Here is a 42,495-nt window from a genome sequence, read left to right as displayed (position 1 = left end):
AGCGAGAATAACTATATGTCTTCTAGATTAAGCTATTGCCGATTAAGTCTATTGCCATGATTCGCCTCATGCTCAGGCGATTGGCTTAATCTGCTACCTGCTCATCCTTTTCAAACACCCTCTAACGTCCAGCATCGCTAAATGAAGGAAACTGTTTATGTCACACGAGAATCTAGAGAATACTCACCGTCTGTTTAGGGCTGTTGAAGAACGTGATGTCGCTGGATTGCTTGCGGCTTATGATCCTGAGATTGTCATTCGCGATGCAGAATTGCTGCCTTATAGAGGTATCTATCACGGTCTTGAAGGAGCGAAGCAGCATATTGAAGGCGCTGCCCAAACTTGGAATCCCTTTAAACCCTCCCCAACCGAGCGAAAAATGGATGCTGTCTTTCTGGCGTTGGTAAATAACAAGATGACCTAAACAGGAACAGGCACATCTTGAATTTGCCCGGAGTATTGCCACAAATTGAGGTGACGCAGGAACGTAGCGCGTTGCAAATCTTTGTCATACCAGGAGACAGATGACTGGTCTTCTAACTGATGCGGATCATTAACACAACCCTATTAACCAAACTCAGGCATGCTCGAACATGCTGCTTCCCTCAAATGACTTCTATTTCCTGGTATACACTACTATTCGCAACGATCATCTTCATTAGCGGAAGTGTCATTGGTGCCTTGATGTACGCTGCGATTTCTACTTATCTAAATCTCAAACCGAAAATTGGTTGTCGGGTTGACACTGCTCCGTTATTTGAAGACATGTCTGGCGTAGCTTATCCGCGATCGCAAATTGAAATTTCTGATGGTTACAAGACTTACAGCTACAACCACTTGCAGATTGCGCAAGTGCAAGTGAAAAATCAATCCAAGCAGGATTTTGATCAATTTGAGTTAGGGATCACTCTGTCTTCCAAGGATGCTGTCATTCATCTCGAAGTTCAGTCGCCCGATCGCGACCATCTTGTTAAACAAGTTGATCCGTTCACTTTTACCGAGCCTAAATCTAAAGCTGAGTTAATCTTGCAACCGTTTAACCGAGACGATGCTTATACATTGCGCTTGTTAAGCATCACAGCCGAACCGAACCAACGCTTAGGTGAGATAAACTTTAGTTCACCAGTCGCAGTTCGGTTTGTTGATCTGCCCCGGATTCAAGAAACGATTAAAGACACGGCTAAGTCTGCTACTATCTCGCTCGGCCCCTTTAGTTTTTCGTTTGATTAATTTCCTGCGACTAACGAGTAAGCGACTCCCAACTTTTAGCATTCGCTCTATACCGTCAGAGCGATGTTTGCTGTTAGTAAACGATCAAAACTGTGACCAACGAATTTGAGGATTTTATATGAGCAAAGTTATCGTTTACTTTCAAAGTCTGCGGCTACGCCAATTTTTGATGGCTTTTCTAATTGGACTAACCTTTCTTGTCAGTTTTGCTGTAGGGCAATTCAGTGACCCATTACAAGCACAAGCGGCACCTATAACCTCTGGAGCTAACGCGATTCAGACTCAACCGCAGGCCAAAGCTCAAGCAGAGGGAAAAGCTAGAGCGTCAAGCGGTGGCTTGGTTGAATCTGTTAAAGATACGGCTGAAACTGTCAAAGAAAAGCTGAATTTAGATGAGCCGCTACCTGAGGGCACAAAAATTTTCTTCAAGCAGATACAAGGTGAGGATATCAAAGTGGAAGAGCCAGCCCTTAATGGACAGGGGGAAACGCCTAGAAATGAGTAGTAACTTTTGATGCTGTACAAGATGTGTCTGGCATCTGTTGGCAGAATGAGGATACGCAAATAAAGCAATGTGAAGTGTAGCGCGATTGAGTCAACATTAGTCTAACTACACTTCCATGAAATCAGGACTGTTTTAGGACGCGATCGCATCACTCAGCCAAATTATTTTTTATCTGGCAAATTTCGGAGTGGCACCGGTCGGCCTTCATAAAACTGACGTTCTAGCTTGCCTAAGCCAAACCATAGCGCGATCGCGATCAAGGCCACGGTCGCTGAAACAACCGATGGCACAAACACCGGAAGCAATATCCCAGCGATCAGACTCACGATCACGAATGCGAACCGAATCTTCTGAATATTTGTCAACGCACTGCGACAGCTTGCACAATGAACCGTATGGGAATGGTAGCGATCGAGCAACGCTTCTGTTGATCGAGCAGGCGGCAAGGCTTGAGCCGAGAAGGGATCTGCCTCGAACTCGTTGACCCACCGCCGCAATGCCGATACAAATGTATCTGCCCGCGTCGCTAGATAGAACGCTTTCGCAAAATTAGAGCTCCCGCCCTTTGCGGCTAAATACCGTTCCTGATGATGCAAGAAAATCTGATCGTCTTCCAGAACGTTGTTATTGCCGATGTGGGAGTACCAGCGCGGCGTCAGTGTAATGAGAAAACCAGGCAATTTCGAGGAAAACTTAAACGGGAACCGGGCGAACACCCGGCACTCCCCTTTGCGGATCGGCGTTGCATACACAACGGTGAGGGTCCGACCGAACTGTTTCGAGGTCAGATCGTGCCACATGAGCGCTGGTGCAACAAAAGTGGTGTGCTGTTGTCCTAGCGTCCCTTTACGTGGACCCTCTGCCCAAAACCCCTGAAAGCCTTGTTTACCAGCTTCCAACACTTCTAATTCCACTGGAGCGGCATTCGATCGATTGCCCACGGATCGATGATGGGTAAATGAAACATGGCTCGAATCCAAGACATTCTCTAACAGCGTCAGCGCATCGTAGGGCAAGTCTCGAAACGTGTTTAGACAAACCCAGCCCTCTGGGGATTCTTCCATCGGTTCGATCAGTGGAATTTTGACGCGATCGGCATTCTCTGGCGTTCCCGCGTAAATAAACAGCAACCCTTGGCGTTCAGCCGTGGGAAAAGTTGCTACACAAGCGCGGTTAGATTCATGCGCCGCCTGATCAGGACGTTGCTGTGGAATGCGATCGCACGCGCCATCTCCTTTAAATGCCCAACCGTGGTACGGGCACTCCAGCAATCCATCTGCTGCAATCCTGCCTTCAGACAACGGTGCCAATCGATGTGGGCATTGATCGCTAAACGCTCGCCAGCACGCCGCTTGTTTGTCCCACCAAATGACGAGGTCCTGACCCAGCAGCGTGAACTTGGTTAACTTCGCCTTGTCTAAATCTTCGACGTAATAAACCGGATACCAAGCTTCTTTCCAGTCAAACCGATTTGGATCAACTCCTCCAGCGGAGAGTGCATCAGATTGAGTTGTCGGTTCTTCTGTCAGCATGGAGAGCGCCTTTAAAGTCGTGCTTTATGTATCTTAACAATTCTGGCGCAAGCTGAGCGGCGATCGCCTCAAAGACGGACCTAATTCAAAGACGGACCTAATTAAGTCTGTTGATCGGGCGCAGATAGAATGACCGAATTTCCCTAGCCCTTTAGTTCCCTAGCCCTTTGGGTAGAGGCAGCAATCGATGGATTATTCAGAATAGATGGGATTAGGGTTAGGTTTTTACTTGAGGTTTTTACATCATTGTTTGTTCGTAGTAGTACTTTTGACTTTAAAGAACAGGAAATTATGACGCGATCGCAATTCCCCAAATTTTTTTCCGCAAGTGTGTTAGCGTTCAGCCTCGCAACATTACCGTTAGGATTGCCTGCTTTGGCTCAGAACAACGGTTCGGGTACCTCGCCGAGTGGGAGCACTGGCACAACTGGTTCTGGGAGTGGAACAACGAATACAGAAGGTAGTACAAGCGGCACCAATAACGCACCTGGCTCAACCGGCACGACTGGAACAACAGGTACAGGTTCAACTGGAACGACTGGTACAACAGGTACAGGTACAGATTCAACCGGAACGACCGGAACGACTGGAACAGGTTCAACTGGAACGACTGGAACAGGTACAGATTCAACCGGAACGACTGGAACGACTGGAACAACAGGTACAGGTTCAACCGACACAACAGGAACAGGCGCACCGGGTACAGCAGGTTCAGCCGGGACAACGGCTCCAGGTTCAACTGGCACAACAACGGGTACAGGTACAAGCGGCACAACGGGTACAACAACTGCTCCCGGTGGGACAGGTGGCGTATCTGGTGCAGGAACAACAAATCCAAGTGGCGTAACGGGTACACCAACTACTTCTCCTACTGGTGCTAACACCTCGACTTCTCCTACTGGTGCTAACACCTCGACTGCTGGTGCTAGCGCAAATCAGGGATCTGGTGGCAATTGGGGATGGTTAGGAGTGTTAGGGCTTGCTGGATTGGCGAGCTTACTGAGCAACGGCAGAAGACAAGCCTCTTGAGCATGAGCAGGACTGACACATTTGTCCCCTAGAATCTTCAGACTTGGAACCTTTAGTTCTGGTTTCTTCAACTTGAATGGGAACTGGGAAGCGGTTCGAGTGATGGTCGCAAAACGAGGGGTAGAAGTGGTGTCCTTGTATGTTGAGGAAGAACTGATATCAGTCAAAGACACCAGAAGAATTTGCTCGTGTCCAGAGGCTTGTAAGACTGTTCCGAAGATTAGCTCCCTTGGTCGTGGATCACATTGTGATGCCGAAGGAACAGTCCGTTGAGTTGCTACCGCGATCTGCCCACGTTCGCATAATTTAGCACGAGCTCATCGAGCACTATCGGCTCAGATCCGGTAGTTTCTGCGTAGAACCGAACCGTCGCTTGCGGATTTATCCGGCTTAAGAGTCTAGCAATAGGGTTAATGCAGTAGGACACGAACAAATCCTACTGCGTTTTCTTTTAGGGAAGCGATCGCGCATCCAGAATGAAAAAAGGTAGAACACTGAAGCCAACCGTCGCGATGGGTTGTCGCAAACTCATATTCTCAACTTAAACGCAGTAACTTATCCCTCATTTGTTACTACAGTGAGAACAAATGAGGGATAAGCATCGTCATCGCCTTGTGAATTACGAGTTTTACTAGGCAGAAGGATTGTACTCGATTGGTTCCGGTGCAGTTGAATCAACCATCAAACAGATTAGTCGGCGAGTGCAACTCTCAGGCGCACAATGGAACCGTGAAAACGTTCCTCAAGTGTTAGCTCATCGTTGTGCTTACTTGGATGGGTTAATTGGTTCGCCATTACCGATCAACTAAGCATAATTACTTGTAGAAAAAGTGACATGCTCCCTTCGCATTTGATTAGCAATTGTCCTAGAGTAAGAGTAAGAGTTAGAGGTAGTGCGAGTGTCTTATCCTGTGTGTTTGCGAAGCAACTAGCCGTAGCGAATCGAGATGCTGGGACTACAACTATTTCCTCATTAATTTATGACTAGCTACTTACACTTATTGATTCAGAACTGGTATGAAATCTTCTCTCAAGCGCCCAGCCCTATTTCTATCGCTGCTGATCGGGCTGCCGATCGCAAGTTGCGCCGCGATCCGCGACCTCAGCACCTCTCAGCAACAGCCCAGCCAGCAACAACCTAATATTAGTCCAAGCCAACCCCAACCCACACCTTCTCAGCAGGTTGTCGCAACGACCGCTTCTCGGTACGATTTGAGTGCGGTTACTCCAGTCGTCGAGCAAGTTGGGCCTGCGGTAGTTCGCATCAACTCTACCCGTACTGTCCGCGAATCGGTTGACCGATTCGGTATTGATCAATTTTTGGGGCGGCAGCGATCACCAAGAGAGGAAGTTCAACGCGGTACAGGATCAGGATTTATTACCAGTGCTGATGGGCAAATCATCACAAATGCCCATGTGGTCGAAGGAGCCGATACAGTCACTGTAGTATTGAAAGATGGGCGTCGTTTTCCGGGTAAGGTGTTAGGAGCCGACCCATTGAGTGATATTGCCGTTGTTCGGATCGAGGCCACAGATTTGCCAACCGTTCGATTGGGCAACTCCGATCAACTCGTTCCGGGTCAGCTTGCGATCGCCATTGGTAATCCGCTCGGTCTTAGCAATACCGTGACACAGGGCATCATCAGCGCAACTGATCGGTCAACCAGTGATATTGGCATTCCTGATAAGCGCATCAACTTCATTCAAACCGATGCAGCAATTAATCCGGGCAATTCCGGAGGGCCTTTGCTGAACGGTGCTGGAGAAGTGGTCGGCGTGAATACGGCGATTATTCAAGGCGCTCAGGGACTCGGCTTTGCCATTCCGATCAACACTGTGCAGAAGGTTGCTCAACAGCTTGCCACGACGGGACGAGTTGAGTATCCCTACATTGGCGTGCAGATGACAGAGTTATCTCCAGAACTGCAATCGCAGATCAATCAAAGCAATCTCGGGTTTCAAGTCACGCAGACTGAAGGCGTCGTGGTGTTGAAAGTGTTACCCAATTCTCCCGCCGCGCAAGCACAATTGCGTCCTGGTGACGTAATCACAAATATTAACGGAACTGCAATTGAAACTGCTGGACAAATTCAACAGCAAGTGGACGCAACGGGAATCAATAAGCCAATGAGAGTTACGGTGAATCGAAATGGGCAAACGCAAGAGCTGACGATTCGACCGGAAGCACTGCCGGAGCAGAATCTTGCGCAGCGGGGAGGGTAGATAGAGGCGCCTGCGGCAACGCTAACGCAAGGAGGGATGAAGTCAGCCTGATCGTTCTTTCATCCCTCATTCCTATGGCGATCTCTTTCTTGCGTCAGACGTGATCGCCAGCCTCAATCGCTACTTTAAGGATGATCTTTGTTGGCTGTCCTCTCCCATGAGCTATTCTGCCGATCTACTCAAAGACCAGAAAGCGTTAGTCACTGGTGCTAGTTCAGGAATTGGGGAAGCCGTGGCTAGACATCTTGCCCAAGCAGGCGCTGCCGTTGTGGTTAACTACCGTTCCGAGCAGGAGGATGCTGAGAAGATTGTGCAAGAGATTCGAGCCAGGGGGGGAGACGCGATCGCGATTGGTGCTGATGTTTCAAAAGAAGAAGAAGTCAACGCGATGTTTGAGCAAATGCTTCGCGAATTTGGCACAATCGATATTTTAGTCAACAATGCTGGCATCCAAAACGACGCATCGTTTTTAGACATGACGTTGCAGCAGTGGAATAGCGTAATTAATGTCAACCTTACGGGGCAGTTTCTCTGTGCCCGTGAAGCCGCTAAAGAATTTATGCGACGGGGTGTTCAGCCCAATGTGTCTTGTGCGGCAGGCAAAATTATTTGTATGAGTTCCGTCCACGAAGTGATTCCTTGGGCAGGACATGTGAATTACGCGGCGAGTAAAGGCGGTATCAATCTGATGATGCGAAGTATTGCTCAAGAACTTGCGCCTCATAAAATTCGAGTGAACAGCATTGCTCCTGGCGCAATTAAGACCGACATCAATACCGAGGCGTGGAGTTCTCCTGAAGAAGCAGCTGAATTGCGAAAGCTCATTCCGTCCGACAGAATTGGGGTTCCAGATGATGTAGCAAAGGCGGCTGTTTGGTTGGCATCAGACGATTCTGATTATGTAACGGGGACAACGCTCTTTATTGATGGTGGAATGGCGCTTTATCCCGCATTCGCGCATGGGGGATAGTTCTTATATAAATTGCATTCACTCAAGCATTGACGAAAGCCTAAGCTAGGCGTTAGCGAATGATTTTAATACTTGCATCACTAGAATTGCGGCTCGCAACACCATAAATAGGGTGAGTGCCATCCACAATAGAGTTGGATTATGCGTATACCAGGCGATAATTCCTAGAGGAATAAACCCAGCGATCGCAGCGCCCACGACTGATTGTCTTAAGATGCGTCCTGCGGTTAACCCTAGAAAGTAGCCATCTAGCATGTACGCGATCGCACCAGATCCAAGAATTGGCAACAGCCACCCAACAGATTGAGTCACCCCAGCTAGTACGTTTGTGTGATTGGTGAGCAATCGAAACAGAGGAATAGGCATGAGAATAAATGCGATCGCGATGAGCAATCCTACACTCAAACTTGCCACTCCTGAGACAATTAGCAATTGTTTCAACCCTGCAACATCATTTCGTCCCCCAAATAATCCTGCCCACGTTTCCGTTGCAAACGCAAATCCATCTACAAAATAGGCAGTGAGTGTCACAACTTGTAATAGCAGCGTATTGACAGCGAGAATCTCTGTACCAAACGCTGAGCTTAAATTCGTGAATACAGCAAACGTTGAGATTAAAACAAACGTGCGAATGGTGATTTCTCGGTTCAAAACAAATGCTGCTTTTAAGGCTGACGGATCAAGGATTTGATGAGAGAGAGACTGAACCTGCTTCCAAGAAACCGCTTGAGCAAATAGGAGCAGCGCGATCGCAAGCATTACATATTGACTCAGCGCGGTTGCCCAGCCTGCCCCCGCACTCTGCCATCCCAACCGCACAATAAACCAATAATCCAATCCAACACTCGCAACATTGCCGACTACTGATAGCAGCAACACTTTAGCACTCTGCGCTCTGCCTAAAAACCATCCGATTAGAACAAAATTGAGCAGCGTTGCCGGAGCGCCCCAAATCATCGCGCTGTAAAAGGTTTGACCCGAACGTTTGACTTCTTCGGTCGCACTCAACAGCGAGAATCCGATCTGCCCCAACGGAGCCTGCAACAACACCAAAACTAACCCTAGAGCGATCGCGATCGCGCCGTTCCGCAGCGCAATCAGCACGACATCATCCTGATTGCCGCGTCCTAAAGCTTGAGCGGTCGTTCCCGTTGTGCCCATACGTAAAAAGCCAAACGTCCAGTAGAGGTAACTGAACAGAACAGTGGCTAACGACACGCCTGCTAAATGCCGAATGTCAGCTAAATGCCCCAAAAAGGCAATGTCCATCCAGCCTGCTAGGGGAACCATCAAATTCGAGAAAATGTTGACGATCGCAAGCTTAAAGAATGCATTGACGCCGAACCCATTCGATGATGGAGGAACTGGAGAGGGGGACTTCATGGAGTACCTCGCTGAAATGGTCTTACGTCACAAGGGAATCCGCAACACCAATCTGCCTATGATAGTCAACTTCTAAAGTTGTCGCTGGCATTCCTCGAACGAGCGGGGTTCACATTATTATTTGAGACTGGTACAGGATTTGAGTTAATCTTAGTGGCGCTACCCTTGAATACTCATTTCTGCTCATGGCAAACGCTCCTAAACTGATCAACGAAAGTCTTTCGTTTGAAGGTACAGTCGGCTTCTACAGTCATGACTCTAGCGCCTGCAATAGCGAGATGAAATTTGCAATCTATCAGCCGCCGCAGGCTAAAGAACGTCCCCTTCCGATTCTTTACTTTCTCTCTGGCTTGACCTGCACAGAAGAAAATTTTATGATCAAAGCAGGGGCACAACGGTTTGCTGCTCATCATGGGCTGATTCTTGTGACGCCCGATACGAGTCCTCGTCAGGCTGGCATCAAGGGAGAAGACGACAGTTGGGACTTTGGAACGGGTGCAGGATTTTATGTCGATGCCACGAATGAGCCTTGGAATACGCATTATCGGATGTATACGTATATCACTGAAGAACTGCCTACGTTGATTGGGCGATATTTTCCTGTCAATGTTGACCGACAAGGTATTTTTGGGCATTCGATGGGAGGACATGGCGCGTTGGTCTGTGCGTTGCGAAACCCCGATCGATACCGATCTGTTTCTGCTTTCGCTCCTATTTGCGCTCCGATGCAGTGTCCTTGGGGTCAAAAAGCCTTTTCTCATTATTTAGGTTCCGATCAAACCCATTGGCGCGATTATGATGCTAGTGAACTCGTTCGCGTTTCAAAATTTCATAGTCCAATCCTAATTGATCAAGGAACTTATGATCAGTTTTTGACCTCACAACTGTTGCCAGAAGTATTTAAGAGAGCATGTGACAAAGCTGATCAACCGTTGACGTTACGATTACAAGCAGGATACGACCATAGCTATTACTTCATTGCAACCTTTATTGAAGACCACATGCATCACCACGCGATCGCACTCTATGCCTAGAAGATTTCAACCCGTAGACTCAGAGAAAACCGAGGTAACAAAAAATATTCTGATTCAGAAATATACGTAGATTCTGTCAGGGAGTCGGTTCGTCGTCGCGTCTAAAATAGATTGCCAGCAATCCTCGAACCCGGGCGACCATCATGATTCTCAATGACATTGCATCAGGTACACGCATCTATCCTCTCAGCACAGTACGGAGCGATCGCACCCTTACCAAAGACATTCAACAACGCCTCACCAACCTTGGCTTTCCCCTCGGAGCCATTGATGGATTGTGGGGGGCTAAAACTCAAGCCGCTTTTGAGGCGTTTGCAAAAAAGAGCCAAATTCGATCCGATGAACTCAGTCCTAAAACGGCACAATTGCTATTACCTATCGTTGCTTCCACGCCAAAGCCTTCTCCCAGTCCTCAACCTGCGCCAACGCCCAGCCCAGTTTCTAAGCCAACTCCGCCGCCCCTACCGACAACCTTAAGAGCGATCGCAACGGGAAGCGATACGTGGTCTATCGATCAAGTCAGCGCTAGTACAGTGCTATCTAAGGCCGTGCAGCAAAGCTTAGACATTTTGGGACATCAGCCTGGTTTCGCAGACGGATTTTGGGGGGCTAAAACTCAAGCGGCTTATGTCAGCTTTGCAAAAACCTATCAATTTAACCCGAACGAATTATCTCCTGAAGCGGCTCTAGGGATGCTAGAACCTTCGGTTCCAGGAATTTTAGTGGCTCGTCCAACAAAGCGATTAGTCGCTGACGATTATCGCAAGATTGCTCAGTCGATTGGTTGCTCAGTCGCGGCGGTGCGGGCCGTTGCCGAAGTCGAAGCAGCGGGGTCAGGCTTCTTTCGGGATGGACGACCAAAGATTTTGTTTGAAGCCCACTGGTTTTCTGAGTTTACTAGAGGTCGCTACGATCGCTGGTATGGAGATATTTCTAGCCCCGTTTGGAATCGTAGATTGTACATCGGCGGTGTCGGAGAATGGGACCGACTGTATAAAGCCTTGTGTCTGGATCGAAATGCAGCGCTCAAATCTGCCTCTTGGGGTCTGGGACAAATTATGGGCTTTAATTACACCCTGGCTGGATATCGCGATGTGCAACAGTTTGTGCAAGACATGCACGAGAGCGAAGGGAAACAACTGCTGGCGATGTTCAACTTCATTCAAGCTAGCAAGCTCGATCGCTACTTAGTAAATTTAGATTGGGCAGGATTTGCGTATCGGTACAATGGAGAAAGCTACTGGCAAAATCAGTACGATAAACAATTAGCCGATGCTTACCGCTATTGGATGAATGTTGCTTAAACGTTGTTCCTAGCGGTTGAAACCCTGTAGTTGAAGCTTCGTATCAATAACCTCATCTCTTCGGAGGTGGGGTTTGATTTTAGGATGATTCGCTCATTTCGCCGTCACTTCCGTTTGCGTCTCATATCGTGCCCGATGGCGATCGCTAGCCGTGACATATTCAGGGTCGGTCTTGGCGATCTGCCACTGTTCGTAGAAAATCTTGGCAGATTCGGCTTTGATCGGATCTTCTTCGCGCGGCAAAACGGTTTTCGTGCCCTTGGCGTATTTTTGACCAGACTTGTGATTGGCATAGCGCCGCGATCGCGTGTAGCCCATTTGTAGAAATTTTCGTGCCATGTCCATGCCCACAAAATCGCCTTGGGCTTTGTAGTCGAGAAACAGGCTGTAAATTTTAGTGGCAGATTGACGAGCAATTTCTGGCGTTTTGAATTTCCAGTGGGGCAAAATTTCGCTTTTATAGGGTTCTACAAGCAGCACCCCTTGTTCACCTCGACCAATGCGGTAGAGTTCTGGATGCTGCCGGAAGTCGGTTGTTTTGAAGTCTACTAAGTAATCAAATTCCATCTTTCTGGTGGACGTATCGAAATAACTCTATATCCCTCAGATTCTATTGATTTGGAGGAATAGAGCATCCAGCTTGAGTCTGGGCTACCGCCTTAGTGAACGATCGACAGGAAATCTCAGCCTATGCCCAACGGCTGGCGGGGTTCCAGGTACGATAAGAGAGGCATCCATCCGTGTTTGGAACCCGAAATCCGGCTTTGGGTAGATCCGCTCGCCCAAATCTCCTACACTTAGCTACATATTCCAGTGGTCATTAGAGAGCGAGCCAATATGTCGTTAAGCAGTACCAGCAAAATTGCTGACTTGTTAGAGAAAAACGAGACAGAACTTCTAAGAAACTGGCTTACAGAGTTAGAAGCATCTGGGCTGCGCCGAGACGACTTGATGCGATCGACAGAACTAAACCAGCAGTGCCATGAGTTCTTGCGGATGTTTCGCAGCGCTGCTCAGCATGAGAATTTCAGCGATGTTCAAGCGCCCGAATGGGGCAGTGTTCGGCAGCTATTAACCGATATTTCCCGCGATCGCGCTCAGCAAGGATTCACCTCCTCGGAAGTGGCAACCTTTATCTTTTCCTTCAAAAAGCCGTTATTTGACCAGCTCAAACGGGAGTTGGCGCAACAAAACGATCTTCTGGTTGAGTCGATCTGGACGGTGACAGATGTGCTGGATCAGCTTGGATTGTGGACAACCGAAGTGTTTCAACAGGCTCGTGAAAAAGTCATCTTGCGGCAACAGCAAGAACTCCTCGAACTATCGACCCCGGTTGTGAAACTGTGGGAAGGCATTCTCGCCCTGCCGATGATTGGAACGCTCGACAGTGCCCGGACTCAGGTAGTAATGGAAACCCTGTTGCAGCAAATTGTTGAAACAGGGTCGCAAGTGGTGATTATCGATATTACTGGAGTTCCTACTGTGGATACCTTGGTCGCCCAATACCTACTGAAAACTGTAGAAGCGGCACGGTTAATGGGAACGGACTGTATCATTAGTGGCATTCGTCCCCAGATTGCTCAAACGATCGTTCATCTAGGTTTGGATCTCTCTGGTGTGATTACCAAAGCAACCTTGGCAGATGCCTTTGCGATCGCGCTGAAAAAACGGCAGTTGACCATTGTTTCTAAAGCATCTCAATCTGTTTAGGCGCTGTACGACGGCGTAGAATTCAAACTGGATTTCTTTTTCAACAGCATCTTTTTCAACATCATTTGAGGTAAGAACGTGGAACGCATTCCCATTTTGCAAATGGGTCAATTTCTGTTAGTGACGATTCAGGTCGATATGCACGATCGCTTAGCCTTGGCGCTGCAAGATGATCTCACTGATCGCATTGTCAAAACTAGTGCCAGTGGAGTCCTGATCGATATTTCGTCACTGGAAATTGTCGATTCATTTATTGGACGGGTTTTAGGAAATATCGCTACAGTTTCACAGCTTCTTGGGACTGAGACGGTGATTGTTGGAATGCAGCCTGCGATCGCAATTACATTAGTCGAATTGGGACTTTCGCTCTCTGGAGTGCGCACCGCAGCCAATATTGATGCCGGAATGAGGCTTTTGCAGATTTCCTTAGGTGCGCCATTTCATGGGGGCTTAGATGCCAATCCTTGAAACGATCACAATATTGGATTCAGCCGATATTGTGAGGGTGCGGCAGAAAGTGCGATCGCAGACGGTGGCGCTGGGGTTTGGATTGGTCGATCAGACTAAAATTGTGACGGCGGCGAGTGAAATTGCCCGCAATACGTTGGATTATGGCGGCGGTGGTAGTGTGACGCTAGAAGTCTTAGAAAGCGCTCATCGCGTTGGATTGAGGCTGACGTTTACGGATCAAGGGGCAGGAATTGCCAATATAGAATTAGCGCTACAAAATGGCTATACAACCGGAAGCGGATTAGGACTCGGACTTGGAGGAGCGAAACGGTTGATGCACGAGTTTGAAATTACCTCAGAGGTAGGCAAGGGAACCTGCGTGACAACAGTTCGCTGGCGACAGTAGGTTTGAGCAAAATAGAGTCGCACAAACTTCTGTCTGAATATGGTTTGGTAGCGGTGTAGACCTGTGGTTAGACGATGGCATCGCATCTTTCCAAAGACGTCGAAGCTGATCGACAGGTATACACTACTACCGAATGCAGCTTGCTGTATTCCAGCGATCGCGCTATGGTCAAGTGCCAGGCAGATGGATTTCTAAGGTGTTTTGAGTGTTGTGTGATTGAGTCGTGTCATAGTGAATAGAGAATTATTTCTATCCAAAAGAAATCCTGACTGCCGAAGCGCGATTTTATGGAGCTTGCGAAGCGATCGCTCTGAATGAAAACCTGCATTGTATTACCAATTACTGAAGACAGCCAAGTAGGGGAAGCTCGGCGCTTTGTTGCAACCCTATCGAGAGCACTAGAGTTCAATGACAACGATCGCGGCAAAGTGGCGATTGTTGTGACGGAAGTAGCGAATAATTTACTCAAACATGCTCAGAAGGGGCAACTGATCCTACAATCCCTAGCCACGCCTGAAGCGGTGGGCATCGAAATCATCGCGCTAGATTCTGGACCTGGCATGAGAGATCTCAATCAGTGTCTTCAAGATGGCTTCTCGACCGGAGGTACAACCGGAAATGGACTTGGTGCAATTCAACGGCTTTCGACGTTTTTTGAGATTTATTCGCAGCCGCAGGTGGGAACAGTACTCGTCAGCCGATTCTGGGTACAGAGACTGCCTCATTCAAATTCTCCTATCCTGACGACTCTACGATCGACGCCGCGATCGCACCAGCTTGAGCTAGGCGCGATCAATTTACCGAAATTGAGCGGTGACGTATCGGGGGATGCTTGGGCCGTCGAGAATCACCTCGATCGGTGTCTCGTGCTAGTTGCCGATGGCTTAGGATCAGGAGCGTTAGCCGCCGAAGCCTCTCAAGAAGCAGTGCGCGTGTTTCAAGCCAATGTCGCGCAACATCCGCAAGCCATCCTTGAGCAAATTCATGCCGCGCTCAGAAAAACGCGCGGTGCGGTCGTCGCGATCGCCGAAATTCTGCCCACTCAACAAACGCTTCGGTATGCAGGCGTCGGCAACATTTCTGGAGTCATTCTGACCGATAGAACAAGTCGAAGTCTCGTGTCCTTCAATGGCATTGTCGGGGGAAGCGTTCGCAAATTCACTGAGTTCTCCTATGATTGGTCAGTGCGTTCTGTGGGAACGTCTCAGGGCGATTCGCTCTTAGTTATGCACTCGGACGGATTAGCAACCCACTGGTCGTTAGATCGCTATCCTGGATTAATCAATCGTCATCCCGCCCTGATTACCGCCGTCTTGTATCGTGATTTTGTGCGATCGCGCGATGATGTAACGGTACTGGTTGCAAAGCTGAGGCAGGAAGAGCATGTCTAAACCGCAGCAGTCTCCGGCAGGAAGACTGGCACTTCTAACCGTCGAACTTCGATTTGAGCAAGATGTCGTGTTGGCACGTCAACGGGCAAGACAAATTGCGAGTCGGCTAGGATTTGATCTGCAACAACAGACTCGCATTGCGACCGCTATATCAGAAATTGCTCGGAATGCGCTGAGCTATGCGGGAGGGGGTAAAGTCGAATTTGCGATTAGCGCAGAGCGCAACTCCGAAGGAACCGATGGGAGCTTGACACAGCCAATCGCAGGACAAGCACCGCAGGCTTTTCTGATGCGGGTTTCAGACTCCGGACCCGGCATTGACCAGCTATCTGCTATTTTTGATGGGCGCTATCAGTCCTCTACAGGAATGGGATTGGGGCTAATTGGTGCGAAACGGCTAATGGATGATTTGAAAATTCAGTCTGTGTGCGTTAGTTCGGGTGATGCAAAGCGGGGCACGATCGTTGAGTTGATCAAATATTTGCCAAAGCAAACCCCTCACCTGACGCCGAAAGATGTACAGCAGATCGTTGATCATCTGCTTCGCGACCATCCCCAAGACGCTTACGCCGAACTTCATCAACAAAATCAAGAATTGCTGCATACGCTGGATGCGCTGCGTCAACGGCAAGACGACCTCGCGCAACTCAATCAAGAACTAGAAGCTACCAATCGGGGTGTCGTTGCGTTGTACGCCGAGTTAAACGATCGCGCCGAGTCTTTTCAGCAAGCGAGTGAACTCAAGTCCCGATTTTTATCGCACTTGAGCCATGAGTTTCGGACTCCTTTAAATGGCATTCTTGGTCTGTCTAGTATGCTGCTGCGCCGCTTGGATGGAGAATTAAGCGCAGAGCAGGAAAAACAGGTCACGTTCATTCGCCGCTCAGCCACCGCGCTCTCTGACTTGGTGAATGATTTACTGGATTTAGCCAAGGTGGAATCTGGAAAATCTGAAGTCAATGTTGCACCGTTTGAGGTGGCAGATTTGTTTAGTACGCTGCTCGGAATGCTGCGTCCACTGCTTGATCAAAATGAGACAGTGCAACTAGTGTTTGACGATGCTATGAACGACACTACTAAATCAAGTGGATCGCCAACCTTGTACACAGACGAAGGGAAAGTGTCTCAAATTTTGCGCAATCTGCTCTCAAACGCATTGAAATTTACCGAGCAAGGAGAAGTTCGAGTCAGTGCAACGCTAGGCAACAATCAAACGATTATCTTTACTGTTGCAGACACCGGAATCGGCCTTGCAGCCACCGATCAAACCCGAATTTTTGAGGAATTTGTTCAAGTTAATCATTTGCTACAGCGACGAGTGAAAGGGACAGGTTTGGGATTACCGTTATGTAGAAAATTAGCTGCGCTACTGGGTGGTAGCGTTGCTCTAGACAGTACTGTAGGCGTTGGTTCTAAATTTATATTAACGTTGCCTATCTCCTATTCCGACTCGACATCTACAGCGTTAGATGTATCAACTGTTAGATCGAAACCTGATCCATCTTCTGAGCGGGCTGATGATGTAGAACCAAAGCCTGAGTTGATTGCAGATCAACCTCCGCGATCGACTGTGCCAAGGTCTGACGCGGACTCGAAGAAAAAGATTTTGCTAATTGATGATGACAAAGTTTCTCGCTACACGTTGATCAGTTCGTTGGCTGATTTCTATACGGTGATTGAAGCCAAAGATGGGTACGAAGGACTCTACCGCGCCAGAACCCAGCAACCGAACGCGATCGTCCTCGATCTTTCTATGCCTAGATTAGACGGATTTGAAGTTCTCGCTGAGTTAAAAGCAGATCCGCTTACGCAGGCCATTCCAGTGATTATTCTCTCATCTAATGCCCTCACCGCCACCCAAGCGGAAGACCTTGCTACCCATACGATCGCGCTGCTTTCCAAACAGACAGATTCGCCTCAAATGCTGCTGCAACTACAAGAGGCATTACTCAGCGTCGGGTTAGATTGCCATTAGCCAGAAGCTTCAGCCAGCTTTGCCACGATCGCGACTAATTCATCTGGCTCGACTGGCTTTGACAAATGCCACTGAAATCCAGTATCAAGTGCCTGCTGATGGTTGGCTTCTCCGGCATACGCCGTGAGCGCGATCGCTGGAATACGGCAAATCTCTTTTGAAATCGCGGGGAGTTGTCCGGATTGTTCGGTTGGCAGCATCCGAATTTGACGAATCAACATATACCCGTCAATTTCAGGCATTCCAATGTCACTAACCAATACGTCAGGCTTTAACTGGGGTAAGGCTTGCAGCACTTCTATGGCAGAGGTTGCAGTCGTCACCTGTGCGCCAGACTGCTTCAACACAAACGCTACAAATTCCAGTGAATCCGGCTCATCGTCCACCACCATAACGTGGACACCGTTTAAATCGAGTGATTCGGTTGAATCAGGAGCTTGCGCGATCGCGCTGGATTGCACGGCTAAGATCGGCAAATACACCGTAAATGTTGCTCCCTGCTCGTCGCCTCCGCTTTCTGCTTGCACCGTTCCGCCGTGCGATTCGACAAGCTGACGCACAATTGCCAGCCCCAATCCTAAGCCGCCAAATTTCCGGGTTGTGGCGCTATCTTGCTGCTGAAAGTAATCAAACACGTGAGGCAGAAACTCGGCATTGATGCCTCTTCCCGTATCACTAACTTGAATCTGGGCATTGGCATCAATCTGCGAGAGGCGGACTTCAACGCGGTTGCCGTTGGGGGTAAATTTAACGGCATTAGTCAGCAAATTCCACACGACTTGCTGCAATCGAGCCGGATCACCCATCACCATGACATTGGGTTGCAATACTGCCTCAAGCTTGATGGCTTTTGCTTCGGCGGCAAGTCGCACCGTCTCGATCGCCGATCGGATGACATAACTTAGATCGACGGGCATCACCGCTAAGCTCAGTTTGCCGCGCAGAATGCGGGATACATCGAGCAAGTCATCAATCAACTGCGTTTGCAGTTTGGCGTTTCGCTCGATTGTGGCTAACGCTTCTGCAACTTTGCCTTCATCCAATTTGCGAGTTTGCAACAGCCGACACCATCCCAAAATGGGATTGAGCGGAGACCGCAACTCGTGGGATAGCACCGCGAGAAATTCATCTTTGACATGGTTGGCGCGGGTCAGATCGTCAGTGCGCTGTTGCAAGGCGGCTTCAATCTGTTTGCGATCGCTAAGATCCACCACAAACAGAACATATTCATCCGCTTCGCCCTGTAAGCGAGTTCCACTGATCAAGACCGGAAAGTGAGATCCGTCTTTGCGAATAAGTTCTTTTTCGACGGGTTCAACGTTGCCATATTGCTCTAGATCAGCAACCCTTTGTCCGTCCATATCAGCGAACTTCAATGGACTCAAGGCTATCGAGTTCACCCGCTGTGCCTGCTCCTCAGCGTCATAGCCTAACATTCGCAGCAGGGCAGCGTTCGCTTCTAGCAGTTCGCCATCTGATCGGGTAAAACAGATGCCAATCTGCGCCGTTTCTACCATGCGATGCAGCCGTTCTTGACTGCGACGCAGCACTCTTTCTGCACTCCGAAGCCGCAGCAGCGATCGCACCGTCGCCAGCAATTCTTCAGGATTAATCGGCTGCATCAGATAGCCATCCGCACCGCTATCTAAGCCCTCTACTTTATCTCGGCTCGTAATCCGCTCTGCTGATACGTGCAAAATTGGAATCGAAGCGGTGGCTGGATTAGATTTGAGACGCTGACACACTTCAGTGCCGTCAATGTCGGGTAATTTGACATCTAGAATAATCAAATCGGGCTGCTCGTTGGCGAGTTCTAACGCACTAGTTCCGCTTGGAGCTTGCCAAACTGCAAAATTCGCTTGTTGCAGAATTCGGCTGGTGATGTACAAATTAGTGTCGTTATCATCGACGCAGAGGACGATCTGAGGCAGGCTATCTCTCGCTTGAGTTAACTCCAACTGAGCTTCAGAGACGATCTCGGATAAATTTAGAGTGTTTTTAGCTAAAGGCGGCTCTGCCTGCGGGCTTACCTCAGTAAAGGTGGTCACGACCGCATAAGGAACCGAGCCATTCGCCTGAAATAATGGCTGTGCAGTGACCCGCAACCCAATCAGATCCCCATTGGGTTTGTAAAACTCCATCACGACATCTGAGCAAGGCTGACCGGTCTGTAGCGCCGCTCGTGCCGGATAATCTCCAGCGGGACGAGAAGCCTCTGTATCAACAAGTTGCCACGGGTAACGGGTCGCGGTGTGATCTTGACTCTGGGTTGCGGTGTATCTTTGAATCTGCTCAAACGTCATGCCTAGAATTTCCTCAGCCGCCGCATTGCAGGCTTGAACCGTACCGTCTGCCAATTGCAATACTAACCCTACAAATTCTACAGATGAAACGTTCTCTTGACGTTCACTAGAATCAAGCGGTTTTCGAGGTAGCTCAGTGATGGATTGAGAGTTATCTATTCCAGGGTTCTGCATTGATGAAATAGGCATAGCTTCCTCATTATGAGGTAATCGACAGAGAATGGTTAAGCGATCGCGCTTTATTTCACAGGACTGATAACAGCGCCGCACTTATGTCTGCCCAAATAAACAGCTGTGCATTTTGGCTTTCTTGACGCGAGAAACCCAGTCCTACCGCCAGTTCGTCTGTAGGACGTTGCACAAGGGGCTGTCGGTAGGTCAGTTCGTAGTAGCGCGATCGCGCCTTAATGTCTAGGAAATCAAAAGGTTCTTCGATTACTCTACTGCGGGTGCTGCCATAGGCTAGTCTCAAGGTTCCATTGCGGGGATTGAGCGGAACGGTGTAACTCAAATCCGTGGGTTGTGGTGGAGTTGAGCGCGGTGGATTTTCGGCGGAATGCGATCGCGGCTTCACCAACCATCAAACACGCTATTTAAATGAATATCCGAATTTATATATTTCTTGATCTGCTGATGACTTACGTATGTGGCAATCAAACGAAGGCGCATTGTGTAATTATCAACTACCAATTGCTATTCCATACTTAACCAAGTCCACTCACTTCAACGCCATTGATACAAATGTTGAATATTTCCTTCTAAGTCGTTGTAAAACAAACCCATTGTCTGTATTGGTTCTGGTGTTTTGAGCAACGACATTTAAGCTTCTAATTTCGTATCCACTACTATTGTGATTAACAATATTGTGGTATTAACAATCCATCTTTTAAAGCGGCGCGAATGGTGGCACGTCCTTCACCGAAAGAACTGATATGAATGGGATGAGCTGGAGTTCCTCTGCCTGTAGCAGTCTGTAGCATCAAACAACAATCCACGCATTAGAGCAATAGCCAGGTACTTGATACACCTACGAATAGACATTAAAGCAATTTGAATTTAACTATAAAATTAACTATATAAAATTAACTATAAGAGTATAGAGAGCGATCGCCTTTTAATCACGCGCTGCACAAATTTTCTACCTTGTATCTTTAGGCTCGTTACATATTGCAATTTGTTTGGTGAGAGGGTTATGTATACTGCTTGCATTGCTTCAATAAGGGTTTACGATTAGGAACAGCGATCGGTCTAACACGGCTCGTGCACTCCGACCGTCGAGAAGTTGTTTATTGAAATCGAGAGGCGATCTGCGGCGGTTGATGAGCAACACTAGCCATTGCCCACCGCAACTAGGCTATGAACCATGAAAGTGAAATAAGAAAGCCCTAAAGACTTTCTTGAAGATCGTTAAGAGATTAGACAGGTATTTCTATGACAGCACTTTCCACTACCGATTCAATGGTCGAGATTCTTGAGGCACAGCGGGCATTTTCAGCAACTGGAGCTACCAAGCCAATTGAATTTCGCCTGGAACAACTCAATCGACTCAAGGCTGCAATTTTGGAGCGACAGACCAACATTGTCCAAGCTGCCAAAGCTGACTTAGGACGCCCTGAGTACGAAGGCTATTTTGAGGTTGGGTGTTTGATGGAGTTGAATTATATCCTCAAGCATCTCAAATCTTGGGTCAAGCCTCGTAGGGTAGGGCTGCCAGTAACTCAGCAACCTGGATCAGCATGGGTGCAACCTGATCCATTAGGAGTCGTGCTGATCATTGGGCCTTGGAACTATCCTTTTCAGCTATTGATCTCTCCCTTGATGGGAGCGATCGCTGCCGGAAATTGTGCCATTCTCAAACCTTCAGAATTGGCCCCAGCCACCTCACAGGTTGTGGCTCAGTTAGTCAAGGAAACCTTTGACCCCAAATATATTGCGGTTCTAGAAGGAGGCGTTGAAACGGCTCAGGCTCTGCTGGCACAGAAGTTTGACCACATCTTTTTTACGGGAGGAGCCCGTGTGGGTCAAGTCGTGATGGAGGCGGCTGCAAAACAACTCACTCCCGTCACTCTAGAATTGGGAGGTAAAAGCCCCTGCATTGTCGATCCCGACATCAAATTAGAGGTCGCCGCTAAGCGCATCATCTGGGGCAAGTATGTGAATGCTGGACAAACCTGTATTGCGCCCGATTATCTGTTGGTACATGAGGAGATTAAACCGGCATTACTAACCGCGCTGCAGCAGGCGCTCCAAGAATTCTTTGGCGATGATCCGGCTCAAAGTCCTGATTTGGGACGGATTGTGAACGATCGTCAGTTCGACCGTCTGACCCATCTTTTGGAGGGCGAAGAAATTGTAGTGGGTGGACAAACTGAGCGAGAAACCCGCTATATTGCGCCGACTATTCTCAACAATGTCAGTTGGGATGCTCCAGTGATGCAGGAAGAAATTTTTGGGCCTCTCTTGCCAGTGTTGACGTACCGAGATATTAGAGAAGCGATCGCGGCGATCAATGCTCGCCCAAAACCTTTAGCGTTATACCTATTCACACGCAATCAGGCCCTACAAGATATGGTTCTTTCCTCAACTTCATCAGGGGGAGTGTGTCTGAATGATGTGTTTTTGCAGGTTGCTATCTGGGGGCTACCGTTCGGAGGCGTGGGCAACAGCGGCATTGGGGCCTACCACGGCAAAACTAGCTTCGAGACGTTTTCTCATCAGAAAAGTGTGTTGAAGAAACCTTTTTGGATTGATCTAGATTGGCGGTATGCACCTTACGCAAAGAAGCTTGACTCTTTCAGAAAGCTAATTAAATCCTGAACCTCAGCATTAATCCGTTGTGCTAATGGGACGATCGCCAGCGACACAGGTTAGCACTTCATGGCACTGGACTGACGAAAGCAGTTGATACTGAGATGAAGTCCCTTACTGTCGCTGCGTTATCCAGGCGACGAATAAAGTAGAGAATGGGCTGAGAACCTTTGCCTAGACTGAGTTTAAAAAAACTGCTGAGGGTAGCTCAAAGGGCGAAACTTCTGCGGATGCAGCGATTCAAGGGATCTATCATCAATTTTGATCATGCTTTGATTGTGCAGCAGAAGTCATTAGTAAACTACTTGTGAAGGAATTATGATTCTAAATTCTGTTCCTACATTCGGCTGGGAAATGCACTCTAATCGGCCCTTGTGACGCTCTGTAATAATTTGATGGCTAATTGAGAGTCCCATGCCCGTTCCTTTGCCGACTGGCTTTGTGGTGAAGAAGGGATCGAATAGTCGGCATTGAATCGACTCTGGAATACCAATGCCGTTATCAATGATGCTGATTTTGACTAAATTTGAATCATCGATTGTGGTACTAATTTTGATTTGAGCAACGGAACCAGGGTGTTGGTTGCAGTGGTCTTCTAGAGCGTCAATTGCGTTACTTATAAGGTTCATAAACACTTGGTTAAGTTGTCCTGCATAACACTCAATCAGCGGTAAGCTTCCATAATCTTTAATGATTTCAATTCCCTTCTGATCAGCATTTGCTTTGAGCCGATGTTGCAAGATCATCAAGGTACTATCGATTCCAGTATGAATATCAACGGCTTTATAGTCGGCTTCATCCAGCCGCGAGAAACTTCTTAGAGATGCGACAATTTCTTTAATGCGATCGACTCCGACCCGCATCGACATTAAGAGTTTGGGCAGATCTTCCACTAAGAACTCTAAATCAATGTCTGCTGCTTTGTCTTGGATGGTTGTATGCGGCAGAGAATAGTAAGTTTGATACAGGTTGAGTAACTCGATCAAATCGCTGGTATAGTTGCTGGCATACTCTAGGTTGCCATTGATAAAGTTGACCGGATTATTAATCTCATGCGCGACACCCGCAACCAGTTGACCCAAGCTCGACATCTTTTCGCTCTGAATCAATTGCGTTTGGGCTTGCTGGAGTTCTTGTAAGGCGTGTTCGAGAGCGGCGGCGCGATCGTGGACTTGAGTGTAGAGATTAAATTGGCTCAAGGCAGATTGGACACTCCGCAGCAGACTGATTAAGCCTAAGAGCGCATCGTCATCCGGCTGGATACGTTGATGATATTTCGCTCGTTCACGAGTGTTGCCGATTAAAATCAAAAATTCAGGTAGAGCCGCTTCTCCGATTGCGAATCCCACAAATTCATCCATCTCAATCTGCTGGCTCAAGTCCTGAGTTGCAGGATTGTTGGTTTCCTGACGTCCCATTAAGAATTCTGCTCCAGTCGTAAGCGGTTGGAGCGCTGGATGGTGCCACGCAAGGACAAGCGATGAGATTGCAGAATCATCGTCGTAGTATCCATCACACTGTTCTAGATGGAACTGCTGATTTGAGCGCCTGCGAAGCACTAGACAGCGCTCAAAGTTGCATTCGTAGAGAATGAATTGGATTGTGTGCTGAAAGATTTCTGCGATCGAAAACGTTTTACTAAATTGCCTGTTGATTTCATTCAGTCGGCGGTAGATTGCGACTTGAGCATCGCGTTTCTCTTGAGATTCAATCATGCAGCGTTCTGCCCGAACAAGGCGTTTGACTTGTTCAGAAAGTTGCTGATTTTCAGCTCGGAGAGCCGCAATTTCTTGTTCCAAAGCTAAATCAGGCATAGCAAATTAGTAGATGGCTGCAAGCACAAGCGTGTAGTTGTGAAAGCTATTTTTATTCTGGAGCGGTGCAATTTCCCCGTGAGTATAAAGACCAATCCAGGGCAGCGTCGCACCGACTTGCTGCTGCAAGCGCTGTTCCAGCTGGAGTTTTTGCATTTCACCCAGCACCGATTTTCCGCGTCCATAGCAGTCAAATTGGAAAATCAGTTTTGCCGGTTGATCCTGAAGTTGGGCTTTCACTTGTTGGGCAATGAGATCGATGCCTTGAGTAATTTTTTCTACGTCCCGGCGCGTAATCCAGATGCTACTGCCTTCGCTTACTTCCGTTTGCAGCGTCACCGATCCCGCCACTTCATCTTTGCTTGGCAGATATCGAATTACCAATTCATCTTGCGCTTGAGCTTCAGTCGGGGCTTTCAGACCAAAGCAAAATGCCACGATCGTCCGATCCCATGCCGCAATTTCTTCGTCGGTGAGATATTCCCTCAAAACATCAAACACAGGCTGATGATCGAGTTCATAAATTCGGTTGCCTTCAGCACGAGTGATTTTACGCTCATAACCGATGGGAAGACAGCCATGATTCAGCGCCCAGGTAATCTTACAGTCTCCGGAGATTAGCGTCGCCACTACACCATCTGACAACACTTGATCATCGCAGTATTGAAACGTTTCGCGCATTTCAGTATCACTACCTGCAGCTCCACCTAGAATCAGCAGCGATCGGGAAAGCACCGTTTCGATACCTTCTCTTAGGCGATCAAAGTTCACGGTTATGCCATCGGTGAACAGGAACATCGCTTGGGTATCATCACTCAGGTCAGCGTGCAACTTGCTGGCGATCGTCTTGCCAACTTCGGTCGCGTTTTCTTTCAAGCCAATGGCGTACCGATTGGTGAAGCGGATTTCGTCCGAGCGGATGACCATGACGGCGATCGAGAAATTGGATTCATCAGCTTCGTTTTGCACAATGATGCCTTGTCCAGAGCAGCCCGCTAAGGGACAGTTTCCGGTTGCCTGGCGCACAGTTTGAACCAGTTTCTGCTGATCGTAGCCCAGCGAAGCGAAGAGGAAAACAAAATCGGGTTGATCGATGTTTGCATCGGTCAGCGCTTTCTGAACAGCTTCTTTGGCCGCGTGGGTGACGTTCCGAAGATGACTGATTCCAACACCAGCTTGGGTTCCCATTATCCCTTTCTCAAAACAGTTCAAGCTTAGGATGCCCAAGGTTTTTTGGAGCCAACATAACGCGATGGGCAGCTCAATTGCTGCCCAGAAAGCCTTGTAGAACAATGCTAGAAGTTCAGTCCTCTAGGTTAGTTCAACTCTGGCTTGCTTTTGGGGCATAGCATGACCAGATCGAGTTGCCTGTCTAGAGACAGCTGTAGCCATGGAACTTCTGCGGTTCTCGCAGAAGTTCAAAAAGCATCTAATCATTAAAAAGCTTTCATAATAGGAAGTTTCAGCAGGTTTTTTTTAAGACTTGATGGACTGGACTAAAGTTGGACTAAAATTTTAGGGCTAGATCAGGCACAAAATTGAGCGATCGCAGTTCTATCAAACGAAGGTGCTCACTCTCAGGGGGGCGACAACGGGGTTGGAAGCCTAATGAGAGGCTAGATGACAACGACATAAACAGAAAAAATGGAGTGAAACAATTAGATTCACTCCACTGAAATACAAAATGTTGCCTTTAGTCGTGCTTCTCTAACACGGTCATAACCACCTGAACTAACAAGTCAGGTTCAACGGGTTTAGAAAGATGTTGCTGAAATCCTGCTTGTCGTGCTTGCTTTTCATTGACCTCCCCAGCGTAGGCCGTCAGGGCGATCGCCTTGACCTGCCCCCCTTGTTCTGGTGGCAAGGCTCTAATCTGCCGCATTAACATATAGCCATCCATATCCGGCATTCCAATGTCACTCAGGAGAACATCAGGTTGAGATTGTGTTAATGCCCAAAATCCCTCAGATGCGGTTGAGACAGTTGTCACGATCGCGCCGACTTGCTCCAGCACAAACGCCACAAACTCAAGGGAATCTAGTTCGTCATCAATCACCAACACTCGCACTGCATCTAAGTTAAACGACGATTTAGAGGACGGCTGGTCAGGATTGACTGTGGATGGAATGGGCATCAACGGCAGTTGGACAGTAAATGTGGCTCCCAGTCCTTCTCCTGGACTCTCGACTTGAACCGTGCCACCGTGTAGCTCAACCAGATGTCGGACGATCGCCAAGCCCAGTCCCAAACCGCCAAATTTACGGGTTGTTGCACCATCCTCTTGGCGGAAATAGTCAAACACATACGGTAGGAAATTAGCCGGAATCCCTTTGCCGTTGTCGCTGATGGTGATTTCAGCTTGATCATTTACCTCTGCTAATCTCACCTCAACTCGACCGCCTGTGGGAGTGAACTTAACGGCGTTGGAAAGCAGATTCCATACTATCTGCTGTAGGCGGGTTGAGTCGCCTGAAATGGGTCCTACTTTAGAATCTAGGTCTGCTTCTATCGTAATGGATCTCGCTTCCGCCGCGAGTCGCACCGTTTCGATTGCCGCTTGAATCGTCGATGCTAAATGGATTGGAACCACATTCAGACTTAGTTTCCCTTGCAGAATCCGGGAAACATCCAACAGGTCTTCAATCAGTTCCGATTGCAGCTTGGCATTCCGTTCGATCGTCGTGATGGCTTTGGTCGTTTTGATGGCGTCCAGATTGCCCTTTCGGAGTAGTTTTGCCCAACCCAGAATGGGGTTGAGGGGCGATCTCAGTTCATGAGACAAGACGGCTAAAAATTCATCCTTAATCCGGTTGGCGGCTTGAGCTTCTTCCCGTGCGGCTTCTGCTGCCGACCGCGCTTGCTGTTCTGCCCCAAGCAGGCGTTCCCGTTCAAGTTCAGCTTGTTTGCGATCCGTGATGTCCCGTGAATAGATTGCCAACCCACCGTCGGCGGTAGGATAGGCCTTGTCAAGGAACCAGCTTTGGAACGGCTCATAGAAAATTTCGTATTCGACGGTGATGCGCTCAGCCATGGCGCGGTGCAGTTGCTTGTAGGCTTCATTGCCGACAGCATCCGGGAAGAGGTCCCAAACGTTGTTCCCAATCAAGTCAGATAAATTCAGCTTGGCTCGGCGCAGAAATTCCTCGCTAGCGAAGATGTAACGCCAGTCCTTGTCAAGCACGAGAAGCGCATCGGTGATGCTGCCGACGATACCGCTCAGCATATTTTCGCGATCGCGTAATGCAACTTCTGCCTGCTTGCGCGCAGTAATGTCATAATTGGCACCGACGTAAGATGTCACTTCGCCTGCTGTGTTTCGGACGGGCAAACCACGGGACAAAATGGTGCGATAGTGATTGTCCTTTCCGCAGATGCGGAACTCGAACTCCCACAAGCTCTCGGTCTGCACACAGGTGTTCCACGCTGCAACGGTTGCTTGTCGGTCGTCGGGGTGCAGAAGCGTTTGCCAGGTTTGCTGATGCTCCTCCAGCGTTTGCCCCGTCATATCGAGAAATACTTGGCTCAAGTAGGTGGCATTGCCTTGCACATCGGCTTCCCATACCCCAAACGGAATCAATTCACCCACAATGTGATACCGCTGTTCAGCTGCCACCCGCGCTTCCTCTGCCTGTTTACGATCGGTAATGTCGGCCACAAAAACCGTTAGGCTATCAGCTGATGGGTAAATTCGGTGTTCGTACCAACGCTTCCAGGGAGCGTAAAAGTTTTCAAACTGCATTGGGGTTTGGTCACGCATTGCCCAACAAAAATACTGATAGACATCAGTGTCAACCGCAGCAGGAAACATTTCCCAAACATTTCGATCTAAAATTTCTTCTCGCGGCATGTCAACGATTTCGCAGTGACGATCGTTGACATAGGTAAACCGCCAGTCGCGATCAAGCACATAAAAGCCATCTCGAATGCTTGCCAAAATCGTTTCAACTTGCTGATGTGCCGATTCTGCTTCCAGGCGTAATATTTGCTCTTGCTGAGTGGCTTCCCGTCGGAGTTGAGCCAGCTTCAAGGTTCCCTCCACCCGTGCCAGCAGTTCACGGGCAGAAAACGGTTTAGTCAGATAATCATCGGCTCCGGCTTCCAATCCTTCGATGCGAGCCTCTTCTCCCGCGCGAGCAGAGAGCAGGATAATTGGCACTTCTCGCGTTTGTGGATCGGCTCGCAGGGCTTGTAGCAAGCCAAACCCATCGAGGTTGGGCATCATCACATCGGTCAAGACTAAATCTGGAATCTGCCGACGAATAGCAGAGAGCGCGGCAGATCCATCCGGCACCGCCTCGACCTCATATCGCTGACTTAACAGCCGCCGGACATAATGACGCATGTCTGCGTTGTCGTCAGCTAAAAGAATCCGAGCCGTTTGAGCGGTTTGAGTGTTGTTCGCGTAGCGTTCCGGTGGGGAAGAGGTTGAGTTTTGAATTGAAGATTCAGCATTGAACTTAGCATTTTCTGGTGAAGTGGCGCGATCGCGAAGCGAGTCCGCAGAACTCCGCCCGACTGAGAACTCAGAATCCTCTTCAGGAAGCCACCGCAGAGCTTCTTCTAAATAGGCATTTCCGCCTAGCGCGGTTGACGCTAACGTGCGAGTCGTACTAATTCGATCTTGAGGGAGATGAGCCGTTCCCGTTGGGATAGAGAGGGTGAAACAGGTGCCTGCTCCCTCTACACTGGTAACGTCGATCGTGCCTTGATGCAGCTTGACCAATTCTTGCACCAAAGAAAGTCCAATGCCCGATCCTTCGAAACTGCGTCCCTGTGCTCCTTTCACCCGATGAAACCGCTCGAATAAATGGGGCAGCTCTGCGGCAGGAATGCCGATTCCGGTGTCTTGCACCATTAACTTAACGTGATCGTTCTGCCACTGCAATCTAATCGCAATTTCTCCTTCAAAGGTGAACTTAAAAGCATTGGAGAGCAAGTTGAACACAATCTTCTCCCACATTTCTCGATCGACATAGACTGACTGAGGCAGAGGTAGACAATCTACGACCAGACACATCCCGGCTCGTTCGATGGCAGCACGAAATACCGATGCCAATTCTGCAGTAAAGGCGGCTAAATCGATTGGCTCATAAGTAGCTTGAACCCGTCCGGCTTCAATGCGGGAAAAGTCAAGCAGCGTGTTAACCAGCTTTAACAACCGCAATCCGTTGCGTTGGACGGTTTCAATTCGCGCTTGCTGGTTCGCCGATAGCGGATCGTCAGGGTCACTCAGCGCATCCTCTATCGGCGACAATATTAGGGTGAGGGGAGTCCGAAACTCGTGGCTGACGTTACTGAAAAAGACCGTTTTAGCGCGATCGATCTCAGCCAGCGCTTCTGCCCGGTTGCGCTCTGCTTCGTAAGCACGGGCATTGATCACCACAGTGGCGATATGCCCAGCAACCATCTTGAAAAAATCGCGATAATCGGCATCAAAGGCACGTGCCGGATTGATGCCGACAACCAGCAGCCCCACGATCTTATCTTGTCCAGAAGCTTGAACGGGTAGAACAAAGGCTTGATCGATGGGTAACGATAATACTCCCGTTGGAACTTGGCCAAATCGAGCCGTGAGATTCTCGATCAACTTAGGTTGTTGCGTTTGCAGCACCGATGAGAATGACCAACCATCTGTTGTAACCGACGAAGCAAAATCCACGATCGTGGGGAAGGAAATTGTGCCAATGGTTGTCGGCGTTTGTCCCCGTAACATCGCTTGGGGTTTGTCGGCATCAAGTTCGTATAGGGCTGCAAACGGAATATCCGAGGCATTGTTCGACAATGTTTCAAGCGTGAATTGAAACACTTCATCCACCGTTTTCGCATCGCTTGATTGGGTTGCTAAGTCTTTTAGGGTGGCCAGCCGACGCTCACCCAGAACCCGCTCCGTTGTCTCGGCAACGGCTGTAAAAACGCCTCCGACCGCTCCGGTTTCTGTAAAAATTGGGCTGTAGGAATACGTATAATACGCTTCTTCTAGATAGCCAGAGCGCAAGACCGGAATGAGTAAATCATTGGCCCACGTTGCGATGCCCGTTTCTAGCACACCGTTTAACTGTGGTCCCACAATATGCCAATTCTCGGTGAAAATCATTTCACCAGGACAACCGAGTGCTTTGGGATGCCGATCACCAGGAATCACGCGCCAAGCATCGTTGTAGAGCAGCACTAATTCTTTACCCCACCAAATCACCATCGGAAAGCGCGAGTTCAAGCAGATGCTTACAGCTGTCTTCAGGCTTGATGACCAAACTGAAACAGGACCGAGAGGCGTTTGTGACCACTCGAGAGCACGCATTTGGACGGCGAGTTCGCTATCGCCCGGAAAGAGTTGATCCAGTTCGTAATCAGTGTCAGGCACAGCTCTGAAGGAATCGCTCAAAGGAGCAGTATTGACCTGACTCGATGCAATGGACTCGTTCTTCATGCGTTGCTTCCTAATACACTGACAATTGTCTCTGTTAACGTGTCTTTAGTTAACGGTTGGGGTTAACGGTTGGAGCGCAGAAATTAGGTGAATGGTAGAGTGAGAAAGCCTCAAATTTCACCCCTTGCTTGCTGTGTCTACTCCTTTTTTGTTCAGATAACAGCACTTTTGGCCTGAGGTCATTCTACTTAATATGCGCTCGTACTGTCGTTATACCTTAAGCTGTAGCTTCCCCAAGGGGAGCGGGATTTAGAGGAGATGATACAGAGGCAGGGTTGATTTGTTGGAAAATGGAACTGCGCCATCACTGAGAGGAGAACATACGTTGCAACACTGCGATCGCCGATCGAATTTCGATGGCAAAGGCAATTGTCTTAATGTGCAGCAAAGTGAATCGGGTCTTGATCCCGCCGATGTTGGGTTGGAATGGGAAGACCTTGCTCATCACCTGCTAGCGCAGCAGTTTTCTCCAAAGCCTCCCTCAGCCGCTTAGCTGCATAAATCGACATATCACGAGGCACATTGATGCGATCGCGCAAATACCGCAGCGCAAAGTCAGAGTGGGTTGGTGGTGTACAGGCTTCGCCAGTCATCATGAAGGTTAGGGCACACCGCAGGGCTTCATCAACGATCTGGTCATCGGCAGGGTTGACTCGAATAATATTGGCGCGGTGCTTGATCACGCGGTGAAGGGCTTCCGCACGGGAGTGTTGGGGTTCTGGGTAAGCAACGTCAGGTAACCCGAACCAAGGCCCGTTATCCACTCGATGCTTATTCACAAGCATTTGAGGTTCGCCATTTTCCCAACAGCCTCCCATCTGGGGCGGTAAGTCATGGGCATGGGTGTGGAAGTCACTCTGGGTGCCGCAATAGGTGGAACGGCTTTCCATGGCCTCAAACCAAGCCGCCAAGTGGGGGTTGTCCTCTCGAAGCGAGTAGCCCTTGTAGTAGTACAGGCTAGCGTTCATGCGTTCGACATAGGGTGTGAAGATCACATCAGCAGTGCCAAACTCCTCTAGAAAATAGGAACCAGGGGTACGGGCTAGGGCTTCCTCGACTTTGCCCACAACTGCTACAAATTGCTCTCGGTTGCGCTGCTCTTGCTGAGCCGACATCACTGGGTAGCAAAGCCAGGTACACCAAGCTCTAAATAAAAGTCGCTCCAGTTGCCGCAGCGGGAGTACTGTAGAGTCTTTCATGCCCTGTCCTAAAGGGCCAAAGACCTGTTCCAGGGCGATTAGAATATCATCACTTTCTGTGATCAGGCGTCCATCTAGTTCGATCGCAGGTAACATGCCGGATGGCACCTTGCGTTTGTACCAGCTTTCTTTCTTCCCGTAGCAAAACATTGTGACTTTTTCAATGCGGTAGGGAATTTGTTTTTCCTCAAGCCATAGCCAGACCTTCTGGCAGTAGGGGCACCAAGCATGGTTGTCACGATATAGCGTCACCCGCACATCCGATTCGCTGCGACCAAAAAGACGCAACCGAGCTTGAGCTGTCGTGGGTCCATGAACGGTATCGACTTGAAAGTTCGTGAGTGCTTGTAGTTCTGTCCAGCTTAGGGGAGCAGTGGTCATGCGGGTGTCCTGAATGGTCTCAAATGAATGGTCTCAAAGTTATTAGCTTACAACGGCTTGGCGATCGCTTCATGGCGAGGAAGCCTCACAGAACTCGTTTGCCAAGGCAATGATGCTTGCGACGTTGGCGCAAGAGTTGTGGATAAGGGTAATGGATGCCTTCAAGACGATCAGGGAAATCGATCATTGGGCTGTCAAAATTAATCAACGGTTGAAGAAATGGTTGTCGTTCCAACAAATTGATGTCATTGAAAGAGAAAATCTTACATTGTAAGTTCTCAGTTGAAGCGATCGCTAATCCTAACCTATAAGGGATGCTCAAAAAATTACAGCTCCTTGAGCTAAATTGATGACGCAGTCTATGAGCGGACGCCATTAATCTATTAAAGCGAAAAACAGTTTTACCAATATCTTTGGAGCCAAGAATTGGGTCTAGGAGAATTGAGATTGCAAACAGACCTGATAGAATGCAGACAACGTTTTACTGTCACTAGAGTGAATCTAATTGTTTCACCCTATTCTTCTTACCGCTCTCGCTGCAATCCAGCATTCTATCTTGCTTTTAAGGGCGCTGTCACTTTGCGATGTCGAATTGTTTAAGCCAGCAGTTCAAGCCTCTCGATAGATTCGGAAGTGATGAGGATCGAGTCTAAAATCAGTGTGGATTAATGAAAAACGCTGACAGGAATTCCTTGCAATGCCGGATGTCTTACTAATTGTGGATGTGCAGATGGGCTTTATCAACGACTTCACCCATCACATTCCGCAGCGCCTCGTGCGGCTCCTTCAATCTCATCAATTTGATGCTGTGATATTTACACGCTTTATCAATGATTGTGAAGGACCGTACTCGCGGTTCTTGCAATGGCATGGGTGCGATCGCGAACCCGATACCCAATTAGTTTCCGAGTTACACCCTTTTGCTCAACCTGATTTAGTGTTTTGCAAAACAGGAATCTGCGGTCTTCCCGACCAGTTAGTGAACTATCTGCGTCAGCAATCGGTTGAGCAAATTTCTGTTGCTGGCATTGATACCGATATGTGCGTGTTGAAGATTGCCATGGATTTGTTTGATCTGGGCATTGAGCCGGTCGTCTTAATCGATTGCTGTGCGAGTACGGCAGGCTTACAAGCTCACTTAGCGGGGCTAGCGGTCCTCAGTCGAAACATTGGTGCCCAACGGCTCAAAGAAGCGGGGGTCGGCGATGGAATGCTGGCTGCACCTTAGGGTCGGTTCTGCCAAGTGATTTCTTAATTTCTCCAGGCTAATGCATGAGTGCGATTGCTAGATTAGACAAAGAAGAGATATCTACCAAGGCTGATCGCAACAGCATTCATGACTTTCCATGCAAAATAGCGACTTCAAGGTCAATAACCGCAAATTAGCAAAAAATCCGAGAAAGGCGCGATATCATCGAGCAGTTTGGCTAGGTGGCATCGGTTGTATCGCACTTTTGTTTGTGACAACGGGATGCGAACAGATCAGAGAACGGTTTCCTGAGTTCCCGAGCATTGAGCGTCCTTCGCCCCGATCGTCAACGCCTCCGACCCCTGCACAATCGGCTACCGCAGCCCGGATCGAGACAGCAATTCATCAACAAATTAATCAAGTGCGGCAACAAGATGGGTTGACTGGGTTAAAAACCAACGCTCAGCTTGCGGCGGTTGCTCGACGATATAGCCAGCAAATGGCAGAGCAGAATTTTTTCAGCCATACTGGTCTCGATGGCACTACGCTAGCAGACCGAGTTCGTGCCGGTCACATTTCCTATTACGTTGTAGGTGAAAATTTGTTTAAGGGAACAAATATTGCTCAACCTGCTCCAATGGCAGTTGATGGGTGGCTCAATAGCCCAGGACACCGGAAAAATATTCTACGTCCGGTTTTTTCTGAAACCGGAGTTGGTGTCTGGAAGAAGAACAACACGTATTACATTACTCAACTCTTTCTGCGGCAGTAAGTGATAACGCAACTAGTTTCGTGACTATTCATCGATCGTCTATTGCTCAACTCGCCAAAATTCTCGGGTTGTGCAGCAAATTTCAGGGGATGACGGTAGTCCTATTTCTTAAAGGATGGAGAATAATTACGATTTTTAGGAGGCTTGTCAGGTGAGGCTCCCAGAATCAGGCTTTTTTCTCTGTCTTTATGTAAGCGCCACTGAATGGCCCCGATCGCGGGCCGTCTGCAGGTTGTGTCGAGTTCTGGGTTATCGGAGGCGATCGCCTCGACTGTGGAATGCGTCGAAAATCAAATCGTTGACAGCGTGAAATGATGGTTGGAAGAACACGTTGAGGATCGGTTGTGGCAAGAATAAAGACCACGCGATCGAGCGGTTCTTCTAATGTTTTGAGCAACGCATTGAATGCGGCATTGGAAAGCATGTAGACTTCATCAATCACATACGCTTTGTAACGACATTGAACAAGAACGCGGCGTAACGGCTAAGTTGAGCGACGGCTCGTGTCCTTTTCCTCCTCACCAAGATCTCTCGCTCGTCCGCTCCAACGTTTTGTTAAACCGCGTTTTCGCGATAAGCTTACAACCTCTCTTCCGCTTTCATCTTGCTGCTTTTGCAAATCAGCAAAGATTGCTTTCAAGTCATGATTGAATGACCGAGAGTACTCTTCACGAATTCTGTGAATCTCTTCTACAATTTCATCCTGAAACATAACTAATCTTCAAGAAGTTCATAGGGTGTACAAAGAATCGGTAACTCGTATCCGAAGTCAAGACTGATCTCTGCCAATTTTCCCTGAATCTGAGCATTGGCAATGTGCTTGCAATTCCATGTCAGTAAGTAATCCATTCCATGAACGGTCGCCGCTGCGATGTGAACAGCATCAACATCAGCTTTTGAGGGAAGGTTACTGCGTCCCAGGAATTGTTCTGCTAAATCAAGTACGGACTGGTTCAGTTCTAGTAACGGAAGATCACGGAGGATCTCTAGTCGTCGAGATGCCATTTCAGCGTCTCCTTGGGATACTTCTTTTAGAACGGCTTGGGATGTGTAGAGGTTAAAGATACCACGGCGCATGTCCCACCACTCTCGCGTTACTTCGGTGTTTGCAACTAGGATAAGATTCCTGCTCGGTCGAGCCGTGAGGTAGCCTAAGATGCTGGTTTCGATGTAGACAGTTTCACTCATGCACGACCGTTCGGAAGCTCCTTGATTTCAACTCACACCATTGATTGTCGTTGAGATGTCGGTTCCTTTTTTTAACCTATACAACCACGCATCTTTCTCGAAGGCTATGTTAGACCGCAATACTCAATTATTAACATCTTTCGTATCAACTGCTGTAAGAGTTACACTACGTCGTCCTTGATGCAATCCACGGTTAGCTCGAATTGACCAGTAACCTCTCAAATATTGAAGTCTTTGACTATGTCCATATAGTGATTCTCCGCCTTCAGGAATCCGTACGTCAAATCTTACGCTGAAACAATGTAGATAATTTGGTGGCTGATTTTCTGGTAACCCTCTACAACTGGTGTACAGGATGAACCAGTCATCTTCATAGCTAACCGCTTTTTGCCCCTCAGCAAAAGCCTCGAAATAGACATCTAAGTAAACAATCTGAGCATCATGGTTAGAAATGAAGTCGGTGAAATCTTTTCCAAGTTGGAGATTCCCAATTTCTCCAGAGAAATTGGGAATCTGAGGCTTTGAAGGAGCTTGTATAGTTGTAGAGTTATCGAAGGTGACTCGAACATCACCCTTAGAAGCATTGATATTCGGACTGTTGTTACCTCCAGTCTTTTGTTGGATGCTAGAGTTAGATAATAAGGTATACGCAAGTGATGCGAATCCTGCTAATCCTGCAAGAACACCTACAGCTACAACAACAGGATGATCTCCCCAGTTTTTCCACGCCATACTATACGCTTCCGTAATAGCTATTTAAGGATAGTTTCTTTTCATGGCTTGATGATCTAGACTTCTGACAATGCGAGTGGTTATTAGAAATAACTATACCCTGCGAGTAATCCTGTCGTCTACTTCGCTTCACCAAAGGATAAAGCGGTCTAACTTGTATTTAGACGGATCTAGACTGCCTCCTTCTGTCCATCTCCTCTGAATTGGAATCTTAGACAGACCCACATCTGCATAACACTCCGAATTAGGACGTTAGCTGGATTGATCGTCTGTATATCTCCCCAAAAGGATGCTAGACAGACGAAGATCTGTTTAGCACCCTTATACAGTAGGTAATATAGCGAGCTGTCCACATAATATCCTCGAAGATGAAGAGCACTCTTGTCCCTTCTGCAAAACTCTAGTATTAATCTCTAAGCGAGATTTGATGTTGAGTTCCTTTATTCTCAGATGTTGGCTTATTTATTGTTGGAAAGCTGCCCCAACCTGCGCGATCGCATAGTTAACACGATCGCACTTAACCCAAAACTTTGTATGCGGAGACTGTCATAGCGTAATTAACTTGCGCGATCGCATTCCTTAGGAATGTTTCGATTACATCGACTTGCGCTTTGGCATTCCTAAGGAACGCTTCGATTACATCGACTTACGGTATGTCTACATCAACTTACGCTTTGGCATTCCTAAGGAACGCTTCGGCTACATCGACTTGCGGTATGGCTACATCGACTTGCGCCTTGGCATTCCTAAGGAACGCTTCGGCTACATCGACTTGCGCCTTGGCATTCCTAAGGAATGCTTCGGCTACATCGACTTGCGCCTTGGCATTCCCGACTAACGAGCGATCGCCATAAACCAATCTGTTCTGAACAAAGGATCGACTCTCGCTATCAATCCCGCTGTGTTTTCCGACTAAGATGACTCTCTCATGCTCAGGAAGCAACCCCGACAACCCATTGGTCTCGCCATCAACCGCCATCTAAAGTTGCGCTCAACAACCTTAAACAGCGAACCCACCAAGCTGATATGAGCAGTGGAGGAGGCTGAGGATGCATCTTATCACTCCTCCGTTTCTGATGCCCTTCTCCTACGGGAGAAGGGCATCAGAAACGGTCTGCGACTCACTTTGTGAGGAAGGCAGAAGGCTCAAACGTAGTCCGAGCCATGTGCAGTTTTATCTAATTCACACTCCTTAACCGGCACTGACGGCTAACTTCTCCTCCTCATCTTTCGAGAGCACGCGACCTTCATCTTCAAATCCGGTAATTTGATTGAAGTTGAGATAGCGGTAGAGATCTGCCGCGAACGGATCGATCTTGTGCTTCACAATGTTCATGTATTCCTCAACCGTAGGCATCTTGCCCAAGAGCGCGCAGACCGCCGCTAGTTCCGCAGAGCCAAGATACACTTGAGCGCCATTGCCTAAGCGGTTGTTGAAGTTGCGCGTCGAAGTGGAGAACACCGTCGAACCGTCGGCAACGCGGGCTTGGTTGCCCATACAGAGCGAACATCCCGGCATCTCGGTTCTCGCTCCAGCCGCCGCAAAGACCCCATACACGCCTTCTTCTCGAAGCTGTTGTTCATCCATCCGAGTTGGCGGTGCAACCCACAGCCGCACCTTCACCGTGCCTGCCCCTTCGAGAATCTTGGCAGCCGCTCGGTAATGCCCAATGTTCGTCATGCACGAGCCAATGAAGACTTCCTCAATCGAATCGCCTGCACATTCGGACATCAGTTTAATGTTGTCCGGATCGTTTGGAGCCGCGACGAGCGGTTCTGTGATTTGATCCAAGTCCACTTCGATGATGTCTGCATACTCTGCATCGGGATCCGCTTGCAGCAGGTGAGGATTGGCTAACCAGTCTTCCATTTTGCGAACGCGGCGTAGAATCGTGCGCGCATCGCCATACCCACGCGCCACCATGTTTTTGAGCAAAGCCACGTTCGATCGCAGGTATTCCGAAACCGTGTCAACGCTAAGCGCGATCGTACATCCAGCAGCAGAACGTTCTGCGGTCGCATCCGTTAGCTCAAACGCCTGCTCCAGCTTGAGATCAGGCAGTCCTTCCATCTCAATAATTTTGCCAGAATAAACGTTTTTCTTGTTTTCCTTGGCCACGTTTAGCTTCCCGTTCTGCATTGCAACATAGGGAATTGCATTCACAATGTCGCGCAGGGTCACGCCCGGTTGCAACTTGCCCTTAAAGCGCACCAAAACCGATTCAGGCATATCTAACGGCATGGCTCCTAGCGCCGCCGCAAATGCGACCAAACCAGATCCGGCAGGAAACGAAATTCCAAGTGGGAACCGAGTGTGCGAGTCGCCTCCGGTTCCAACCGTATCCGGCAGCAGCATCCGGTTCAGCCACGAGTGAATGATGCCATCGCCGGGACGCAGCGAGACACCACCCCGAGAATTAATAAAATCGGGTAAATCGTGATGCGTTTTAATGTCAACAGGTTTGGGGTAGGCAGCGGTATGACAGAAGCTCTGCATCACCAGATCAGCGCTGAATCCAAGACACGCTAACTCTTTTAGCTCATCGCGGGTCATCGGCCCTGTCGTATCTTGAGATCCTACGGTGGTCATGACAGGTTCGCACGAGGTTCCAGGACGCACACCCGGAAGACCACAAGCTTTGCCAACCATTTTTTGAGCCAGGGTGAACCCTTTACCCGTGTCTTGGGGCAGTTGAGGACGAACAAACAACTCGCTCGGCGCAAGCCCTAACGCGATGCGAGTTTTGTCAGTCAAGGTGCGACCAATCAACAGCGGAATCCGTCCACCGGCTTGCACTTCATTCAAGATGGTGTCCGGCTTCAGCGTAAACGTTGAAACGACCTCGCCCGCTTCGTTTGTGATCTCACCTTTGTAGGGATAGATCGTGATGACGTCGCCAGTATGCAGTTGCGTCACATCACATTCGATCGGCAATGCTCCCGAATCTTCGGCAGTGTTAAAGAAAATCGGCGCGATTTTGCCGCCCAAAATATAGCCGCCCGATCGCTTATTGGGCACAAACGGAATATCATCGCCCACGTGCCACAGCACCGAGTTAATGGCAGACTTGCGAGACGATCCAGTTCCCACCACATCGCCCGCATAGGCAACCGGATGCCCTTTTTGCTTCAGCTCTGCGATCGTGTCTAGCGATCCTGGCTGACGGGTTTCTAGCATGGCCAAGGCATGCAGCGGAATGTCAGGGCGGGTAGTTGCTTGAGTTGCGGGAGACAGATCATCGGTGTTCGTTTCTCCTGGCACTTTAAACACCGTTACCGTAATCGCCTCTGGCAGTTGAGGACGGTGAGTAAACCACTCTGCATTTGCCCAAGAATCCATCACTTGCTTGGCAAAGGCATTACCGCTGCTGGCTAGTTCTTCAACATCATGAAAGGCGTCATAGACTAACAGGGTTTTGCTAAGGGCAGCCGCCGCCGTTGCTGCAATGTCTGCATCCGAATCTTTCAGCAGTTCGATCAACGAATGCACGTTGTAGCCGCCCATCATCGTACCGAGCAGTTGAACGGCCTCTTGGCGCGAGACGAGCGGGCTGCTCACTTCACCTTTGGCAACGGCGCTCAAAAATCCTGCTTTGACGTAGGCCGCTTGATCGACTCCGGGCGGAATGCGATCGCGCAGTAAGCTGAGCAAAAACTCTCCTTCACCCGCTGGCGGATGCTTCAGGAGTTCGCATAAGTCAGAGGTTTGTTGAGCGCTCAAAGGCAAAGGAGGAATGCCCAGAGCAGAACGTTCGGCAGCGTGTTGACGGTAGGATTCAAGCATGATGGAGTTCTTACTTGTAGGTTCAATTGGCATTCTAAAGATTGTGCGGCTTCAAGCAGGGCAGTTTCAACTATATGGTCAATTTATGTTGACATCTCAGTATGTTGGCATCTTAGACAGTTTGAATTTTCTGCCGAAATTCTAGAGCGGCGTTAAGCGGATATCTGCGTTTAGCGCTGTGCGCAACTGCGAAGCAACCGCCCACCGTTCTAATAGATCAAGATCCACATTGGGCAGAGTCTCACTTCTTTCAATTTGTTCGTATCCAGTTTCGCGCAAATGATGGACCTCGAAGTAATCCGTCTTGAAGAACTAGGCTGCCTGAATCTGTAATCGTCAATAAACTTCTAATTTGTCAACACTACTAGTTCTATCGTAAGCGATCGCTCTGTCACTAGAGGGTGGCATGCACGTTTCATTAAGCTAAAGGCATGACGAGCAAGGCTTGTGTCAGAATTTACCTATGCTGCCAATTCACTTAATTTAGATAGATCATTGCAACAACACAAACCGCTCTGGATACTTTATCTGGATACTTTGGTAGCACAGATCTAACTCTCAGCTGATCAGTTGAATCATGCCGAGGCATCCCGAAACGTATCTCGAAACGTATCTGTAGTTAAGCCTTGGTAGTTAAGCCTTAATAGTTGGAGATTCTAACAATGGGCGCTTTACAAGCATCGTCAAAAATTGCGGTTGTTGGGGCGGGAGTGGGAGGTCTATCAACCGCGATCGCGCTAGTGCAGCAGGGATTTGAGGTGCAAGTCTATGAACGAGCACAAGCCCTGCGTCCAGTCGGTGCCGGGTTAACGCTCTCTCCCAATGGGTTAAATAGCCTTGCGGCTATCCATCCAGAAATGGTTGAGACTCTAAAACAGGCAGGTAGCCACACCCGGATTGCTCATCTGAAGAAAAGCACAGGAGAACTGATCCTGTCTCAACCGGTTCGATTAGCTCAACAATTTGGGCAACCCATGCTGAATATCCGCTGGTCACGGCTGCAAGAGATTTTGGCCCAGGTTTTACCCACTGATATCATCCATCTGAATCATTGCTGTACTGGATTCAAGCAATCTGATACAGCAGTGGTTGTCCACTTCAGGAACCAGAAGTCTATTGAGGCAGATCTGCTCATTGGTGCAGATGGCATCAATTCTATGGTCAGACAAACGTTGCTCCGGGATGGCTCACCTCGGTACAGGGGGCGGCTCTCTTGGCGAGCAGTCGTGCCCTATCCCTCTAAGCTACTGCCACCGGATGAAGTCACCATCGTCACAGCACCGGATGGGAAGAATTGTTTGTGGGTAGATGCTGGAGAAGGGTATCTCTTTTGGAGTGTAATGGCATTAGAGCACGATGGTTCCCTTTCTCTCGATCCCCAATCCACCAAGCTGCGCGTTTTAGAAATAGTGTCTGGTTGGGCAGAACCTGTACCCACGATTATCGGCAATACACCAGCTCACCTAATTATGGAACGGCCGATTTTCGATCGCCCACCTGTGAAATCTTGGAGTCAAGGTCGAGTTACGCTTTTAGGTGATGCGGCTCATCCCGTTGTCCCCTCCATTGGGCAAGGTGCAAATATGGCATTTGAAGATGCCTGTGAACTGATTTACTGTCTGTCTCAATGCTCCACCCTTGAAGCTGCATTTGACGCCTATGAAACCCAACGCATTCCTCGTACTGAGGTAATTTATGCTCGTAGTGCTTATCAGGGCGATCGCGCTTACCAACCCGATAGTGAAACTGCTTTACGGGAGCTGATAAACCCCTCACAATGGCGTCAGGAAGAGTTTGATAACTGGCTATATAGCTACAAACCAGTTCTGTCGAAGAACTGATGGGCCGCATCAAGATTCAATTGTGCAAAGATTCAATTGTGCAAAGAGATCGAGGCCAATTTGTCAGCTTGACAGCGGATTAGAAGCGAATTAGGAAGCGGAGGTTGCGCATAAGAATGTTGAGGTTGATGCGCGACCTCCGCTTCCCATCCATTGCGACACTTCAATTAAGGTCGGTCCATCACCTTTATAAAACCTTTTGCAACCATCATGTCTTTGTTCGGGAAATATTTCACTTTTGTATGCGTAATTACCTTATCCCCATCACCAAATACATTAACGAAAGCAAGAGGGTCGTCGCCGATCGCAACAGCCTTACCACGTCCCTTTCCCATAAAACCGCCATTCCCTAACTCACGAATTGTAGTAGTTGTATCAGTTAGGGCCAAGGTTGGATCGCCTGTAGCCAATGCATCGGCTGTTACACCTACAAGGATTCCACCCGAAACTGTATTGGGTTCTGAAATACTTTCTAAGTAACTCAAATCATTGATCAGCATAAGAATGAATCTCACAGATGCAAGTTATAACTAACATCCAAGCATCTTTTTTGTAAGACCAGTTGCCAAATTGGCCCATTTTGCTCAAAATTGCCGAATTAATCAAAATTGCCGAATTAATCAAAATTGCCGAATTAATCAAATGGGAGTTGCTGAGCAATCCTGCTTGAAACTTAGAATTTTGTCATGTGTGGAGAAAAGCGTTCATTCAATCTGGAACTTTACCCACCACTACAATTAGCAACGTAGGTCGATCGGTGCAGCCTCAAGCCTGCATATTTCCTCTGCCCTTTCCTAAAAGGCACTACCGAGAAAAGAACCAATCCTGCTAGGCAGAAGAAACAAGATTGATGGTAAAACAATGGGCGTTGCTGAATGAGAAGATGAATTAGCATGGAATCGGCACATCTCGAAA

The 42,495-nt window shown here is 48.6% G+C and carries 34 protein-coding genes and 2 pseudogenes; 21 read left to right on the top strand and 15 right to left on the bottom strand.

Going from position 1 to position 42,495, the window contains the following annotated elements; all coding sequences use genetic code 11:
• Nucleotides 1-157: 157 nt before the first annotated feature.
• From AC5I6P_RS06695 to AC5I6P_RS06685, 3 genes are all read left to right on the top strand, one after another.
• Nucleotides 158-424: a nuclear transport factor 2 family protein gene (locus AC5I6P_RS06695; protein ID WP_495692970.1), complete on the top strand. Its 267-nt coding sequence runs from the start codon at nt 158-160 to the stop codon at nt 422-424.
• A gap of 185 nt (nt 425-609) precedes the next feature.
• Entirely contained in the window at nt 610-1,230 is a 621-nt protein-coding gene (locus AC5I6P_RS06690) for a hypothetical protein (RefSeq protein WP_495692969.1), read from the top strand.
• Nucleotides 1,231-1,348: 118 nt separating this feature from the next.
• Entirely contained in the window at nt 1,349-1,735 is a 387-nt protein-coding gene (locus AC5I6P_RS06685) for a hypothetical protein (RefSeq protein WP_495692968.1), read from the top strand.
• A 161-nt stretch (nt 1,736-1,896) separates the two neighbouring features.
• Here AC5I6P_RS06685 and AC5I6P_RS06680 read toward each other — a convergent pair whose 3' ends face one another.
• Nucleotides 1,897-3,267 carry an aromatic ring-hydroxylating dioxygenase subunit alpha gene (locus tag AC5I6P_RS06680; RefSeq protein ID WP_495692967.1) on the bottom strand — a complete coding sequence of 457 codons (1,371 nt, stop codon included), beginning with the start codon at nt 3,265-3,267 and terminating at the stop codon, nt 1,897-1,899.
• A gap of 291 nt (nt 3,268-3,558) precedes the next feature.
• Here AC5I6P_RS06680 and AC5I6P_RS06675 point away from each other — a divergent pair, with 291 nt between their 5' ends.
• From AC5I6P_RS06675 to AC5I6P_RS06660, 4 genes and pseudogenes are all read left to right on the top strand, one after another.
• Nucleotides 3,559-4,296 (top strand): hypothetical protein, encoded by a 738-nt coding sequence (locus tag AC5I6P_RS06675; RefSeq protein WP_495692966.1) that lies wholly within the window; start codon nt 3,559-3,561, stop codon nt 4,294-4,296.
• A 593-nt stretch (nt 4,297-4,889) separates the two neighbouring features.
• Nucleotides 4,890-5,105 (top strand): annotated as a pseudogene (locus AC5I6P_RS06670) (ISKra4 family transposase); the annotation flags it as partial.
• A gap of 208 nt (nt 5,106-5,313) precedes the next feature.
• Nucleotides 5,314-6,519, top strand: a complete 1,206-nt coding sequence (locus AC5I6P_RS06665) for an HhoA/HhoB/HtrA family serine endopeptidase (RefSeq protein ID WP_495692965.1) — start codon at nt 5,314-5,316, stop codon at nt 6,517-6,519.
• Nucleotides 6,520-6,676: 157 nt separating this feature from the next.
• A complete protein-coding gene (locus tag AC5I6P_RS06660) occupies nt 6,677-7,489 on the top strand; it encodes an SDR family oxidoreductase (protein ID WP_495692964.1) in 813 nt (270 codons plus the stop codon).
• 45 nt (nt 7,490-7,534) lie between these two features.
• Here AC5I6P_RS06660 and gntT read toward each other — a convergent pair whose 3' ends face one another.
• Entirely contained in the window at nt 7,535-8,872 is a 1,338-nt protein-coding gene (gntT, locus tag AC5I6P_RS06655; RefSeq protein WP_495692963.1) for a guanitoxin biosynthesis MATE family efflux transporter GntT, read from the bottom strand.
• 185 nt (nt 8,873-9,057) lie between these two features.
• Here gntT and fghA point away from each other — a divergent pair, with 185 nt between their 5' ends.
• Together fghA and AC5I6P_RS06645 are read left to right on the top strand one after the other, a co-directional pair.
• Nucleotides 9,058-9,906: an S-formylglutathione hydrolase gene (gene fghA / locus AC5I6P_RS06650; RefSeq protein WP_495692962.1), complete on the top strand. Its 849-nt coding sequence runs from the start codon at nt 9,058-9,060 to the stop codon at nt 9,904-9,906.
• Nucleotides 9,907-10,049: 143 nt separating this feature from the next.
• A complete protein-coding gene (locus AC5I6P_RS06645; protein ID WP_495692961.1) occupies nt 10,050-11,210 on the top strand; it encodes an N-acetylmuramidase domain-containing protein in 1,161 nt (386 codons plus the stop codon).
• Between the two features lie 93 nt (nt 11,211-11,303).
• On the opposite strand, the gene AC5I6P_RS06640 is transcribed toward AC5I6P_RS06645, so the two are convergent.
• A complete protein-coding gene (locus AC5I6P_RS06640) occupies nt 11,304-11,777 on the bottom strand; it encodes a DUF4385 domain-containing protein (RefSeq protein WP_495692960.1) in 474 nt (157 codons plus the stop codon).
• 270 nt (nt 11,778-12,047) lie between these two features.
• Here AC5I6P_RS06640 and AC5I6P_RS06635 point away from each other — a divergent pair, with 270 nt between their 5' ends.
• The 5 genes from AC5I6P_RS06635 (at nt 12,048) to AC5I6P_RS06615 (ending at nt 17,142) form a co-directional block, all read left to right on the top strand.
• Nucleotides 12,048-12,920 carry an STAS domain-containing protein gene (locus AC5I6P_RS06635; RefSeq protein ID WP_495692959.1) on the top strand — a complete coding sequence of 291 codons (873 nt, stop codon included), beginning with the start codon at nt 12,048-12,050 and terminating at the stop codon, nt 12,918-12,920.
• A 78-nt stretch (nt 12,921-12,998) separates the two neighbouring features.
• Nucleotides 12,999-13,388: an STAS domain-containing protein gene (locus AC5I6P_RS06630; protein ID WP_495692958.1), complete on the top strand. Its 390-nt coding sequence runs from the start codon at nt 12,999-13,001 to the stop codon at nt 13,386-13,388.
• A complete protein-coding gene (locus AC5I6P_RS06625; protein ID WP_495692957.1) occupies nt 13,375-13,776 on the top strand; it encodes an anti-sigma regulatory factor in 402 nt (133 codons plus the stop codon). The genes AC5I6P_RS06630 and AC5I6P_RS06625 overlap by 14 nt, the downstream gene beginning before the upstream one ends.
• Nucleotides 13,777-14,090: 314 nt before the next feature.
• A complete protein-coding gene (locus AC5I6P_RS06620) occupies nt 14,091-15,167 on the top strand; it encodes an ATP-binding protein (RefSeq protein ID WP_495692956.1) in 1,077 nt (358 codons plus the stop codon).
• Nucleotides 15,160-17,142: an ATP-binding protein gene (locus AC5I6P_RS06615; RefSeq protein WP_495692955.1), complete on the top strand. Its 1,983-nt coding sequence runs from the start codon at nt 15,160-15,162 to the stop codon at nt 17,140-17,142. Before AC5I6P_RS06620 ends, AC5I6P_RS06615 begins: the two co-directional genes overlap by 8 nt.
• On the opposite strand, the gene AC5I6P_RS06610 is transcribed toward AC5I6P_RS06615, so the two are convergent.
• On the bottom strand, nt 17,139-19,634 hold the full coding sequence (locus AC5I6P_RS06610; protein ID WP_495692954.1) for a response regulator: 2,496 nt from the start codon (nt 19,632-19,634) through the stop codon (nt 17,139-17,141). The genes AC5I6P_RS06615 and AC5I6P_RS06610 overlap by 4 nt on opposite strands.
• Before the next feature lie 55 nt (nt 19,635-19,689).
• Nucleotides 19,690-20,022, bottom strand: coding sequence for a hypothetical protein (locus AC5I6P_RS06605; protein ID WP_495692953.1), 333 nt, complete (start codon nt 20,020-20,022; stop codon nt 19,690-19,692).
• A gap of 854 nt (nt 20,023-20,876) precedes the next feature.
• Here AC5I6P_RS06605 and AC5I6P_RS06600 point away from each other — a divergent pair.
• Nucleotides 20,877-22,262 carry an aldehyde dehydrogenase gene (locus tag AC5I6P_RS06600; RefSeq protein WP_495692952.1) on the top strand — a complete coding sequence of 462 codons (1,386 nt, stop codon included), beginning with the start codon at nt 20,877-20,879 and terminating at the stop codon, nt 22,260-22,262.
• Between the two features lie 284 nt (nt 22,263-22,546).
• Here AC5I6P_RS06600 and AC5I6P_RS06595 read toward each other — a convergent pair whose 3' ends face one another.
• The 4 genes from AC5I6P_RS06595 to AC5I6P_RS06580 all read right to left on the bottom strand — a co-directional run bounded on the left by AC5I6P_RS06595 (nt 22,547) and on the right by AC5I6P_RS06580 (nt 32,074).
• Nucleotides 22,547-24,067, bottom strand: a complete 1,521-nt coding sequence (locus AC5I6P_RS06595) for a sensor histidine kinase (protein WP_495692951.1) — start codon at nt 24,065-24,067, stop codon at nt 22,547-22,549.
• A gap of 6 nt (nt 24,068-24,073) precedes the next feature.
• A complete protein-coding gene (locus AC5I6P_RS06590; RefSeq protein ID WP_495692950.1) occupies nt 24,074-25,255 on the bottom strand; it encodes an FIST signal transduction protein in 1,182 nt (393 codons plus the stop codon).
• A gap of 505 nt (nt 25,256-25,760) precedes the next feature.
• Entirely contained in the window at nt 25,761-30,494 is a 4,734-nt protein-coding gene (locus AC5I6P_RS06585) for an ATP-binding protein (protein ID WP_495692949.1), read from the bottom strand.
• A gap of 374 nt (nt 30,495-30,868) precedes the next feature.
• Complete coding sequence (locus AC5I6P_RS06580) at nt 30,869-32,074, bottom strand: glutathione S-transferase family protein (protein WP_495692948.1); 1,206 nt, start codon at nt 32,072-32,074, stop codon at nt 30,869-30,871.
• Between the two features lie 27 nt (nt 32,075-32,101).
• On the opposite strand from AC5I6P_RS06580, the gene AC5I6P_RS06575 reads away from it, so the two are divergent.
• The 4 genes from AC5I6P_RS06575 to AC5I6P_RS06560 all read left to right on the top strand — a co-directional run bounded on the left by AC5I6P_RS06575 (nt 32,102) and on the right by AC5I6P_RS06560 (nt 34,190).
• The gene (locus tag AC5I6P_RS06575; protein ID WP_495692947.1) at nt 32,102-32,278 is read left to right on the top strand and encodes a hypothetical protein; all 177 of its coding nucleotides are present in this window, start codon (nt 32,102-32,104) and stop codon (nt 32,276-32,278) included.
• Between the two features lie 493 nt (nt 32,279-32,771).
• Nucleotides 32,772-33,302, top strand: coding sequence for a cysteine hydrolase family protein (locus tag AC5I6P_RS06570; RefSeq protein WP_495692946.1), 531 nt, complete (start codon nt 32,772-32,774; stop codon nt 33,300-33,302).
• Nucleotides 33,303-33,420: 118 nt separating this feature from the next.
• Nucleotides 33,421-34,035 (top strand): CAP domain-containing protein, encoded by a 615-nt coding sequence (locus tag AC5I6P_RS06565; protein WP_495692945.1) that lies wholly within the window; start codon nt 33,421-33,423, stop codon nt 34,033-34,035.
• Nucleotides 33,984-34,190 carry a LytTR family transcriptional regulator DNA-binding domain-containing protein gene (locus AC5I6P_RS06560; protein ID WP_495692971.1) on the top strand — a complete coding sequence of 69 codons (207 nt, stop codon included), beginning with the start codon at nt 33,984-33,986 and terminating at the stop codon, nt 34,188-34,190. Before AC5I6P_RS06565 ends, AC5I6P_RS06560 begins: the two co-directional genes overlap by 52 nt.
• Nucleotides 34,191-34,201: 11 nt before the next feature.
• On the opposite strand, the pseudogene AC5I6P_RS06555 reads toward AC5I6P_RS06560, so the two are convergent.
• The 5 genes and pseudogenes from AC5I6P_RS06555 to acnB all read right to left on the bottom strand — a co-directional run.
• Nucleotides 34,202-34,486, bottom strand: a pseudogene (locus AC5I6P_RS06555) (DNA polymerase III delta subunit-related protein); the annotation flags it as partial.
• Between the two features lie 263 nt (nt 34,487-34,749).
• Nucleotides 34,750-35,223, bottom strand: coding sequence for a type II toxin-antitoxin system VapC family toxin (locus AC5I6P_RS06550; protein WP_495692944.1), 474 nt, complete (start codon nt 35,221-35,223; stop codon nt 34,750-34,752).
• Between the two features lie 123 nt (nt 35,224-35,346).
• A complete protein-coding gene (locus tag AC5I6P_RS06545; RefSeq protein ID WP_495692943.1) occupies nt 35,347-35,955 on the bottom strand; it encodes a hypothetical protein in 609 nt (202 codons plus the stop codon).
• Nucleotides 35,956-36,622: 667 nt separating this feature from the next.
• Nucleotides 36,623-36,934 carry a hypothetical protein gene (locus AC5I6P_RS06540; RefSeq protein WP_495692942.1) on the bottom strand — a complete coding sequence of 104 codons (312 nt, stop codon included), beginning with the start codon at nt 36,932-36,934 and terminating at the stop codon, nt 36,623-36,625.
• A gap of 213 nt (nt 36,935-37,147) precedes the next feature.
• Nucleotides 37,148-39,739 (bottom strand): bifunctional aconitate hydratase 2/2-methylisocitrate dehydratase, encoded by a 2,592-nt coding sequence (acnB, locus tag AC5I6P_RS06535; RefSeq protein ID WP_495692941.1) that lies wholly within the window; start codon nt 39,737-39,739, stop codon nt 37,148-37,150.
• Here acnB and AC5I6P_RS06530 point away from each other — a divergent pair.
• Both AC5I6P_RS06530 and AC5I6P_RS06525 read left to right on the top strand, forming a co-directional pair.
• Entirely contained in the window at nt 39,738-39,884 is a 147-nt protein-coding gene (locus tag AC5I6P_RS06530) for a hypothetical protein (RefSeq protein ID WP_495692940.1), read from the top strand. The two genes, acnB and AC5I6P_RS06530, sit on opposite strands and share 2 nt — an antisense overlap.
• Nucleotides 39,885-40,401: 517 nt before the next feature.
• Nucleotides 40,402-41,580 (top strand): FAD-dependent monooxygenase, encoded by a 1,179-nt coding sequence (locus AC5I6P_RS06525; RefSeq protein ID WP_495692939.1) that lies wholly within the window; start codon nt 40,402-40,404, stop codon nt 41,578-41,580.
• 167 nt (nt 41,581-41,747) lie between these two features.
• On the opposite strand, the gene AC5I6P_RS06520 is transcribed toward AC5I6P_RS06525, so the two are convergent.
• A complete protein-coding gene (locus tag AC5I6P_RS06520; protein WP_495692938.1) occupies nt 41,748-42,080 on the bottom strand; it encodes a hypothetical protein in 333 nt (110 codons plus the stop codon).
• Nucleotides 42,081-42,495 lie beyond the last annotated feature (415 nt).

It is taken from the genome of Myxacorys sp., assembly GCF_059501405.1.
Note: the sequence above shows the minus strand (reverse complement) of the source record. Positions and strands in the feature narration are given on the sequence as shown.

What these genes read in the sequence shown, in the direction of transcription:
- AC5I6P_RS06695 (WP_495692970.1), top strand. Translation starts at nt 158, where the DNA reads ATGTCACACGAGAATCTAGAGAATACTCACCGTCTGTTTAGGGCTGTT.
- AC5I6P_RS06690 (WP_495692969.1), top strand. Translation starts at nt 610, where the DNA reads ATGACTTCTATTTCCTGGTATACACTACTATTCGCAACGATCATCTTC.
- AC5I6P_RS06685 (WP_495692968.1), top strand. Translation starts at nt 1,349, where the DNA reads ATGAGCAAAGTTATCGTTTACTTTCAAAGTCTGCGGCTACGCCAATTT.
- AC5I6P_RS06680 (WP_495692967.1), bottom strand. Translation starts at nt 3,267, where the DNA reads ATGCTGACAGAAGAACCGACAACTCAATCTGATGCACTCTCCGCTGGA.
- AC5I6P_RS06675 (WP_495692966.1), top strand. Translation starts at nt 3,559, where the DNA reads ATGACGCGATCGCAATTCCCCAAATTTTTTTCCGCAAGTGTGTTAGCG.
- AC5I6P_RS06665 (WP_495692965.1), top strand. Translation starts at nt 5,314, where the DNA reads ATGAAATCTTCTCTCAAGCGCCCAGCCCTATTTCTATCGCTGCTGATC.
- AC5I6P_RS06660 (WP_495692964.1), top strand. Translation starts at nt 6,677, where the DNA reads ATGAGCTATTCTGCCGATCTACTCAAAGACCAGAAAGCGTTAGTCACT.
- gntT (WP_495692963.1), bottom strand. Translation starts at nt 8,872, where the DNA reads ATGAAGTCCCCCTCTCCAGTTCCTCCATCATCGAATGGGTTCGGCGTC.
- fghA (WP_495692962.1), top strand. Translation starts at nt 9,058, where the DNA reads ATGGCAAACGCTCCTAAACTGATCAACGAAAGTCTTTCGTTTGAAGGT.
- AC5I6P_RS06645 (WP_495692961.1), top strand. Translation starts at nt 10,050, where the DNA reads ATGATTCTCAATGACATTGCATCAGGTACACGCATCTATCCTCTCAGC.
- AC5I6P_RS06640 (WP_495692960.1), bottom strand. Translation starts at nt 11,777, where the DNA reads ATGGAATTTGATTACTTAGTAGACTTCAAAACAACCGACTTCCGGCAG.
- AC5I6P_RS06635 (WP_495692959.1), top strand. Translation starts at nt 12,048, where the DNA reads ATGTCGTTAAGCAGTACCAGCAAAATTGCTGACTTGTTAGAGAAAAAC.
- AC5I6P_RS06625 (WP_495692957.1), top strand. Translation starts at nt 13,375, where the DNA reads ATGCCAATCCTTGAAACGATCACAATATTGGATTCAGCCGATATTGTG.
- AC5I6P_RS06620 (WP_495692956.1), top strand. Translation starts at nt 14,091, where the DNA reads ATGAAAACCTGCATTGTATTACCAATTACTGAAGACAGCCAAGTAGGG.
- AC5I6P_RS06615 (WP_495692955.1), top strand. Translation starts at nt 15,160, where the DNA reads ATGTCTAAACCGCAGCAGTCTCCGGCAGGAAGACTGGCACTTCTAACC.
- AC5I6P_RS06610 (WP_495692954.1), bottom strand. Translation starts at nt 19,634, where the DNA reads ATGCCTATTTCATCAATGCAGAACCCTGGAATAGATAACTCTCAATCC.
- AC5I6P_RS06600 (WP_495692952.1), top strand. Translation starts at nt 20,877, where the DNA reads ATGACAGCACTTTCCACTACCGATTCAATGGTCGAGATTCTTGAGGCA.
- AC5I6P_RS06595 (WP_495692951.1), bottom strand. Translation starts at nt 24,067, where the DNA reads ATGCCTGATTTAGCTTTGGAACAAGAAATTGCGGCTCTCCGAGCTGAA.
- AC5I6P_RS06590 (WP_495692950.1), bottom strand. Translation starts at nt 25,255, where the DNA reads ATGGGAACCCAAGCTGGTGTTGGAATCAGTCATCTTCGGAACGTCACC.
- AC5I6P_RS06585 (WP_495692949.1), bottom strand. Translation starts at nt 30,494, where the DNA reads ATGAAGAACGAGTCCATTGCATCGAGTCAGGTCAATACTGCTCCTTTG.
- AC5I6P_RS06580 (WP_495692948.1), bottom strand. Translation starts at nt 32,074, where the DNA reads ATGACCACTGCTCCCCTAAGCTGGACAGAACTACAAGCACTCACGAAC.
- AC5I6P_RS06575 (WP_495692947.1), top strand. Translation starts at nt 32,102, where the DNA reads ATGGTCTCAAAGTTATTAGCTTACAACGGCTTGGCGATCGCTTCATGG.
- AC5I6P_RS06570 (WP_495692946.1), top strand. Translation starts at nt 32,772, where the DNA reads ATGCCGGATGTCTTACTAATTGTGGATGTGCAGATGGGCTTTATCAAC.
- AC5I6P_RS06565 (WP_495692945.1), top strand. Translation starts at nt 33,421, where the DNA reads ATGCAAAATAGCGACTTCAAGGTCAATAACCGCAAATTAGCAAAAAAT.
- AC5I6P_RS06550 (WP_495692944.1), bottom strand. Translation starts at nt 35,223, where the DNA reads ATGAGTGAAACTGTCTACATCGAAACCAGCATCTTAGGCTACCTCACG.
- AC5I6P_RS06545 (WP_495692943.1), bottom strand. Translation starts at nt 35,955, where the DNA reads ATGGCGTGGAAAAACTGGGGAGATCATCCTGTTGTTGTAGCTGTAGGT.
- AC5I6P_RS06540 (WP_495692942.1), bottom strand. Translation starts at nt 36,934, where the DNA reads ATGGCGGTTGATGGCGAGACCAATGGGTTGTCGGGGTTGCTTCCTGAG.
- AC5I6P_RS06530 (WP_495692940.1), top strand. Translation starts at nt 39,738, where the DNA reads ATGATGGAGTTCTTACTTGTAGGTTCAATTGGCATTCTAAAGATTGTG.
- acnB (WP_495692941.1), bottom strand. Translation starts at nt 39,739, where the DNA reads ATGCTTGAATCCTACCGTCAACACGCTGCCGAACGTTCTGCTCTGGGC.
- AC5I6P_RS06525 (WP_495692939.1), top strand. Translation starts at nt 40,402, where the DNA reads ATGGGCGCTTTACAAGCATCGTCAAAAATTGCGGTTGTTGGGGCGGGA.
- AC5I6P_RS06520 (WP_495692938.1), bottom strand. Translation starts at nt 42,080, where the DNA reads ATGCTGATCAATGATTTGAGTTACTTAGAAAGTATTTCAGAACCCAAT.